This window comes from Actinosynnema sp. NPDC059797 (assembly GCF_042732085.1).
In the GTDB taxonomy this organism is placed as follows: domain Bacteria; phylum Actinomycetota; class Actinomycetes; order Mycobacteriales; family Pseudonocardiaceae; genus Actinosynnema.
Genome location: NZ_JBHWIE010000001.1, coordinates 1 through 56525, shown reverse-complemented (window position 1 = coordinate 56525; position 56525 = coordinate 1). Strand labels below are relative to the sequence as shown.

At 72.9% G+C, this 56525-nt stretch carries 55 protein-coding genes and 3 tRNA genes (1 of these 58 running past the window's edge); 37 read left to right on the top strand and 21 right to left on the bottom strand.

The genetic code is table 11. The features are described 5' to 3' along the window. Positions 1-336 carry the 5' end (the start) of a homogentisate 1,2-dioxygenase gene (locus tag ACFV4N_RS00290; RefSeq protein WP_499670299.1) on the bottom strand. Its footprint begins 840 nt before the window's first position, so only the first 336 of its 1176 coding nucleotides appear in the window; it begins with the start codon at positions 334-336; its stop codon lies beyond the left edge, outside the window. Between the two features lie 69 nt (positions 337-405). On the opposite strand from ACFV4N_RS00290, the gene ACFV4N_RS00285 reads away from it, so the two are divergent. From ACFV4N_RS00285 to ACFV4N_RS00275, 3 genes are read left to right on the top strand one after another with little or no spacing between them, the layout of a single operon-like run. Then, positions 406-1272 carry a hypothetical protein gene (locus tag ACFV4N_RS00285; RefSeq protein WP_499670298.1) on the top strand — a complete coding sequence of 289 codons (867 nt, stop codon included), beginning with the start codon at positions 406-408 and terminating at the stop codon, positions 1270-1272. After that, positions 1269-2444: a fumarylacetoacetase gene (gene fahA / locus ACFV4N_RS00280; RefSeq protein ID WP_499670297.1), complete on the top strand. Its 1176-nt coding sequence runs from the start codon at positions 1269-1271 to the stop codon at positions 2442-2444. Before ACFV4N_RS00285 ends, fahA begins: the two co-directional genes overlap by 4 nt. Positions 2445-2448: 4 nt before the next feature. Continuing rightward, positions 2449-3117, top strand: a complete 669-nt coding sequence (locus ACFV4N_RS00275; protein ID WP_499670296.1) for an IclR family transcriptional regulator — start codon at positions 2449-2451, stop codon at positions 3115-3117. Here ACFV4N_RS00275 and ACFV4N_RS00270 read toward each other — a convergent pair. The 3 genes from ACFV4N_RS00270 to ACFV4N_RS00260 form a co-directional block, all read right to left on the bottom strand. Continuing rightward, positions 3090-3263 carry a hypothetical protein gene (locus tag ACFV4N_RS00270; protein ID WP_499670295.1) on the bottom strand — a complete coding sequence of 58 codons (174 nt, stop codon included), beginning with the start codon at positions 3261-3263 and terminating at the stop codon, positions 3090-3092. The two genes, ACFV4N_RS00275 and ACFV4N_RS00270, sit on opposite strands and share 28 nt — an antisense overlap. Positions 3264-3559: 296 nt before the next feature. Next, complete coding sequence (locus ACFV4N_RS00265; RefSeq protein ID WP_499670294.1) at positions 3560-4159, bottom strand: TMEM165/GDT1 family protein; 600 nt, start codon at positions 4157-4159, stop codon at positions 3560-3562. Positions 4160-4406: 247 nt separating this feature from the next. Continuing rightward, on the bottom strand, positions 4407-4736 hold the full coding sequence (locus ACFV4N_RS00260) for a hypothetical protein (protein WP_499670293.1): 330 nt from the start codon (positions 4734-4736) through the stop codon (positions 4407-4409). A 152-nt stretch (positions 4737-4888) separates the two neighbouring features. On the opposite strand from ACFV4N_RS00260, the gene ACFV4N_RS00255 reads away from it, so the two are divergent. From ACFV4N_RS00255 to ACFV4N_RS00240, 4 genes are read left to right on the top strand one after another with little or no spacing between them, the layout of a single operon-like run. Next, positions 4889-6391 (top strand): cytochrome ubiquinol oxidase subunit I, encoded by a 1503-nt coding sequence (locus ACFV4N_RS00255; RefSeq protein WP_499670292.1) that lies wholly within the window; start codon positions 4889-4891, stop codon positions 6389-6391. Positions 6392-6404: 13 nt separating this feature from the next. Beyond that, a complete protein-coding gene (gene cydB, locus ACFV4N_RS00250; protein WP_499670291.1) occupies positions 6405-7421 on the top strand; it encodes a cytochrome d ubiquinol oxidase subunit II in 1017 nt (338 codons plus the stop codon). Continuing rightward, entirely contained in the window at positions 7418-10492 is a 3075-nt protein-coding gene (gene cydD, locus ACFV4N_RS00245; protein WP_499670290.1) for a thiol reductant ABC exporter subunit CydD, read from the top strand. Before cydB ends, cydD begins: the two co-directional genes overlap by 4 nt. Continuing rightward, positions 10489-11607, top strand: coding sequence for a GAF domain-containing sensor histidine kinase (locus ACFV4N_RS00240; protein WP_499670289.1), 1119 nt, complete (start codon positions 10489-10491; stop codon positions 11605-11607). Before cydD ends, ACFV4N_RS00240 begins: the two co-directional genes overlap by 4 nt. Before the next feature lie 30 nt (positions 11608-11637). Here ACFV4N_RS00240 and ACFV4N_RS00235 read toward each other — a convergent pair whose 3' ends face one another. Then, complete coding sequence (locus tag ACFV4N_RS00235) at positions 11638-12267, bottom strand: response regulator (protein ID WP_499670288.1); 630 nt, start codon at positions 12265-12267, stop codon at positions 11638-11640. Positions 12268-12328: 61 nt separating this feature from the next. Here ACFV4N_RS00235 and ACFV4N_RS00230 point away from each other — a divergent pair, with 61 nt between their 5' ends. Further along, positions 12329-12811: a GNAT family N-acetyltransferase gene (locus ACFV4N_RS00230; RefSeq protein WP_499670287.1), complete on the top strand. Its 483-nt coding sequence runs from the start codon at positions 12329-12331 to the stop codon at positions 12809-12811. Between the two features lie 44 nt (positions 12812-12855). On the opposite strand, the gene ACFV4N_RS00225 is transcribed toward ACFV4N_RS00230, so the two are convergent. Continuing rightward, positions 12856-13467 (bottom strand): macro domain-containing protein, encoded by a 612-nt coding sequence (locus ACFV4N_RS00225; protein WP_499670286.1) that lies wholly within the window; start codon positions 13465-13467, stop codon positions 12856-12858. A 103-nt stretch (positions 13468-13570) separates the two neighbouring features. Between ACFV4N_RS00225 and pheA the strand changes: the two genes are divergently transcribed. Genes pheA through ACFV4N_RS00210 form a run of 3 tightly spaced genes read left to right on the top strand, consistent with a single transcriptional unit; the run spans position 13571 to position 15791 of the window. Beyond that, positions 13571-14464, top strand: coding sequence for a prephenate dehydratase (gene pheA / locus ACFV4N_RS00220; protein ID WP_499670285.1), 894 nt, complete (start codon positions 13571-13573; stop codon positions 14462-14464). Continuing rightward, complete coding sequence (locus tag ACFV4N_RS00215) at positions 14461-15087, top strand: histidine phosphatase family protein (RefSeq protein ID WP_499670284.1); 627 nt, start codon at positions 14461-14463, stop codon at positions 15085-15087. Before pheA ends, ACFV4N_RS00215 begins: the two co-directional genes overlap by 4 nt. Beyond that, a complete protein-coding gene (locus ACFV4N_RS00210) occupies positions 15084-15791 on the top strand; it encodes an SDR family oxidoreductase (protein WP_499670283.1) in 708 nt (235 codons plus the stop codon). The genes ACFV4N_RS00215 and ACFV4N_RS00210 overlap by 4 nt, the downstream gene beginning before the upstream one ends. 41 nt (positions 15792-15832) lie before the next feature. Here the strand turns inward: ACFV4N_RS00210 and ACFV4N_RS00205 are convergent, their stop codons facing one another. Both ACFV4N_RS00205 and ACFV4N_RS00200 read right to left on the bottom strand, forming a co-directional pair. Further along, complete coding sequence (locus ACFV4N_RS00205) at positions 15833-16183, bottom strand: metallopeptidase family protein (protein ID WP_499670282.1); 351 nt, start codon at positions 16181-16183, stop codon at positions 15833-15835. Positions 16184-16187: 4 nt separating this feature from the next. Next, positions 16188-17270, bottom strand: a complete 1083-nt coding sequence (locus ACFV4N_RS00200; RefSeq protein WP_499670281.1) for a septum formation family protein — start codon at positions 17268-17270, stop codon at positions 16188-16190. 120 nt (positions 17271-17390) lie between these two features. Here ACFV4N_RS00200 and ACFV4N_RS00195 point away from each other — a divergent pair, with 120 nt between their 5' ends. From ACFV4N_RS00195 to ACFV4N_RS00185, 3 genes are all read left to right on the top strand, one after another. Continuing rightward, complete coding sequence (locus ACFV4N_RS00195) at positions 17391-18065, top strand: hypothetical protein (protein ID WP_499670280.1); 675 nt, start codon at positions 17391-17393, stop codon at positions 18063-18065. Then, positions 18066-19226: a glutathionylspermidine synthase family protein gene (locus tag ACFV4N_RS00190; RefSeq protein WP_499670279.1), complete on the top strand. Its 1161-nt coding sequence runs from the start codon at positions 18066-18068 to the stop codon at positions 19224-19226. 85 nt (positions 19227-19311) lie between these two features. Next, positions 19312-19764: a DUF350 domain-containing protein gene (locus ACFV4N_RS00185; RefSeq protein WP_499670278.1), complete on the top strand. Its 453-nt coding sequence runs from the start codon at positions 19312-19314 to the stop codon at positions 19762-19764. 47 nt (positions 19765-19811) lie between these two features. Here ACFV4N_RS00185 and ACFV4N_RS00180 read toward each other — a convergent pair whose 3' ends face one another. Then, complete coding sequence (locus tag ACFV4N_RS00180) at positions 19812-20387, bottom strand: DUF6891 domain-containing protein (protein WP_499670277.1); 576 nt, start codon at positions 20385-20387, stop codon at positions 19812-19814. Between the two features lie 71 nt (positions 20388-20458). On the opposite strand from ACFV4N_RS00180, the gene serS reads away from it, so the two are divergent. Then, on the top strand, positions 20459-21709 hold the full coding sequence (gene serS, locus ACFV4N_RS00175) for a serine--tRNA ligase (protein WP_499670276.1): 1251 nt from the start codon (positions 20459-20461) through the stop codon (positions 21707-21709). Positions 21710-21760: 51 nt separating this feature from the next. Here serS and lhgD read toward each other — a convergent pair whose 3' ends face one another. Continuing rightward, positions 21761-22948 (bottom strand): L-2-hydroxyglutarate dehydrogenase, encoded by a 1188-nt coding sequence (gene lhgD, locus ACFV4N_RS00170; RefSeq protein ID WP_499670275.1) that lies wholly within the window; start codon positions 22946-22948, stop codon positions 21761-21763. A 4-nt stretch (positions 22949-22952) separates the two neighbouring features. After that, on the bottom strand, positions 22953-23828 hold the full coding sequence (locus ACFV4N_RS00165; protein ID WP_499670274.1) for an LLM class flavin-dependent oxidoreductase: 876 nt from the start codon (positions 23826-23828) through the stop codon (positions 22953-22955). A 34-nt stretch (positions 23829-23862) separates the two neighbouring features. Between ACFV4N_RS00165 and ACFV4N_RS00160 the strand changes: the two genes are divergently transcribed. From ACFV4N_RS00160 to ACFV4N_RS00135, 6 genes are all read left to right on the top strand, one after another. After that, a complete protein-coding gene (locus ACFV4N_RS00160) occupies positions 23863-24681 on the top strand; it encodes an HAD family hydrolase (protein ID WP_499670273.1) in 819 nt (272 codons plus the stop codon). A gap of 168 nt (positions 24682-24849) precedes the next feature. Beyond that, positions 24850-25872 carry a glycosyltransferase family 2 protein gene (locus ACFV4N_RS00155; RefSeq protein ID WP_499670272.1) on the top strand — a complete coding sequence of 341 codons (1023 nt, stop codon included), beginning with the start codon at positions 24850-24852 and terminating at the stop codon, positions 25870-25872. Then, positions 25869-26282, top strand: coding sequence for a GtrA family protein (locus ACFV4N_RS00150; protein WP_499670271.1), 414 nt, complete (start codon positions 25869-25871; stop codon positions 26280-26282). The genes ACFV4N_RS00155 and ACFV4N_RS00150 overlap by 4 nt, the downstream gene beginning before the upstream one ends. Continuing rightward, positions 26279-28495: a putative glycosyltransferase family protein gene (locus ACFV4N_RS00145; protein WP_499670270.1), complete on the top strand. Its 2217-nt coding sequence runs from the start codon at positions 26279-26281 to the stop codon at positions 28493-28495. Before ACFV4N_RS00150 ends, ACFV4N_RS00145 begins: the two co-directional genes overlap by 4 nt. A 33-nt stretch (positions 28496-28528) precedes the next feature. Next, positions 28529-29713, top strand: coding sequence for a UDP-galactopyranose mutase (gene glf / locus ACFV4N_RS00140; RefSeq protein ID WP_499670409.1), 1185 nt, complete (start codon positions 28529-28531; stop codon positions 29711-29713). Positions 29714-29860: 147 nt separating this feature from the next. Next, entirely contained in the window at positions 29861-31747 is a 1887-nt protein-coding gene (locus tag ACFV4N_RS00135) for a glycosyltransferase (RefSeq protein WP_499670269.1), read from the top strand. 362 nt (positions 31748-32109) lie between these two features. Here ACFV4N_RS00135 and ACFV4N_RS00130 read toward each other — a convergent pair whose 3' ends face one another. The 4 genes from ACFV4N_RS00130 to wzm all read right to left on the bottom strand — a co-directional run bounded on the left by ACFV4N_RS00130 (position 32110) and on the right by wzm (position 35066). Beyond that, positions 32110-32322 carry a hypothetical protein gene (locus ACFV4N_RS00130; protein WP_499670268.1) on the bottom strand — a complete coding sequence of 71 codons (213 nt, stop codon included), beginning with the start codon at positions 32320-32322 and terminating at the stop codon, positions 32110-32112. A gap of 81 nt (positions 32323-32403) precedes the next feature. Continuing rightward, on the bottom strand, positions 32404-33309 hold the full coding sequence (glfT1, locus tag ACFV4N_RS00125) for a galactofuranosyltransferase GlfT1 (protein ID WP_499670267.1): 906 nt from the start codon (positions 33307-33309) through the stop codon (positions 32404-32406). Continuing rightward, entirely contained in the window at positions 33310-34125 is an 816-nt protein-coding gene (gene wzt / locus ACFV4N_RS00120; RefSeq protein WP_499670266.1) for a galactan export ABC transporter ATP-binding subunit Wzt/RfbE, read from the bottom strand. Positions 34126-34142: 17 nt separating this feature from the next. Then, positions 34143-35066 carry a galactan export ABC transporter permease subunit Wzm/RfbD gene (gene wzm / locus ACFV4N_RS00115; RefSeq protein ID WP_499670265.1) on the bottom strand — a complete coding sequence of 308 codons (924 nt, stop codon included), beginning with the start codon at positions 35064-35066 and terminating at the stop codon, positions 34143-34145. A gap of 107 nt (positions 35067-35173) precedes the next feature. On the opposite strand from wzm, the gene ACFV4N_RS00110 reads away from it, so the two are divergent. Further along, a complete protein-coding gene (locus ACFV4N_RS00110; RefSeq protein ID WP_499670264.1) occupies positions 35174-36457 on the top strand; it encodes a polysaccharide pyruvyl transferase family protein in 1284 nt (427 codons plus the stop codon). A gap of 287 nt (positions 36458-36744) precedes the next feature. Here the strand turns inward: ACFV4N_RS00110 and ACFV4N_RS00105 are convergent, their stop codons facing one another. After that, positions 36745-37287, bottom strand: coding sequence for a bacterial proteasome activator family protein (locus tag ACFV4N_RS00105; RefSeq protein WP_499670263.1), 543 nt, complete (start codon positions 37285-37287; stop codon positions 36745-36747). Between the two features lie 113 nt (positions 37288-37400). Between ACFV4N_RS00105 and ACFV4N_RS00100 the strand changes: the two genes are divergently transcribed. Both ACFV4N_RS00100 and ACFV4N_RS00095 read left to right on the top strand, forming a co-directional pair. Further along, on the top strand, positions 37401-38600 hold the full coding sequence (locus tag ACFV4N_RS00100) for a cysteine desulfurase-like protein (protein ID WP_499670262.1): 1200 nt from the start codon (positions 37401-37403) through the stop codon (positions 38598-38600). 13 nt (positions 38601-38613) lie between these two features. Then, complete coding sequence (locus ACFV4N_RS00095; protein WP_499670261.1) at positions 38614-39255, top strand: class I SAM-dependent methyltransferase; 642 nt, start codon at positions 38614-38616, stop codon at positions 39253-39255. A gap of 21 nt (positions 39256-39276) precedes the next feature. Here ACFV4N_RS00095 and ACFV4N_RS00090 read toward each other — a convergent pair whose 3' ends face one another. Beyond that, positions 39277-40245, bottom strand: a complete 969-nt coding sequence (locus ACFV4N_RS00090) for an NAD(P)H-quinone oxidoreductase (protein WP_499670260.1) — start codon at positions 40243-40245, stop codon at positions 39277-39279. A 56-nt stretch (positions 40246-40301) separates the two neighbouring features. On the opposite strand from ACFV4N_RS00090, the gene ACFV4N_RS00085 reads away from it, so the two are divergent. The 3 genes from ACFV4N_RS00085 (at position 40302) to ACFV4N_RS00075 (ending at position 43625) form a co-directional block, all read left to right on the top strand. Then, on the top strand, positions 40302-40934 hold the full coding sequence (locus tag ACFV4N_RS00085; RefSeq protein WP_499670259.1) for a GNAT family N-acetyltransferase: 633 nt from the start codon (positions 40302-40304) through the stop codon (positions 40932-40934). A gap of 76 nt (positions 40935-41010) precedes the next feature. Then, on the top strand, positions 41011-42540 hold the full coding sequence (locus tag ACFV4N_RS00080) for a M28 family metallopeptidase (protein ID WP_499670258.1): 1530 nt from the start codon (positions 41011-41013) through the stop codon (positions 42538-42540). 74 nt (positions 42541-42614) lie between these two features. Beyond that, positions 42615-43625, top strand: a complete 1011-nt coding sequence (locus tag ACFV4N_RS00075) for a hypothetical protein (RefSeq protein WP_499670257.1) — start codon at positions 42615-42617, stop codon at positions 43623-43625. 144 nt (positions 43626-43769) lie between these two features. Here ACFV4N_RS00075 and ACFV4N_RS00070 read toward each other — a convergent pair whose 3' ends face one another. The 3 genes from ACFV4N_RS00070 to ACFV4N_RS00060 form a co-directional block, all read right to left on the bottom strand. Continuing rightward, positions 43770-44024: a hypothetical protein gene (locus ACFV4N_RS00070; RefSeq protein ID WP_499670256.1), complete on the bottom strand. Its 255-nt coding sequence runs from the start codon at positions 44022-44024 to the stop codon at positions 43770-43772. A 113-nt stretch (positions 44025-44137) separates the two neighbouring features. Then, a tRNA-Ser gene (locus ACFV4N_RS00065) sits at positions 44138-44222 on the bottom strand. Between the two features lie 18 nt (positions 44223-44240). Beyond that, a complete protein-coding gene (locus ACFV4N_RS00060) occupies positions 44241-44711 on the bottom strand; it encodes a MarR family winged helix-turn-helix transcriptional regulator (protein WP_499670255.1) in 471 nt (156 codons plus the stop codon). Between the two features lie 134 nt (positions 44712-44845). On the opposite strand from ACFV4N_RS00060, the gene ACFV4N_RS00055 reads away from it, so the two are divergent. From ACFV4N_RS00055 to ACFV4N_RS00045, 3 genes are all read left to right on the top strand, one after another. Then, positions 44846-46567, top strand: coding sequence for a bifunctional metallophosphatase/5'-nucleotidase (locus tag ACFV4N_RS00055; RefSeq protein ID WP_499670254.1), 1722 nt, complete (start codon positions 44846-44848; stop codon positions 46565-46567). Positions 46568-47088: 521 nt separating this feature from the next. Continuing rightward, positions 47089-47991: a KPN_02809 family neutral zinc metallopeptidase gene (gene ypfJ, locus ACFV4N_RS00050; RefSeq protein ID WP_499670253.1), complete on the top strand. Its 903-nt coding sequence runs from the start codon at positions 47089-47091 to the stop codon at positions 47989-47991. A gap of 128 nt (positions 47992-48119) precedes the next feature. After that, positions 48120-48869, top strand: a complete 750-nt coding sequence (locus ACFV4N_RS00045) for a sulfite exporter TauE/SafE family protein (protein WP_499670252.1) — start codon at positions 48120-48122, stop codon at positions 48867-48869. Here the strand turns inward: ACFV4N_RS00045 and hisC are convergent. Then, positions 48859-49926, bottom strand: a complete 1068-nt coding sequence (gene hisC, locus ACFV4N_RS00040; protein ID WP_499670251.1) for a histidinol-phosphate transaminase — start codon at positions 49924-49926, stop codon at positions 48859-48861. The genes ACFV4N_RS00045 and hisC overlap by 11 nt on opposite strands. A gap of 120 nt (positions 49927-50046) precedes the next feature. Here hisC and ACFV4N_RS00035 point away from each other — a divergent pair, with 120 nt between their 5' ends. The 7 genes from ACFV4N_RS00035 (at position 50047) to ACFV4N_RS00005 (ending at position 56363) form a co-directional block, all read left to right on the top strand. Further along, complete coding sequence (locus ACFV4N_RS00035; RefSeq protein WP_499670250.1) at positions 50047-50724, top strand: dienelactone hydrolase family protein; 678 nt, start codon at positions 50047-50049, stop codon at positions 50722-50724. Between the two features lie 159 nt (positions 50725-50883). Continuing rightward, positions 50884-51864, top strand: a complete 981-nt coding sequence (locus ACFV4N_RS00030) for a hypothetical protein (RefSeq protein ID WP_499670249.1) — start codon at positions 50884-50886, stop codon at positions 51862-51864. Next, positions 51864-53231 (top strand): PPE domain-containing protein, encoded by a 1368-nt coding sequence (locus ACFV4N_RS00025; RefSeq protein ID WP_499670248.1) that lies wholly within the window; start codon positions 51864-51866, stop codon positions 53229-53231. Before ACFV4N_RS00030 ends, ACFV4N_RS00025 begins: the two co-directional genes overlap by 1 nt. Further along, positions 53228-53992: an ESX secretion-associated protein EspG gene (locus ACFV4N_RS00020; protein WP_499670247.1), complete on the top strand. Its 765-nt coding sequence runs from the start codon at positions 53228-53230 to the stop codon at positions 53990-53992. The genes ACFV4N_RS00025 and ACFV4N_RS00020 overlap by 4 nt, the downstream gene beginning before the upstream one ends. Before the next feature lie 59 nt (positions 53993-54051). After that, the gene (locus ACFV4N_RS00015; protein WP_499670246.1) at positions 54052-56037 is read left to right on the top strand and encodes an acetoacetate--CoA ligase; all 1986 of its coding nucleotides are present in this window, start codon (positions 54052-54054) and stop codon (positions 56035-56037) included. 125 nt (positions 56038-56162) lie between these two features. Next, a tRNA-Ser gene (locus ACFV4N_RS00010) sits at positions 56163-56251 on the top strand. 39 nt (positions 56252-56290) lie between these two features. Next, a tRNA-Arg gene (locus tag ACFV4N_RS00005) sits at positions 56291-56363 on the top strand. The last annotated feature ends 162 nt before the right edge of the window (positions 56364-56525 follow it).

Below are 56525 nucleotides of genomic sequence, written 5' to 3'. Positions count from 1 at the left end.
GGGCGCGGACGCGCGGACGAACCCGATCACCACGTCCGCGTTGCCGAACAGGGTGCGCCTGCCGGTGACCGCGTCGGTGCTGTCGTCCCAGGTCAGGTCGGGGGTCTTGAAGTGCCGGGGCTTGAGCGGGAGGTTCGGGGACAGCGTGCCGCGGCTCTCCTCGACGGTCACCGCGTCGACGATCGCCGTGGGCAGGTGGCGGTGGTAGAGCAGCGCCGAGTCGGCCGAGAAGCCCTCCACGCCCATCAGCTCTTCCGCGTACAGCCCGCCCTCCGGGGTGCGGAACTGGGTGTGGCGCTTTCGGGGGATCTCACCCACCTGGCGGTAGTACGCCATCGTTCACTCCGGGCGTTCGATAGTCGGACATCTTTGTTCATTGACCGGTACGCCACTAGCGTGTCAGCCGTGTCAAGCGCCTTCGAACTCCGTGCGCCCGGTCCACGCGGCACTCCGCCCCTGCTCGCGAGGCTTGTAGATGACGCCGCACTGTTCCCACCGGGGAACGCGTCGATGCCCGACGCCGTGCGCGGCCACCTCGACGCGCGCGCCGGGGAGTGGGCGGGAGCCGTCGGGCTCTTCCTGTGCCCCGCGTCGCGGCTGGCCGAGCTGATCACCGAGCTGATCAAGGTCAAGCCGGTGAAACCGGTCGCCCTGTCCCTGGTCATCGACACCGGCCTGGGCGGTGTGCCCAAGGCCGTGTCGATCGTCGAGTCCCGCAGCGAGCTGCTGGCGCTGCGCATGGTCGAGATGCCCGCGCCGACCGACGTGGACGAGGTGTGGCTGGAACGCGTCTCGGAGTTCGTGCCCGAGGACGTCATCCGCGTGGTGGAACCGCGCCGGGGCGGCGAGGGCTGGCTCGACGGCGTGCGCCGCGTCATCGAGCACGGCAGCTGGCCCAAGCTGCGCTGCGGCGGCCTCAGCCGGGAGAACTTCCCCGGCGTCGACGAGGTCGCCGACTTCCTGGCCGTCGTCAGCGGCGGCGGGGTGGCGTTCAAGGCCACGGCCGGGCTGCACCACGCCGTCCGCCACACCGACCCCGCGACCGGCTTCACCCACCACGGGTTCCTCAACCTGCTGGTGGCCACCGCGCGGGCGCTGTCCGGCGGCGACGTGCGCGCCGCGCTGTCCAGCACGGACGCCGCCGCGCTCGGCGAGGAGGCCTCGTCGCTGTCCGACCAGGCCGCGCACGCCGTCCGCGGCGTGTTCGCCTCTTACGGGTCGTGCTCGCTCGACGAGCCGATCGCCGACCTGGGGGAGCTGGGGCTGCTGTGAGCTGGATCGACGACCCGGCGTTCACGCCGGAGGGGCCGTTCGGGCCGCAGACCCTGCCCTACGGCGTGCTGCCGCGGGGCATCGCGGTGCGGGTGGGCGACTCGGCGCTGCCGCTGCGCGGGCTGGCCCTGGGCGAGCGCCTGGAGCCGCTGGTGGCCGGGGACTCCCTCGACGCCCTGCTGGCGGCCGGGCGGCCCGCGTGGAGCGAGCTGCGGGCGCGGCTGGTGGAGATCGTGAGCGCCACGTCCGCGCCGCGCGACGCGACGCTGGTCGGCCTGGGGGGCGCGGTGCTGCCGTTCACCGTGGCCGACTACGTCGACTTCTACTCGTCGCGCCACCACGCGGAGAACGTGGGCCGCATCTTCCGGCCCGACGGCGACCCGCTGCTGCCCAACTGGACGCACCTGCCCGTGGGCTACCACGGCCGCGCCGGCACGGTCGTCGTCTCCGGGACGCCCGTCGTGCGGCCGCACGGCCAGCGGCGGTCTTCGTCCGGGCCGGTGTTCGGGCCCTCCGCGCGGCTGGACATCGAGGCCGAGGTCGGGTTCGTGTGCGGCGGGCCGGTCGCGTCGCGGCTGACCCCGTCGAAGGCGGCCGACCACGTGTTCGGGGTGGCGCTGGTCAACGACTGGTCCGCGCGCGACATCCAGGCGTGGGAGTACCAGCCGCTCGGGCCGTTCCTGGGCAAGTCGTTCGCCACGTCCGTGTCGGCGTGGGTCACGCCGCTGGAGGCGTTCGCGGTGGCACGCGTGACGCCGCCGCCGCTGGGCAACGACGTGCTGCCCTACCTGCGCGAGGAGCGCCCGTGGGGCCTCGACATCGCCATCGAGGTCGAGTGGAACGGGACCGTGGTGTCCCGGCCGCCGTTCCGCGAGATGTCGTGGACCTTCGCGCAGCAGCTCGCGCACCTGTCGGTGAACGGCGCTACGGTTCGGCCGGGCGACCTGATCGCGTCGGGCACCGTGTCCGGCCCCGACCGCGACGAGCGCGGCTCCTTCCTGGAGCTGAGCTGGGGCGGCGCGGAGCCGGTCCGGCTCGACGACGGCGAGGAGCGGACGTTCCTGGAGGACGGCGACACGGTGCGCATCACCGCGACGGCCCCGGGCGAGAACGGCTCGCTCGTCGGGCTGGCCGAGGTGGTCGGCACGATCGCGCCCGCCGACGAGAGGTAGGACGTTGGTCAGACCTGATCCTCGCGGCCGGCTGCCCGTGCCCGCCTCGAAGGAGAGCTCGCTGACCCTGGAGCGGGGCCTCGCCCTGCTCCAGGCGGTGGCCGACGCCGAGTCGGAGGCGCCGTCGATCAGCGAGCTGGCCGCGGCCATCGGCGCGTCCCGGGCCGCCGTGTACCGGCTGCTGGTGCCGCTCCAGTCGCGCGGGCTGGTGCGGCGGGAAGGCTCCAAGGTGCGGCTGGGGCTCGGCGTGCTGCGGCTGGCGTCCAACGTGCTGCCGCAGCTGCGGATGGCGGCGCAGCCGGCGCTGCGGACGCTGGCCGAGCAGGTGGGCGCCACCGCGCACCTCACCGTGGCCGACGGGTCGGAGGCGCAGGCGGTGGCCGTGGTGGAGCCGTCCTGGACGGCCTACCACGTCGCCTACCGGGTCGGGTCGCGCCACCCGGTGCACCGGGGCGCGGCGGGCAAGGCCATCGGGCTGTCCCCGGAGGGGCGGCAGTGGGTGCACTCGACCGGTGAGCTGCAGCCCGGTGCGTTCGGGGTGGCCGCGCCGGTGCGCGGGGTGCCCGGGTTGCGGGCCAGCGTGGGCGTGGTGGCATTGGAGAAGCTGGACGGGGACGTGGTGGGGCCGCAGGTGGTGCGGGCGGCTCAGGAGGTCGCGGACGCGTTGCGGTGAGGCTCGGCGGGGTGGACCTCCAGGCCGCCGTCCTCGTTGATGACGATCCGGCGGCCGGGGTAGGTCCGCCGGGCGGTCTCCACGTCGCGCTGGTCGAAGTTGCCCTGGAAGACCGGGACGCCGGCGGAGAGCTCGCACCGCTCCACGCCGGACGGTCACCGGTGCGCCCAGGCTTCGATGGTGAACCCCTTGTCGGGTGCGGGCAGGTCGGGACCTTCCGGATCACGCATGCGCGCAACCCTGGCGTGGCGGGCGGGCCGCCGCCATTCCCCGGCCGAGGGATTCGTGGACTGCCCGGGACCGCCGGCCTCCGATCGCCCCGCGCCGTCGCCCCGGCGGCCACGGACGGCCCGACGGGCCGGGCCGGTGGGGTGAGTCCGGTGGGGCGGGCCCGGTGGCGCGTGGCGCCCGCGACCGTCCCGCGCGCCACCGGGCGACCGCGTCAGGCCACTACCGCCTGCCACAGCGCGACCAGCGCGAACCCGGCGAACAGGAACCCGCTCACCCGCTGCACCATCCGGGTCGGGATGCGGGACGCGATCTTGCGCCCCACCAGCACCGCGATCGCCGCCACGGTGGTCAGCGCCAGGAACGCGCCCAGGCCCACGAACACCGGCGTCCCGTACCGCGCCGCCAGCCCCGCCGTCGCCAGCTGGGACGCGTCGCCCCACTCGGCGGCGAACAGCACGCCGAACGAGGTCAGCGCCGCCCGCAGGAAGGTCACCTGGCCGGTGCCGCCGGAGGCCGAGTCGGTCTCGTCGTCGTCGCGCGAGAAGCCCTCCTTGAGCAGCAGGAAGGCACCCACGCCGAACAGGAGGGCGACCACGCCCGCCACCACCCGGTCGGGCAGCAGGGTCAGCACGCCGCCGAACGTGGCGGCCACCACGCACTGGACCGCGAACGCGGCGGTCACGCCGGCGAACACCGGCCAGGCCCGATAACGCGTGGTCAGGACGAGGGTGGCGACCATGGTCTTGTCCGGCAACTCGGCCAGGAAGATGATCGCGAACGCGGTCGCGGCCGCGATGAGCTCAGGTGCCACGGGATTTACCTCCGAGGGTGAATACCCGGACGGAGGCAGCACGACTCCGACCGGGCGTGGTGCGCTGCCCGGCCGGAGGTCTCGTTCGCCCTCTTCGAAAAGACGGGTGAGGGACCGGATCCCGGAGGATCAGTCTGTCGATCTCCTCGCCTCGACCCGCGCGGGGTCGAGGGAACTACTCCCCTCTGGCGTCACCCATCGTAACCGCAGGGGGAGGGGCGGGGGAATGTGAGGGCACCCACGCGGCTCACGGCCACGGGCCGCCGTGGCAGTACGGGCCGCCGACGACCGACATGGAGCCGGTCACGTCGGTGACCACGGCCTCGACCTTGATGATCGCACCGCGGGGGCAGGTGCGGTTCGTGATGGAGTTGCGGTCGTTCAGCCCGGAGACCAGGCGGTCGTTGATGTACCACCGGACCGTGGCCGGGGCGATGGCGTCGTGGTACACGGTGCAGTAGTACAGCGAACCGCCGCTCTCGCACACCATCTCCAGGGACGTGATGGCCTTCGCCGGGGAAGCGACGGCCACCGTGGCGAGGGCGGCGAGGAGTAACGCCGAAAGTCTGCGTCTCACGGGGGACCTCCGTGGCAGGGTGACAGGGACCCACCACGTTAGGCGGCGCGTCGCCCCAGCTCAGCGGCCATTCCGGGGACGGGACCTAGGTCCCGGTCCCGACAGGACCCTCGTACCTGAAAAGGCCCTGCTCGCGGGCCTAACTTCGAGCCGTGGACGTTCTCGACCTGGCGCGGTGGCAGTTCGGCATCACCACCGTCTACCACTTCCTCATGGTGCCGCTGACGATCGGCTTGTCGCTGCTCGTGGCCACCATGCAGACCGCCTGGGTCCGCACGGGCGACCGCAAGTACCTGGCCATGACCAAGTTCTGGGGCAAGCTGCTGCTGATCAACTTCGCCATGGGCGTGGTGACCGGCATCGTGCAGGAGTTCCAGTTCGGCATGACCTGGAGCGCCTACTCGCGGTTCGTCGGGGACGTCTTCGGCGCCCCGCTGGCCATGGAGGGCCTGGTCGCGTTCTTCGTCGAGTCGACCTTCCTCGGCCTGTGGATCTTCGGCTGGGACCGCCTGCCGAAGAAGGTGCACCTGGCCTGCGTCTGGGCGTTCTCGCTGGCCACGATCGCGTCGGCCTACTTCATCCTGGCCGCGAACTCGTGGATGCAGCACCCCGTCGGCGTCGAGATGGTCGACGGGCGGCCGCGGCTCACCTCGATCTGGGCCGTGCTGGGCAACAGCACCGTGCTCGCCGCCTTCCCGCACACGATCTTCGGGGCGTTCGCCGTCGCGGGGACGTTCCTGGTGGGCATCGCGGCGTGGCACCTGTGGCGGCGCGCCAAGGCGGGCCGGACCGATGAAGAGGGAGCGGTCTGGCGCGCGTCGGTGAAGCTCGGCACGTGGGTCGGGGTCGTCGCCTTCGCCGGCCTCGCGGTCAGCGGCGATCTCCAGGGCAAGCTCATGTTCGAGCAGCAGCCCATGAAGATGGCCGCGGCCGAGGCGCTGTGCCACACGGAGTCGCCCGCGGCGTTCTCGGTGTTCGCCGTGGGCGACGTGAGCAGGCCCGACTGCGAGAACGTCAAGAGCATCACGGTGCCCGCGCTGCTGTCGTTCCTGGCGCACAGCGACTTCTCCACCGAGGTCAAGGGCATCGAGGACCTGGTGCCCGAGTACCAGGAGAAGTACGGGACCAACTACCCGGTGGACGAGCGGCTCGGCGAGCTGTCGGGGCAGCCGATCGACTACGTGCCGAACCTGCCGGTCACCTACTGGGGCTTCCGGCTGATGATCGGGTTCGGCGCGATCGCCGCCGGGGCGGGCGTGCTCGTCCTGTGGCTGACGCGCGGCGGTCGGGTGCCGCGCGGCCGGTGGTTCCCGTGGCTGGCGCTGGGCAGCATCGCCACGCCGTTCCTGGGCAACAGCTTCGGCTGGATCTTCACCGAGATGGGCCGCCAGCCCTTCGTGGTGGTGCCCAACCCCAGCGGGGTGGACGGCGTGTGGATGTTCACCGCGCGGGCCGTGTCGTCGTCGACACCGGGTGAGGTGTTGACGTCGCTGATCTCCTTGACGCTCGTCTACGGGGTGCTGGCGGTCGTCGAGGGGTTCCTGGTCCGGCGGTACGTCCGCGCGGGGGTAGCGGGCGTGCTGCCGGCCAGGGACGACGAGAAGGACGAGAAGGCCGAGAAGAAGGACGACGACGTGCTGTCGTTCGCCTACTGAGAGCGGGGGAGCCGTGGAGACGCTCTGGTTCTGCGTGATCGCCCTGCTGTGGCTGGGCTACCTCTTCCTGGAGGGCTTCGACTTCGGCGTCGGCATGCTGCTGCCGGTGCTCGGGCGCGACGAGACCGAGCGCCGGGTGCTGATCAACACCATCGGCCCGGTGTGGGACGGCAACGAGGTGTGGCTGATCGTGGCGGTGGGCGCGACGTTCGCCGCGTTCCCCGACTGGTACGCCTCGCTGCTCAGCGCCGCGTACCTGCCGCTGGTGCTGTTCCTGCTCGCGCTGATCGGGCGCGGGGTGGCGTTCGAGTACCGCGGCAAGGTCGACTCGGCGCGGTGGCGCCGGGTGTGGGACGCCGTGATCGTCGGCGGCTCGTGGACCGCCGCGCTGTGCGTCGGCCTGGTCCTGTCGGTGAACGTGTTCGGCCTGCCCCTGGACGCGGCGGGCGACCGGGTCGGCTCGCCGTTCGCCGCGATCACCCCGGAGACGCTGCTCGGCGCGGTCGCCGTGGCCGGGTACTCGCTGGTGCACGGCGCGGTGTTCCTGGCCCTGAAGACCGAGGGCGACGTGCGGTTCCGCGCCCGCCGGCTGGCGCTGAGGGCGGCGCCGCTCGCGCTGCTGCCGCTGCTGGTGCTGCTGCTGACCGTGCAGCTCAGGTTCGGCAGCGCGTGGACGTGGGCCGCGTCGATCGCGGTCGCGCTGGCCGCCCTCGGCGCCTGGGGCCGGCTGGTGCTGGGGCGCGAGGGCCAGGCGTTCGCGCTGATGGGCGTCGCGGTGGCGGCGACCGTGGCCGCGCTGTTCGGCGCGCTGTACCCGAACGTGCTGCCGTCCACGCTGGACCCGGCGTGGTCGCTGACCGTGGCCGGCGCGGCGTCCAGCCCGTACACGCTGACCGTGATCACGTGGGTGGCCGCGTTCGGCACGCCCGCCGTGCTGGTCTACCAGGGGTGGACCTACTGGGTGTTCCGCAAGCGGATCGGCACCCGGCACATCCCGCCGGCACACGTCCCCGCCGGTCAGGGGTCATGAGCTTCCCCGGAGCCCCTTCCGCCAAGAAGCCGGGGAGAGGCCCGCTCGGCGCGCTGCCGTCGCTCTCGCGATCGGCGCGCCGGGCGTTGGCCGCGTGCGCGGCGCTGGCCGTCGCCACGTCGGGCGCGCTCGTGTGGCAGGCCGTCGCGCTGGCCGAGGCCATCGCGTCGGGCGGTTCGCTCGCGGTCCTGGCCGCCGCCGTGGTGGTCCGGGCGCTGCTCGCGTGGGCCACCGAGTCCGTCGCCGCACGGGCCGCCGCGGGCGCCAAGGAGGAGCTGCGCGCCGCCGTGCTGGACCGCGCGCTGGGCCTGGGACCGTCGTGGATCGTCGCGCGCGGGCCCGCCGAGCTGGCCGTGGTGGCGACGAAGGGCCTGGACGCGCTGGACGCGTACTTCACCCGCTACCTGCCCGCGCTGGTCACCACCGCGGTGGTGCCGGTGCTGGTCGGGGCGTGGGTCCTGTGGACCGACCCGACCTCGGCGGTCCTGATCGCGGTCACCCTGCCGCTGATCCCCGTGTTCGCGATCCTCATCGGCAGGTTCACCTCGGCGCGGGTCGCCGAGGCGGCGTCCGCGCTGGAGCGGCTGTCCGGCCGGCTGGCCGAGCTGGTGCGGGCGCTGCCGGTGCTGACCGCGTTCGGGCGGGCGGCGGCCCAGGCGAAGGCCGTGCGCGAGGTCGGCGAGCGGTACCGGCGGGCCACCATGGGCACGCTGCGCGTGGCGTTCCTGTCCGCGCTGGTGCTGGAGATCGCGGCGTCGCTGTCGGTGGCGCTGATCGCGGTCGGCATCGGGCTGCGGCTGGTGTCGGGGGAGATGACGCTGGTCGTCGGGCTCGTGGTGCTCATCCTCGCGCCCGAGTGCTACCTGCCGCTGCGGGCGGCGGGCGCGGCGCACCACGCGTCCGAGGACGGCGTGGAGGCCGTGCGGCGGGTCGCGGAGATCCCGGAGCCCGAGGCGCCCGCCGGCTCGTCGCGCGTGACCGGCGTCGAGGTCCGCGACCTGCGGGTGCGGCGGCGCGGCCGGTTCGCGCCGGACGGCGTGGGCTTCCGGGTGCGGCCCGGCGAGGTGCACCGGCTCGACGCGCCCAGCGGCGCGGGCAAGTCGACGCTGTTCGGGGTGCTGCTGGGGTTCGTGCGGCCGGACGGGGGTTCGGTGTCGGTGGACCGGGACGCGATCGCGTGGGTGCCGCAGCGGCCCGCGTTCGCCGGGCGCACGGTCGCCGACGAGCTGGAGCTGACCACCGGGCGCGTCGACCGGGACGTGCTGGCCTCGGTGGCGGCGGACCACCTGGTGGCGCGGCCCATCGCGGAGCTGTCGACCGGCGAGCGGCAGCGGGTGGCCGTGGCGCGGGCGCTGACGAAGGTCCGGGACGGCGCGACCGTGCTGCTGCTGGACGAGCCCACCGCCCACCTCGACCCGGCGACGGCGGCCAAGGTCATGGCGGCCGTCGAGCGGGCCGCGGCGGGCGGTGCGGCGGTCGTGCTGGCCATGCACCGGTCCGTCGAGGGCGCCGACGACGTCGAGGCCGGGCGGCGGGTCGAGCGGCTGCCGAGCCGCGCGGCCACCCCGCGCACGCCCAGGCCGACCGCCCGGCTGCTGGCCGGCGCGGCGCTGGGCGCGGCGGCGGCGCTGAGCGGGGTGGCGCTGACCGCGCTGGCGGCCCACCTGATCGCGAAGGCCGCCACCCAGCCGCCGATCCTCACGCTGTCCGTGCTGGTCGTGGGCGTGCGGACGTTCGCGCTGGCCAAGGGCTCGCTGCGGTACCTGGAGCGGCTGGTGTCGCACGACGCCGCGTTCCGGCACGCCGAGGCGCTGCGGGTCCGGCTGTGGCGCGGCCTGCGGCCGGGGCGGGCCGACCTGACCAGGCTCGTGGACGACGTGGACACCGTGCGCGACCTGGTGCCGCGGGTGCTCCAGCCGCCGCTGGTGGCCCTCGGCACGTCGGCGGCGGCGGTGCTGCTGTTCGCGCTGGTCGAGCCGTGGGCCGGGGTCGCGCTGGCGGTGGCGCTGCTGGTCGGCGGCACGCTGGCGCCCGCGGTGGCCGTGCTGGCCGAGCGCCGCGCCACGGCCGTGCTGGCGCGCGGGCGGCGGGAGGTGTCCGAGCGGGTGCTGACGCTGCTCACGGCGGCGCCGGACCTGATCGCGTTCGGCGCGGACCGGGCGGTGCGGGCCGAGCTGGCCGCGCGCGACGCCGCCCTGGCCCGGCTGGCGCGGCGGCAGGCGCTGGGCGCGGGCGCGGCGATCGGCGTCGTGCACCTGACCACCGGGCTGGCCGCCGCGGCGTGCGTCGGCCTGGCGGGTGGCGTGGACCCGCTGCTGGTGCCGGTGCTGGGCCTGGTGCCGCTGGCGCTGGCCGAGGTGCTGAGCGCCCTGCCGCCCGCCGCGCAGCACCGGGCCGCGCTGCGCGAGGCCCACGGGCGGGTCGTGGCGCCGCCGCCCCCGCCGGTCGAGGTCCGGGACGCGCCCGACGTCTCGCTCGACGGGGTCGAGGTGCGCTGGCCGGAGAGCGCCGAACCGGTGCTGGAGGACGTGGCGCTGCACGTGCCCGCCGGGTCGAAGGTGGCCGTGGTCGGGCCGTCCGGCGCGGGCAAGTCGAGCCTGTTCGCGCTGCTCCTCGGGTTCGTGGGCGCTTCGCGCGGCGAGGTCGCGCGGCCGGCGCGCGTGGCCTGGTGCCCGCAGGAGCCGATGCTGGTGACCACGACCGTGCGCGAGAACCTGAGGCTGGGCGACCCGCACGCCGACGACGCGCGGCTGAGGTGGGCGCTGGACGTCGCCGGCGTGTCGCTCGACCTGGACACCGCGATCGGCCCGACCCTGCTGTCCGGCGGCGAGGCGCAGCGCGTGGCGCTGGCGCGGGCGCTGCTGCGCGACGGGGACCTCGTGCTGCTCGACGAGCCGACCGCGCACCTGGACGAGCCCACCGCGCGGGCCCTGCTCGACCGGCTGGACGACGTGCTGCGGGACCGCACGGTCCTGCACGTCACGCACCGGCCGGAGGAGGCGGAGCGCGCGGACCTGGTGCTGGAGGTCGACGGGGGTCGGGTGCGGGTGAGGGCCGGGGCCTACCGTTGACCCCCGTGGACCCCGCTCGCGTGCTCGCCGCGTCGACCGAGATCACCTCGGCGGCGCTCGCCGGCGACGACCCGGACGCCGTGCTGCCGCTCGTGGTGCGGCACGCCGTGGAGCTGGCCGAGGCCGACCTCGGGCTGGCCATGGTCACCGCGGACGACGGCACGCTCACCGTGGAGGCGTCCTCCGGCGACGTCGACCCGGTGGGCGTGGTGCTGTCGAGCCGGTCGTCGGCGGCGCGGGCGGCGCGCACCGGCGTGCCCGTGGTGGCCGACGACTTCACCACCGACCCGCGCACCGCGCCGTTCGTGCCCAAGGCGCTGAGCGGGTACGGGCCGTTCGCGGTGGCGCCGTTCGGGACCAGGGAGCGCCGCATCGGGGCGCTCGCGGTGTACCGGCGCAAGGGCGGCGCGCCGTTCCGGCCGGACACCGTGGACGTGCTGGCGGCGTTCGCCGCGCAGGCCGGGCTGGCGGTCGTGCTGGCCGAGGGGTCGACGGCGCGGCAGCGCGTGGCGGTCTACCAGGAGCGGGAGCGGATCGCCCGCGACCTGCACGACGTGATCATCCAGCGGCTCTACGCCACGGGCGTGCAACTGGACCTGCTCGACCGGCGGCTCAAGCTGGAGGGGCGGGAGGCGCGCCGGCTGGCCGACGCCGTGGACCAGCTCGACCAGACCATGGCGGAGGTGCGGGCCACCGTGCGGGCGCTGCGCAGCGCCGACCCGGGCCGGCCGTCGGACGCCGACCTGAAGCGCTCCGTGCTGGCCGAGGCGCGGACGGCGGGCGAGCTGCTGGGGTACGAGCCGGAGGTGCGGACCGAGGGCGACCTGGCCGACGTGCCCGCGGACCTGGCCGACCACGCGCGGGCGGCGCTGCGGGAGGCGCTGTCCAACGTGGTGCGGCACTCGGGGGCGGGGCACGTGGGCATCTCGGTGCGCCGCGCCCCGGACCGGCTGGACCTGACCGTGAGCGACGACGGCTGCGGCATCCCGCGCGGGGTGGCCAAGCGCGGGTTGCGGCACCTGGAGGAGCGGGCGCTGGCGGCGGGGGGCGGGTGCGAGATCACCTCGTCGCCCCGCAGCGGGACGACGATCAACTGGCACGTGCCGCTGGGGTGATCGGCATCGGGCGGCCGACCGGCCGACCGGTCACCGGGACCGCCGCGCCACCCACGCCGCCGCCTGCGTGCGCCGCTCCATCCCCAGCTTCGACAGCACCGCCGTCACGTAGTTCTTCACCGTCTTCTCCGCCAGGAACAGCCTCTCGGCGATCTGCCGGTTCGTCAGCCCCTCCCCGATCAGCTCCAGCACCCGCCGCTCCTGCTCGGTCAGCGCGTCGAGCACGTCGACCTCCGCCGGGCGCCTCATGCGGTCCAGGACGCGGGCCGTGGTCTGGGGGTCCAGGAGCGACCGGCCGGCCGCCACCTCGCGCACCGCGTTCACCAGGTCCTGCCCGCGCACCTGCTTCAGCAGGTACCCCGACGCGCCCGCCATGATCGCGCCGACCAGGGCCTCCTCGTCGTCGAACGCGGTCAGCACCAGGCACCGCGGCCCGTCCGGCAGGGCCCGCAGGCCCCGGCACAGCTCCACGCCGCCGCCGTCGGGCAGGCGGACGTCGACCACGGCCACGTCGGGCCGCGCGGCGGACGCGCGGACCAGCGCCTCGGCCACCCCGCCCGCCTCCGCGACCACCGAGATGTCGTCCTCGTCCTCCAGCAGCTCGCGCAGGCCCCTGCGGACCACCTCGTGGTCGTCCACGAGCAACACTCGCACCGGCACGAACCAACCATAGGTCGAATGCCGGTACCGGCCACGCCCGGTCACCAACACAGTGCAGGACATGTTCGTACGCGCGATCGAGGAAGCCGACCGGATCGTCGTCGGCCGACTGGTGCTGGAACTGTGGGGTTCCCACACGTCCGTCGCCCACGGGCATGTGTTCTTCCCGGCCAGCCTGCCCGGTTTCCTGGTCGAGCAGCAGGGGCAGGTCGTGGGGCTGCTGACCTACTCGGCCGCCGACGGCCACCTGGAGATCGTCACCATCGACGCGCTGCGAAGGGGCAGGGGCGTGGGCAGCTCGCTGGTCGACGCCGCGGTGCGGCGCGCCAGGCAGCTCGGCTGCAACCGCGTCCGCCTCACCACGACCAACGACAACCTCGACGCCCTGCGCTTCTACCAGCGCCGCGGGTTCCGGCTCACCGCGCTGCGCCCCGACGCGGTGCGGGAGTCGCGCCGCCTCAAGCCGGAGATCCCCAGCGTCGGCGACTACGGCATCCCCATCACCGACGAGCTGGACCTGGAGCGATGGGTCGCGCCGCGCTAGTTGTCCACAGCGCTCCCCACCTTGTCCACGGGGTTGTCCACAGCTCAGCGCCGGGGCAGCGGGCTGAACACCTCGTCCCACGCCGCCGCGACCTGGCGCGCGCACGTGGTCGGCGCGACCCCGCCGACACCGGTGCCCAGCCCCGGCATGGCGATGGTGCGCACCGCCTCGCGGACCGGCCTGCCGTCCTCCAGCCGCCCGTCGAGCCACAGCCGCAGCACGGCCCGCGCGGCCAGGTACGGGTGCACGGTGTCGCCCGGCAGCAGCTCGCCGGGTTGTCGCATGGTGGGCGCGCTGATCAGCCACTCCGGCTCGGGTTCGCCGGTCGGCACGATCAACGCCTCGCCCACCGGCAGCTCGCCGCCGTGCAGGCCCAGGACCGCGCTGCGCACGTGGTCCTCGACGAAGGGGAACGCTCGCGCGTACACCGCGTCGATGCCCCCGCGCATCCAGCCGGAGGAGTTCGCGGGACTCACCACGGCCTCGGCGACGATGTCGAGCACCGAGCCCCGGTGCACCTCGACGCCCGACCTGCCGTCGGCCACCGAACCCCACGCGAGGGCCAGTGGTTCGTCGACGGCGCACAGCACCAGACGGGGAACTGCTACCGGAGCGTTGATCTCACCCTCCGTATCGGCGGACACGCACACCAGCATTCCAGGAGAACCCGTTGCTGCGGAACGGGGGCGGGCACCCGCCGCCCGGGTGATCCTCGCCTCAACGCCGATCACCGGGCGTGCTCCTCGTATCGTTGCGGGCGTGCTCGCCTACTTCGGCCCCAGCGGAACGTTCACCGAGCAGGCCGCACGCGGCTTCGCGACCCCGCAGCAGGAGCTGGTCCCGTTCGACACGGTGCCCGCCGCCCTGGCCGCGACCCGGCGCGGTGAGACCGAGGCGTCCTGCGTGCCCGTGGAGAACTCCGTCGAGGGCGCCGTGCCCGCCACCATGGACGCCCTGACCGGGGACGAGCCGCTCGTCGCGGTCGCCGAGGCGGTGCTGCCGGTGCGGTTCAGCGTGCTCAAGCGGCCGGGCGACGAGCCCGTGCGCACGGTCGCCAGCCACCCGCACGCGCTGGCGCAGGTGCGGCACTGGCTGGCCGAGAACCTGCCCGACGCCCAGGTGGTCGCCACCACGTCCACGGCCGCCGCGGCGCGTTCCGTGCTGCACGGCGAGTTCGACGCCGCGGTCAGCGCGCCGGTCGCCGTCCGGCACTACCCGCTGGAGGTGCTGGCCACCGACGTGGCCGACGTGCGCGACGCCAAGACCCGCTTCCTGCTGGTCCGCAGGCCCGGACCGCTGCCCGAGCCGACCGGCCACGACCGGACGTCCGTGGTGTGCACGGTCGGCGACCGGCCCGGCGTGCTGGCGGACCTGCTGTCGGAGCTGGCGCTGCGCGGCATCAACCTGACCCGCATCGAGTCCCGCCCCACCAAGGACAGGCTCGGCGAGTACCGCTTCTACATCGACCTGGACGGCCACGTCGCCGAGCCGAGGGTGGGCGACGCGCTGGCCGGCCTGCACCGGCACTGCCAGCAGATCCGGTTCCTCGGCTCCTACCCGAAGGCCGAGCCGGGCGGCGCGCCCGCGGGCAACGACGAGTTCGTCGCCGCCGCCGGGTGGGTGGCCGCCGTGAGGGAGGGGAAGGGCGCGTGAAGCTGGTCCTGGTGCGGCACGGGGAGACCGCCTCCAACGTGGGGATGGTCCTGGACTCGCTCCCGCCCGGCCCGCCGCTGACCGCCGCCGGGGTGGCGCAGGCCGCCGCGCTGGCCGAGGAGCTGGCGGACGAGCCGGTGGCGGGCGTCTACGCCAGCGCGGCCGTGCGCGCGCAGCAGACCGCCGCGCCCGTCGCCGCCGCCCACGGCCTCGACGTGGAGGTCGTCGAGGGCGTGCAGGAGGTCTTCTGCGGCGACCTGGAGGGCCGGCACGACCGCGAGGCCTTCGAGGCGTTCATCGCGGTGGCGCGCCGGTGGGGCGAGGGCGAGCTGGACGTGCCGCTGCCCGGCGGCGAGAGCGGCCGCCAGGTCCTCGACCGCTACCTGGCCGCCGTGGACCGGCTCGCCGTGCGGCACCGCGACGGCGAGACCGCGGTGCTGGTCAGCCACGGCGCGTCGCTGCGCATGGCGGCGCTGGCGCTGGCGGTCAACGTGAGCCCCGAACTGGCCCGCGCCGGCCTGCTGCCCAACACCGGCCGCGTGGTCCTGGAACGCACCCCCAACGGTTGGCTGTGCACGTCGTGGACCGGCGTGGACGTGATCGCACAGGAGTTACCGCTATGAGGATCGAGGGCTCCACCGCCCTGGTGACCGGCGCCAACCGCGGCATCGGCCGGCACTTCGCCCGCCACCTGCTGGAACGCGGCGCGGCCAGGGTGTACGCGACGGCCCGCGACCCGCGGGCGGTCGACCTGCCGGGCGTGGAGGCGCTGCGGCTGGACGTCACCGACCCCGCCTCGGTGGCCGCCGCCGCGGCGGCCGCCGGCGACGTGGACCTCCTGATCAACAACGCGGGCGTGAACACCGCGCAGGACCTGGTGACCGGCGACCTGGCGAAGATCCGCCTGGAGCTGGACACCCACTTCTACGGCACGCTCCACGTGGTGCGGGCGTTCGCCCCCGTGCTGGCCGCGAACGGCGGCGGCGCGATCGTCAACGTGCTGTCGGCGATGTCGTGGTTCTCCGCGCCGGGCACCGGCGCCTACGCCGCCGCGAAGGCCGCCCAGTGGGGCCTGACCAACGCCGTCCGGCTCGAGCTGGCGGGCCAGGGCACCCTGGTCACCGCGCTGCACCTGGGCACCGCCGACACCGACATGATCGCGGGCACGGGCCTGGACCCGATCAACCAGCCGGCGGACGTGGCGCGCGCCGCCCTGGACGGCGTCGAGGCCGACGCGCTGGAGGTCCTGGTCGACGACTGGAGCGCGCACGTGAAGGCGTCGCTGGCGGGCGACCCGGCCGCCTTCTACCGCGACCTGGCGGGCTAGCCGCGAGCCGGGGCGGGCCCGCGAGGGGCGGGCAGAGGGGTCTAGCCCCAGCCCAGCTCGTGCAGCTTGTCGTCGTCGATGCCGAAGTGGTGGGCCACCTCGTGGACGACGGTGATCGCGATCTCGTCCACCACCTCGTCCTCGTCCCGGCACATGTCGAGCAGCGCCTCGCGGTAGATGGTGATCCGGTCCGGCAGCACCCCGCCGTAGTCCGTCGTCCGCTCGGTCAGCGCGACGCCGTGGTACAGGCCGAGCAGGCCCGGCTCGTCGGGGTGGCGGTCCTCGACCAGCACCACCACGTTGTCCATGGCCGCGGCGAAGCCGGGCGGGATGAGGTCGAGGGCCTCGGAGACCAGCTCCTCGAACCGCTGGCGGGACATCTCCACCGGCACGTCGTCACCTCGTCGTGGTGGTCTCGGTCGTGCTGGGCGTCGTGGTCCGCGTCGGCTGGTCCTCGTCGTCGTCCCCGTCGGAGGACGTCGGCGTGACGGAGCCGCCGGCGGAGCTGGACTGCGAGTGCAGGGGCGCGCCGGTCGGCTCGTCCTGCTGCACGGCCGTGGTCTGCGGCGGGTTCGAGGTGGTCAGCGGCGGCGCGTCCGGGTTGCGCACGCTGCCCTCCCACGCCACCAGCAGGTTGTCCTGGGGCACCGCGCCGACCTTGCAGTTGGCCAGCCGCGAGCCCGCGGCCCAGCTCTCGGGCGCCCTGGTGTCCCAGGAGACCAGCAGGTTGCGCGCCTTCAGGTCGGCGCCACCGGTGTACTCCTTGGCGATCCGGTCGCACTCGGTCGACAGCACCTGCTCCTGCTGCTCCGGCGGCGGGTACTCGCCCGGAGGCAGCGTCACCACGCCGATGATCTCGAACGTGTGCGGCTTGGCGCACTCCACCGGGTCGCCGACCGACCGGGCCTCGGTGATGCCCAGGCACACCCCCGGGTCGTAGACGTCGGACTGGTCCTGGGAGCGGGCGGTGCCGTAGGCCGGGAGCAGGCCGCCCGCCGGGCCCGCCACCTGGAGGCCGCAGCGCACGGTCCGGTCGCCCTCGGCCCACAGCCGGGAGCCGGCGTTGAGCGGGCCGACGGTGTACTTGCCGAACGGGTCGAACTTGCCGCCCAGGTACTCCAGCGACTCCCGGGCGCAGTACTCCTGGCTGATCTCCTGCCACCGCGCGTCGTCGGGGAACGGGGCCTGCGGGCCGTGCGCGGCGGAGATGTCGGCGACGCCGGTGACCTCGAACAGGTGCTGGGCGGAGCAGTCGACCTTCGCGATGTCCGACAGGTCCTTCTTCGTCCAGTTCAGGCAGTCGCCCGCCTCGGCCACGAGGACCGGGTTGACCGGGGTCGTCCCGCCCTGGAGCGGGGTGCTCCCGCCCGTCGGCCAGGACGTGAAGGTGCTCAGCGCGAGCAGCGTGAACGCGCCAGCGAACGCGCCGAGCATGACCATGTGGTCACCACGACGAAACCAACGGGCGTTCGCGGACATCTACACCATGATGCCTGTGCCGACCGAGACGCCCACCGGGCGGGTGGCGAGTGTTGCTAATTGGACACTCGTCACCCAAATGGCGGCCGATCTGGGTACCGTCCCCGCCGGGAGTGGCTGATGACTGAGAACGACAACACCCGGAACACCGGCGCGCCCGACCAGCGCGGACCGGGCCAGGGTGGACCGAACGGGCCGAACGCGCCGGGTGGCGCCACGCCGCCGCCGTACGTGCCGGCGACGGAGCCGACCCCTCGACAGGGGCCTCGGCAGACCGGGCGCGGCCAGGTGCGCAACCAGGAGCCGGGCAAGACCAAGCCGCGGCCGCCGACGGTGGCCGAGCAGCGGGCGCGGGCCCAGGTCGCGCAGCAGGAGCGCGAGGCCGAGCTGGCCCGGGAGGCCGAGGAGAAGCGCAAGAAGAAGCTGCGCAAACGGCTGCTGATCAGCGGTGGCGTGGTCGTCGGCGTGGTGGGCGTGGTGGCCATCTGGTACGCCGCCGCCAGCCCCGACGAGGTCGACGCCCAGTGCACGCTGGACGGCGTCGTCGTGGACGACGACTACTGCGACGACAACTACGTCAGCAGCCACGGCGGGTACCACAGCGGCGGCTTCTTCTACATCGGCGGCAACTCCTACCGCTACCACTACGGCGGTCCGAGCACGCCGGTCGGCCAGAAGGTCAGCGGCGGCAGCTACACCCTGCCCAAGGGCGCGAACGTCAGCACGTCCTCGGGCAAGGTGATCCAGCGCGGCGGCTTCGGCGTCTCCGGCGGCAGCAAGAGCGGGAGCAGCTGAGTGCGTCGAGAGTCCTCCACGCCCCGACCGAACTGGCAGCGCACCGTCTCCGAGCAGGGGCTCGTGTTCGGCGCGCCCGGAAAGCGGCTGGACGGCAGCCCCCGCCCGTACTGGGACGAGTCCGCGCACTACGTGTTCGACATGAGCGAGGTCCTGTCCCTGGAGGCGGACGTCGAGCTGCTGCACGGCATGTGCCTGGAGGCCGTCGACAACGTCGTGCTCACCGAGCGCTACCGGGACTTCGGCATCGCCGAGTGGCTGTGGCCCGCGATCGCCGAGTCGTGGAAGCGCCGCGACCCGCACGTCTACGGGCGGTTCGACCTGCGCTACGACGGCGGCGGCCCGGCCAAGCTGCTGGAGTACAACGCCGACACGCCCACGTCGCTGCTGGAGGCCTCGGTCGTCCAGTGGAACTGGAAGACCGACGTCCACCCGGACGACGACCAGTGGAACTCGATCCACGAGAAGCTGGTCGAGCGCTGGGCGGAGATCACCTCGCGGCTGCCGTCCAACGAGGTGCACTTCACCTGGTCCGGCTCCGAGCCCTCGGGCGAGGACCACGTCACCGTGGCCTACCTCCAGGAGACCGCGGCCGAGGCGGGCATGGACACCGTGGGCCTGGCGATCGAGGAGATCGGCTGGGACCCGGTGCTCAAGCGGTTCGTCGACCTCGAAGAGGCCCCGATGGGCACGGTGGTGAAGCTCTACCCGTGGGAGTGGGTGGTCGAGGAGCAGTTCGGCCGCTTCGCCGTGGAGAGCCTGCCCGCCACCCTGTGGGTGGAGCCGCTGTGGAAGATGCTGCTGTCCAACAAGGCGCTGCTCGCGATCCTGTGGGAGATGTACCCGGGCCACCCCAACCTGCTGCCCGCGTTCCTGGACGACCCCGGCCTGCTGACCGAGTACGTGCGCAAGCCGCGGCTCGGCCGGGAGGGCGCCAACATCCAGATCGTCGCCCCCGGCTACGAGACCCAGACCAGCGGGGTCTACGGCAAGGAGGGCTTCGTCTACCAGCTGTTCGACCCGCTGCCCGAGTTCGACGGCTACCGGCCGGCGCTCGGCGCGTGGGTCGTGGGCGACGCCTCGGCGGGCCTCGGCATCCGCGAGACGGTCGGGCTGGTCACCGACGACGGCGCGACGTTCGTGCCGCACCGGATCGCCTGATGGGCACGTTCCCGGGCGAACCGATCCCGTCACCGGCTCCTTCACCGGCGGCGCACATCCCCAACCCGCACCCCCTGGAGGGTCAGTGATCACCAACCTCGCGTTGGACCCCGGTTTCGGCAGTTCCATCGGCCAGGGCGTGGGCGCCATCGCGCTCTACGCCATCGTCGGCCTGCTGCTGATGGTCTTCGGCTTCTACGCGATCGACTGGACCACGCCGGGCAAGCTCAGCACGCTGGTGCGCGACGGCCACCCGAACGCGGTCATCGTCACCGCCGCGGGCCTGTTCAGCATGGCGCTGATCGTCGTGGTGGCGATCTACAGCTCGGCCGGCAAGCTCGCCGAGGGCCTGCTGTCGGCGCTGATCTTCGGCCTGGTGGGCATCGTCGTGCAGGTGCTCGCGGTCCGGCTGCTGGAGTGGGTGACCCGGATCGACATCGGCGCCCTGATCCAGTCCGACCGGTTCGTCCCGGCCAGCGCCGTGGTCGCGGCCGCGCACGTCGCGCTCGGCCTCGTGGTCGCCGTCGCCATCTCGTAGTCGCACGGGCGGGGGCGCGCCGACCGGGTGCGCCCCCGTTCGCGCCCTCAGCCGACCGGCAGGCGCTTCCGCCAGTCCATCGGCCCGACCCTGATGCGGGTGCGGACCGACCCGTCCCACTCGACCGGCAGGCCGCCCGCGGCGAGCGCCTCGGCGACCTCGCGCCCCACGGCCTCGGTCCCGTCCTCGGCGAACGAGCCGTAGGCGAGCCACACGCCGTCGCCGCCCACCGCGCCCTCGGTGTCCTGCCGGTGGAAGAACACGTAGCCGCGCGCGTCCTCCGGCGCCTCGTCGCCGATCTCGGCGTGGCCGCACGTCTGGCAGCAGGTGAAGTCGGCGCGGGCCACCACGCCGCCCGCCTCCAGCCGCTCGAACACCGAGAGCAACCGGTCCACGTCCGTGGTCTCCGGCCACCCCTCCTGCTCGGCGGCCCGCTCCCGCCACACCCGCTCCACGACCGCCCGCGCCGCGTCCTCCGACAGCCGCTCCTCGTAGTCGGCGGTGCACCGCACGGCCTCCTCGAACGGGGTGAAACCGCCGTGCACGACGCCGCGCGCGTACTCCTCGACATCCTCCAGCACGTCGGCGGGCAGGTCCGGGGTGTCGTTCACTCGATCAGCCACGCGGGCATCGTGCCGGACGGCACCGACAATCCCGATCGGCGTCCCGTCGGCCGGGTACTACGCTGCTCGGCGTGATTGACCTCAAGGCTCTGCGCGACAACCCGGAGGCCGTCCGCGCGTCGCAGCGCGCGCGTGGCGAGGACGAGGCCGTGGTCGACGCGCTGCTGTCCGCCGACGAGCGCCGCCGGTCCGCGGTGGCCCGCGCCGACGCGCTGCGCGGCGAGCAGAAGGCGTTCGGCAAGCAGGTCGGCCGCGCCAAGGGCGAGCAGCGCGAGGCGCTGCTCGCCAAGGGCAAGGAACTGGCCGCCGAGGTCAAGGCCGCCGAGGCAGAGCAGTCCGCCGCCGAGGCGGAGCTGGCCGAGCTGCACCGCGCCATCCCGAACGTGGTCCACCCCGACGCGCCCGAGGGCGGCGAGGACGACTACGTCGTGCTCAAGCACGTGGGCGAGCCGCGCGAGTTCGACTTCGAGCCCCGGGACCACCTGGACCTGGGCACCCGGCTCGGCGCGATCGACATGGAGCGCGGCGCGAAGGTCTCCGGCTCGCGGTTCTACTTCCTCACCGGCGTGGGCGCGCGGCTGGAGCTGGCGCTGCTCAACATGGCCGTCGCCCAGGCCACCGCCGCCGGGTTCGACCTGGTGATCACGCCGACGCTGGTCCGCCCGGAGATCATGGCCGGCACCGGGTTCCTGGGCGCGCACGCGAGCGAGGTCTACCGCCTCGAAGCCGACGACCTGTACCTGGTGGGCACCTCGGAGGTGCCCCTCGCGGGCTACCACGCCGACGAGATCCTGGACGGCGAGAAGCGGTACGCGGGCTGGTCGTCGTGCTACCGGCGGGAGGCCGGCTCGTACGGCAAGGACACCCGCGGCATCATCCGCGTGCACCAGTTCAACAAGGTCGAGATGTTCTCCTACGTGCGCCCCGAGGACGCGGAGGCCGAGCACGCGAGGCTGCTGGCGTGGGAGGAGGAGATGCTGGCCAAGATCGAGGTGCCCTACCGGGTCATCGACACCGCGGCGGGCGACCTCGGCACGAGCGCGGCCCGCAAGTTCGACTGCGAGGCGTGGATCCCGACCCAGCGGGCGTACCGGGAGCTGACCTCGACGTCGAACTGCACCACGTTCCAGGCCCGCCGGCTGAACGTGCGCTACCGCGACGAGAACGGCAAGCCGCAGACCGCCGCCACGCTCAACGGCACCCTGGCCACCACCCGGTGGATCGTGGCCATCCTGGAGAACCACCAGCAGGCCGACGGCTCCGTGGTGGTCCCGCAGGCGCTGCGCCCGTTCCTCGGCTTGGACGTGCTCGAGGCCCGCTAGGCCGCCGCGGTCCCCGGCCGGGGCGTTCGCGCCTCGGCCGGGGGACCCGCCTCACGCCCAGCTCAGCTCCACCTGCCCCGCCACGTGCCGACCGATCTCCAGCGACGACGTGGCCGCCGGCGACGGCGCGTTCAGCACGTGCACCTGCCGGGGCGCGGTGTCGATCAGGAAGTCGTCCACCAGGGAGCCGTCGGCGCGCATGGCCTGCGCCCGCACCCCCGCCTCGGCCCGCACCAGGTCGTCCGGGCCGACCGCGGGCACCAGCCGGGCCAGGCTCGCCGCGAACCGCTTCCGCGAGAACGACCGCAGCACCTCCTCGGCGCCGGTGCGGGCGAACCGCCGCGCCAGCCGCCACGTGCCCGGGAACCTGGCCACGTCCAGCACGTCCGCCACCGAGACGTCACGCCACGTGTAGCCCTCGCGACGCAGCGCGAGCACCGCGTTCGGGCCCGCGTGCACGCTCCCGTCGAGCATCCGGGTCAGGTGCACGCCCAGGAACGGCAGCTCGGGGTCCGGCACCGGGTAGATCAGCCCGCGCACCAGGTGCCGCCGCTCGGGCCGCAGCTCGTAGTACTCGCCCCGGAACGGCACGATCGCCGCCGACGGCGTCACGCCCGCCATCCTCGCCACGCGGTCGCCGTGCAGGCCCGCGCAGTTCACCAGCGCGTCCGCCCGCACCACGCCGCCGGGCGTGGCCACCTCGACGCCGCCGCCGCTCAGCGCCCGCCGGATCCCCAGGGCGGGCGCGTTCAACCGCAGGTCGTGGCCCTCCAGCTCGCCCACCAGCGCCCGGCACACCGCCGGGAAGTCGATGATGCCGGTGCTCTCCACCCGCAGCGCCGCGACCGCCGCCACCTCGGGCTCGTGCTCGCGCGCCTCGTCGGCGGTGACCCGGCGGGCCGGCACCCCGTTCGCCGCGGCCCGCTCGGCCAGCGCCTCCAGGCGCGGCAGCTCGTCGCGCGACGTGGCGACGACCAGCTTGCCGCAGACCTCGACCGGCACCCCGTGCTCCCGGGCGAACGCCACGATCGACGCGTTGCCGGCCACCGACATGCGCGCCTTCAGCGACCCCGGCTTGTAGTACAGGCCCGCGTGCACCACGTTGCTGTTGTGGCCGGTCTGGTGCGCGCCCCAGCGCGCCTCCTTCTCCAGCACCGTCACCTCGTGGCCGCGCTTCACCAGCTCCCACGCGGTCGCCAGGCCGACGATGCCGCCGCCGACCACCACCACCCGCCGCACGGCGTCAGCCCTTGACCAGCTCGGGCAGCACGTCGGCCGCCACCCGTTCCAGCACGGCCTCGCTGCCCGCGTACACCCCGTCGGCGCGCGGCCAGTGCACGACCAGGTCGGTGAACCCCAGCTCCCGGGCCCGACCGGCCACGTCCCGGAAGTGCTCCACGCTGGTCAGCGAGAACACCGGGCACGAGTCGGCGTTGAGGTGGAAGTCGACGGTGCCCTTCGCCCGCCCGATCCGGTCCAGCTCCTCGCGGAACAGCAGCGTGAGTTCGGCCACTCCCCGCCACCACGTCGCCTCGTCGTCGGCCTCCGGTCCGGTGGTGACCCAGCCCGTGCCGTACTTCGCGGCGACCGCCATCGCCTTCGGCCCGTTCGCGGCGACCACGAACGGCAGCCGCGGCTGCTGCACGCACCCGGGCGCGCTCCGCGCGTCCCTGATCCGGTAGTGCTCGCCGTCGAACGTGGTGCGCTCCCGCGTCAGCAGCAGGTCGAGCGCGGTCACGAACTCCTCGAACCGACCCTGCCTGCTGCCGGCGGGCGGACCACCCATGACCTGGGTGTCGTACCCCTTCCCACCTGCGCCGACGCCGAGCGTGAAGCGGCCGTCGGTCAGGTCGTCCAGCGCCAGCAGCTCCCGGGCGAACGGCACCGGGTGGCGGAAGTTCGGCGACGCGACCAGCGTGCCGAGGCGGATGCGCTCCGTGACCCCGGCGGCGGCGGCGAGCGTCGGCACGGCCCCGAACCAGGGACCGTCCACCAGTGACCGCCACCCCATGTGGTCGTAGGTCCAGGCGTGGTGGAAGCCGTACTCCTCGGCGGCCTTCCACTTGTGTTCGGCCATCCACCAGCGGTGTTCGGGCAGGATCACAATCCCAGTGCGCACCCGGCGACGTTATCCGACCAGGCACCATGGGGGCGTGCAGAGACCTTCCCTCGTGGCGTCCGACGCCGACGGCACCCTCCTCGGACCACTCGGCCGGCTCAGCCCCCGCACCATCGCGACGGTGGGCCGCGTGCTCGCCGCGGACGTCCCGTTCGTCCTGGCCACCGGCCGCCCGCCGCGGTGGGTGCCCGAGATCGCGGACGACGCCGGCCTCACCGGCTACGCGGTGTGCTCGAACGGCGCCGTGCTCTACGACCTCGGCGAGGACCGCGTGGTCGCGGCCGAGCTGCTGTCCCCGGTGCAGCTGGCCGACCTGGCCGCCGTGCTCGACGAGGCGCTGCCGGGCTGCGCGCTGGCGTCCGAGCGGGTCGGCGGCAGCGCCCGCCGCCCGGCCGAGGCCGAGTTCCTCTCCGACGAGCACTACCTCCACCCGTGGTCGGAGGGCTCGCAGCCGCTGCCCGGCCACCAGCGGGCCGAGCTGCTCGGCCGGGAGGCGGTGAAACTGCTGGTCAGGCACCCGATGATGACGTCGGAGGAGATGGCTCGGGCCGTCGGGCCGCTCGTCGGCGACTCGGTGACCATGACGTTCTCGACCGACGAGGGCCTGCTGGAGTTCGCCGCGCCCGGCGTCACCAAGGCCTCCGGCCTGGCCGCCGTGGCCGAGCGGCTGGGCGTGGAGGCGAGCGGCGTGCTGGCGTTCGGCGACATGCCCAACGACGTGCCGATGCTGAAGTGGGCGGGCCACGGCGTGGCGATGGCCAACGCGCACCCGGCGGCCCGCGAGGCCGCCGACGAGGTCACCGCCGCGAACTCCGAGGACGGGGTGGCGCTGGTCCTCGAGCGGTGGTTCTGAGGGCCGTCCGACGACGGTTAGCGCGAGGTCACCGGGGGTACCCACGGCGGAAGTGCCCGGCGTCCACCGTGCTAGCGTGCGGCGCGACTGGTAGCCCGGCTCTAACACCGTGGGCCACGCACTGATGACGTCACCTTTCACAGGGCAGCGGCAAACACAGGAGTACGCATGCTTTCCGTGGTCATCCCCTGCTTCAACGAGGAGCAGGGCCTGGTCAGGCTGAAAGAGGCCCTGACCAAGGAGCTGAGTGCGATCGTCCCGGACTTCGAGGTCCTCCTGGTCGACGACGGCAGCAAGGACCGCACGCTGGAGGTCATGCGCCGCATCTCGGCCGAGGACCCGCGCTTCCGCTACCTGGCGCTGAGCCGGAACTTCGGCAAGGAGGCCGCGATGCTCGCCGGCCTCAGCCAGGCCAAGGGCGAGGCCATCGCCATCCTCGACGCCGACCTCCAGCACCCGCCGGAGCTGCTGGCCCGGATGCTGCCGCTGCTGGACCAGGGCTACGACCAGGTCGTCGCCCGCCGCACCCGCAAGGGCGACGGCAAGGTCAGGTCGCTGATCTCGAAGATGTACTACAAGATGATGAACCGCCTGGTCGACGTCGAGCTGGAGGACGGCGTCGGCGACTTCCGCGTGCTCAGCCAGCGCGCGGTGCGGGCCCTGCTGTCGCTCGGCGAGTACAACCGCTTCTCCAAGGGCCTGTTCTCGTGGATCGGCTTCGACACCGTCGTGGTCGACTACGAGAACGTGACCCGCGAGGTCGGCGGCAGCAAGTGGACCTTCCGCAAGCTGCTGAACTACGGCATCGACGGCGTCATCTCGTTCAACAACCAGCCGCTGCGCCTGGCGGTCTACCTCGGCGGGTTCTTCACCGCCCTCGCGTTCGGCTACATCGTCTGGATCCTGGCCGACGCGCTGATCCGCGGCGTGGACGTGCCGGGCTACGTCACCCTGGTCACCGGCATCCTCGGCATCGGCGGCCTCCAGCTGCTGTTCCTCGGCGTGATGGGCGAGTACCTGGGCCGGATCTACTACGAGACCAAGCGCCGGCCGCACTTCCTGCTCAAGGAGGTCAGCGGCGAGGCCGACGCGCCGGTGAGCGTGCCCCTCGGGCCGGGCCTCGACCGCCAGGAGCTGCTCCAGCACACCCTGGAGCACGAGGCGCGGCCCACGACCGGGGCGCAGCTGTGAACCTGGGCCGCATCGTCCGGTTCGGCGCCGTGGGCGTGGTGAACACGGGGACGTACTACCTCTGCTACGTCCTCTTCACCACCTTCCTGCCCTACTTCGCGGCGCACGTGCTGGCGTTCGTGCTCAGCATGATCGGTTCGTACTTCCTCAACTGCTACTTCACGTTCCGCGTGAAGCCGTCGTGGAAGAGCTTCCTGCTGTTCCCGCTGTCCACCCTGGCCAACTTCGTGATCCAGTCGGTCGGCCTGTGGGCGCTGGTGGAGTTCGCGCACATGAACGAGAAGGTCGCGCCCCTCGTGGCCGCCGCCGTGGCCATCCCGATCACCTTCGTGGTCACCACGCTGATCTTCCGCGGGAACGTGCCCGGCGACCTGAAGAAGAGCGAGACCCCGCAGGAGGCGGCGGCGTGAGCCTGCTCCACGAGGGGGCCACCGCGGTCGGCGCCGACCGCGGGCCCGAGGCGGACGAGAAGGAGCGGGGCGGCCTGGTCTGGCCGCTGGCCACGTGCGCCCTGGTCGCGCTGCTGGCGCTGGTCCCGCTGATCAACAACCGGATCTTCTACTACTGGGACGACAGCGCCGCCCAGTTCCTGCCCACCTGGCACCACCTGGGCACCCTGATCAGGGACGGCCAGTGGCCGCCGCTGCTCGACGTGGACGCCTGGATGGGCGGCAACTACGCCGCCGAGGCGCTGTTCGGCATCTACAACCCGCTGTACGTCGCCAACTACGTCCTGGTGTCCCTGCTGCCCGACCTCGCGGTCTCCGCGCTGCTGGTCAAGGCCCAGTTCATGGTGCTGCTGGCGCTGGGCACCTACCTGGTCGCCCGCGACTACGGCGCCGCCCGGTGGGCGTCCTCCGCGGTGGCCGTCGCGCTGCCGTTCAGCGGCTTCACCCTGTACTTCGACACCGCCGGCTGGGCCTCGGGCCTGATGTCGTTCTCGATGGTGCCGCTGCTGTGGTGGGCGGCGCGCCGGATGGCCGACGGCCGGATGAACCCGTTCTGGGTCTTCCTCATCGGCGCCCTCATCGTCACCGGCGGCAACCCGTACGGCGTGCTCGGCATCTGCATCGTCCTGCTCGGCCTGATCGTCGAGAACCTGGTGCGCGGGCGCCGCGCCGTGCTGGTCCGCCTGGTCCTGGTCGGCCTGTGCATCGGCCTGGTCGTGCCGCTGGTGTTCCTGGCGCTGCTGGGCAGCTCGTCGGTGACGTGGCGCAGCGGGCAGGGCATCTGGAACGACGGGATGCTGGTCCCCGGCCTGGGCGACCTGCTCAACCTCAGCGCGCCCACCTACCTGCCGCAGATCAGCAACTGGCAGGCGACCATGCACAGCCCGGTCGCCTACTTCGCCTGGTTCGTGGTGCCGCTGCTGCCGTGGCTGCGCTGGGGCGTCCTGCGCGACCGCTGGAAGCAGCTCACCAGCGTCGGCGTGATCGTCGTCGCCTACCTGCTGCTGACCCTCAGCCCGTCGCAGCTGTGGATGTTCCGCTGGCCGCTGCGCCTGATCGAGTCGGTCTACCTCGGCCTGGCCGTGCTGGTCGCGGTCGTGCTGTCCGAGGGCCTGCGCACCGACAAGGCCAGGGCCCGCGCGGCCGCGTCCGGCGCGCTCGTCCTCTTCGCGACCTACCTGTCGTGGGCCGGCACGCCGCAGCACCGCCGCTGGCACGTGCTCGCCCTGGTCGTGGTCGCCGGCCTCACCGCCCTGGCCGTCTGGGCGGCCAGGCGCGGCACCGGCCGGCTCGCGATCGGCCTGCACGCGGGCACCGCCGCCGTGCTGCTGCTCCAGACCAGCGCGTTCGTCGGCAACTTCAACGTCAACCCGTACTACTACCCGCACTCGGTGCAGGAGCTGCGCGCCTCCTTCGCGAGCTACCAGGGCGCCACCATGCAGTTCGCCGACCGCCGCGCGGTGGACCGGCTGGGCCGCGGCCCCGACGGCGCGTGGGACCACGTCCTGTTCGGCACCGCCTACCGGGCCGCCGGCGTCAACGCGGTGAACACCTACACCGGCATGGGCTTCAAGGACTTCTCCGACACGTTCTGCATGAGCTTCATCGGGGAGTCCTGCGAGGCCGGCTACCGCAACCTGTGGGCGCCCCGGGACGACCGCGGCACCACGCTCGCCGAGATGATGCGCCTGGACACGGTCGTGGTCGAGCGCGGCCTCCTGGACCAGGTCGAGGCCCCGGCCGGGTGGCGCGTGCAGGAGCGCGACGACGCCGTCACCGTGCTGGCCCGGGAGGCGCCGCACGCGTGGCCGGACGGCCGGCTCGGGTCCGCGTCGGAGGGCGTCGAGGTGCTCTCCGACACCTCGCCCGAGGAGACCGCCGAGGCGGTGCGCTTCCGGGTCGCCGACGCCGCCGAACCGGCGGTGCTGACCTTCGCCCGGCTCAACTGGCCCGGCTACACCGCCCGGGTCGACGGGCGCGAGGTCGCCGTCACGACCGGGCCCGCCGGCCTGCTCCAGGTGGAGCTGCCGGAGGGCGTCGACGAGGGCGAGCTGACCCTGGAGTGGACGCCGCCGGGCTTCGCCGCGGGCCTCGCCCTGGGCGCCGCCGGCCTGGTCGGAGCGCTGGTCCTGGCCCTGTTCGGGCGCCGCTGGAAGCGCCAGGGGGGTCGGTGAGCCGTGACCTACCAGACCGGTAACCTCGACCCCGTGGATTTCGCGGGTTTTGACCTGATCGTGGTGGGATCGGGCTTCTACGGCCTGACCGTCGCCGAGCGCGCCGCCTCCCAGCTGGACAAGCGGGTGCTGGTGCTCGAACGCCGGGAGCACATCGGCGGCAACGCGTACTCGGAGGCCGAGCCGGAGACCGGCATCGAGGTGCACCGGTACGGCGCGCACCTCTTCCACACCTCGAACAAGCGGGTGTGGGACTACGTCAACCAGTTCACCGAGTTCACCGGCTACCAGCACCGCGTGTTCGCCATGCACGACGGGCAGGCGTACCAGTTCCCGATGGGCCTGGGCCTCATCTCGCAGTTCGTCGGGCGCTACCTGAGCCCGGAAGAGGCCCGCGCGTGGGTCGCCGAGCACGCCGCCGAGATCGACTCCAAGGACGCGAAGAACCTGGAGGAGAAGGCGATCTCGCTGATCGGCCGCCCGCTGTACGAGGCGTTCGTCCGCGACTACACCGCCAAGCAGTGGCAGACCGACCCGAAGGAGCTGCCGGCCGCGGTCATCAGCCGCCTGCCGGTCCGCTACACCTTCGACAACCGGTACTTCAACGACACCTACGAGGGCCTGCCGGTCGACGGCTACACCGCGTGGCTGGAGAAGATGGCCGATCACCCGAACATCGAGGTGCGGCTGAACACCGACTTCTTCGACGTGCGCGCCGAGATCCCGGCCGGCACCCCGATCGTGTACACCGGTCCACTCGACCGGTACTTCGACTACAGCGAGGGCTGGCTCGGCTGGCGCACGCTGGACTTCGAGCAGGAAGTCCTGCCGGTCGGTGACTTCCAGGGCACCCCGGTGATGAACTACAACGACGCGGACGTGCCCTACACCCGCATCCACGAGTTCCGGCACTTCCACCCGGAGCGCGAGTACCCGTCGGACAAGACGGTCATCGTCCGCGAGTTCTCCCGCTCGGCGGAGAAGGACGACGAGCCGTACTACCCGATCAACACCTCCGAGGACCGCGCCAAGCTGGAGCGGTACCGCGAGCTGGCCAAGAAGGAGGCGGCCGAGCGCAACGTGCTGTTCGGCGGCCGCCTGGGCACCTACAAGTACCTCGACATGCACATGGCCATCGGCTCGGCGCTCACCGCGTTCGACAACCGCATCGCCCCCCACCTGGTCGACGGCGCGCCGCTCGACGGCAACCTCGACTGACCGACTGATCGGGGCCGGTACTCCGTCGCCGGCGCGAGCCGCGCGACGGGGTATCGTCGGTGCCACCGTGACCGCCTCGTCCGGTGGTCGGATTCACCCGCAGCTCACTCGAACCGCCCGTCGCGCGCGGTTCGCCGGAGGGAACCAGTGACCGAGCAGAGCCCCCTCGACCCCAGGCACGTGCTCCAGCGCGTGATCTTGCCCCGGGAAGAGGACCCGCTTGACGTCCGCCCGCTCTACCTGGACGAGCCCGACAACGTGCACGCGCACGTGTCCTCCCGGCGCTCGGTCACGGTCCCCTCGTCGGCCAAGGTGTCGTTCGCGTCGTACTTCAACGCGTTCCCGGCCAGCTACTGGAAGCGCTGGACGGTCGTGGAGGAGGTCGTGCTGCGGCTGCGGGTCCGCGGCGGCGGCCGCCTCGACGTCTACCGCTCCAAGCCCAACGGCGACATGGTCCACCTCGACGGCCGCCCCGTCCGCACCGGCGGGCAGTGGGAGGACGTCGAGTTCCGGATCAGCCTCAAGCCGTTCGAGGACGGCGGCTGGATCTGGTTCGACGTGTTCACCGACGACAGCACGCTGGAGATCGGCGAGGCCGCCTGGACGACCGACCAGGTGCTGCCGGAGCAGAAGGTCGCCATCGGCATGACGACCATGCGCCCGGTGGACGCCGTCATCGCCCTGCGCGCCCTCGGCGAGGACCCCCAGGTGCTCGCGGTCGTGCAGAAGGTGTTCGTCGCCGACCAGGGCGCGGTGAAGGTCCGCGACACCGAGGGCTACGCCGAGGCCGTCGCCCTCCTGGGTGACAAGCTGGAGGTCATCGAGCAGGACAACCTCGGTGGTTCCGGCGGCTTCACCCGCGGGCTGTACGAGGCGATCGAGCACACCGACGTCGACCAGATCATGCTCATGGACGACGACATCCGGCTGGAGCCGGACGCGGTGCTGCGCTCCAACGCGTTCGCCCGCGCCGCCGCCCAGCCGGTCATCGTGGGCAGCCACATGCTCAACCTCCAGGCCCGCGCCCGCCTGCACAGCATGGGCGAGGTCGTCGACCTGGCCAGCTGCTTCTGGCGCGCCGCGCCGGGCGCGGTCACCGACCACGACTTCGGCGAGGAGTCGCTCCGCGAGACCGCGAAGCTGCACCTGCGCATCAACGCCACCTACAACGGCTGGTGGATGTGCCTGTTCCCGCGCGAGGTCGTGCAGCGCACCGGCTACCCGCTGCCGCTGTTCATCAAGTGGGACGACGCGGAGTACTCGCTGCGCGCCCTGGAGAACGGCTACCCGACCATCTCGCTGCCCGGTTCCGCGGTGTGGCACATGCCGTGGACCGACAAGAACGACGCCACCGACTGGCAGGCGTACTTCCACACCCGCAACCGGCTCATCATGGCCGCGCTGCACAGCCCGTACGACATCCGCTCCACCCTGGTGAAGCAGGGCATGAAGCTGTCGCTGCGGCACCTGCTGTCCATGGAGTACTCGACGGTCGCGGTGCAGCAGAAGGCCATCGAGGACTTCCTGGACGGCCCCGCCAAGCTGTTCGACTCGCTGCGCACGGCCCTGCCGGACATCCAGCGGCTGCGCAAGACCTACAGCGACGCCCAGGTGCTCCCGTCGGCCCGCGAGTTCCCGCCGCCGACGTTCGACATGGTGCGGGCCGAGGCCATGCTCAAGCCGCCGGTGAACCCCGCGGTGATCGCGGCGAAGGCGTCGAAGGCCCTGCTGCACAACCTGCGCACCCCGGAGAAGCACACCGAGGAGCGCCCGCAGATCAACGTGCCCGCCACCAACGCCCGCTGGTTCCTGCTGGGCAACCTGGACAGCGCGACGGTGTCCAACGCGGACGGCAGCGGCGTGGCGTTCCGCAAGCGCGACCCGAAGGAGTTCCGCCAGCTGATGGCGCGGGTCGTGCGCAACTACCGGCGGCTGGGCCAGGAGTGGCCGCGGATGAAGCGGACCTACCGCGACGCGCTGCCCGAGCTGACCTCGGTGGAGTCGTGGCGCAAGGTGTTCGAGAACAACAAGTGACCAGGCGGTCCGGGCCGCGCCGGTGACGGCGCCACCGGGCCGGTGAACGCAGGAGCAGGGGTCCTCGCCCAGGGGACCCCTGCTTTTATTGTGCCGGCGGGGTACGACAGCGACGGCCGGTCGCGGTGCGGCTCTCACTCGTTCGGGTGCCCGGATCCCCGCGCGGTCGGACACCCGCCCGTGTCGCAGCCACGCTCCAGCAGGGCCGGATCCCCTCGCGGCCGGATACCCGGCGGCGGTCAGGTGAGCCCAGGACAGCGTCAGGTGAGCCCAGGACAGCGCGGTCGCCGGATCCCCTCGTGGCCGGACACCTGTCGCCGACGGGACCCCGGCGCCGGTCACCCGTCGCCGACCCCGGCGGGTCACTCGAAGTGCGCGGCCACCACGTGGCTGAAGTTGACCACGAACTCCCCGCCGTCCGCCGTCCGCACCGCCTGGGTGTGGCCGTTGCGCACGACCTGGATCAGGCGTGGCCCGAGGTCGTCGAAGGTCTCGTCGGTCACCCGGATCGAAATCGGGTTCGGGTTCGCGGCCAAGTGCAGCACCAGGGACTTCTTACGCGCTTCAGCAACCATGCGCACAGCCCACCAGCGCCCCGCCGACCAGGCAAGGAAGGTTCGCCAACGGCGATTCCGCCGCCGGCTGAACCCCGAACCTCACTTGCGGAAGAACCGCTCCCGCTGCCCCAGCCGCACCAGCCGCAGCCACTCCAGGAACGCCTTCGGGTCCCGGCGCACGCCGATGAAGTACAGCCCGAACCGGAACGCCTCCAGCAGCCCCAGCTTGCGCATGCCCGGCTGCGACAGCAGGTAACCGCGGTTGCGGTAGGTGTAGTACCGCTTGACCTCGTTCTCCGGGTCCTGCGCGTGGAACCGGCCGCCGAGCATCGGCTTGAACTCGTCCGACCCGTCCGGGTGCAGGTAGGCGACCCGCAGGGACGTGCCGAACCGGACGCCGCTGCGCACCAGCCTGCGGTGGATCTCCACCTCGTCGCCGCGGAAGAACAGCCGGTAGTCCGGCACGCCGATCACGTCGACCGTCGAGGCCTTGAACAGCGCGCCGTTGAACAGGGAGGCGATGCCCGGCAGGAAGTCGACGCCCAGCTCGGAGGTGCGCCGCTTCCAGGTGAGGCCCCGCCGCAGCGGGAACGCGAGCTTCTCGGGCCGGTCGATGTTCGCCACGACCGGCGAGACGGCGGCCAGGTCGCGCCGGGACGCCTCCTCCAGCAGCACCGCGAGCACGTTCTCGTCGGCGGGCCTGCCGTCGTCGTCCGCCAGCCACAGCCAGTCGGCGCCCAGGGACAGCGCGTGCAGCATGCCCAGGGCGAAGCCGCCCGCGCCGCCGAGGTTGCGGTGCGACGCCAGGTACGTCGTGGGGATGGGGCACTGCTCGACGAGGTCGTCGACCGGCTGGTCCGGCCCGTTGTCCACGACCACCAGGTGGTCCAGGGGCCGCGTCTGCGACGCCAGCACCTTCAGGGAGTCGGCCAGCAGCTCTCGCCGGTGCCGGGTCACCACGACCCCCACCACCGCGCCCTGGGGCAGTGCCCGTTCCACGCTCACCTACTCGCCACCGTTCCCGCTCAGGACCCTCGGCTGACCGATCCGCTCCAGCGTCTCCGGGCTCAGGTGCTCGAACGGGTCCCGGCCCTTGTAGGCGGTGACCACCTCGCGCAGCGAGCCCTGCGTCTTGACCTGCCCCTCCTCCATCCAGATCGCCGTGTTGCACAGCTCGACCAGGAAGTCGTCGGAGTGGGAGGCGAACACCAGGATGCCCGATCGCCTCACCAGGTCGTTCAGCCGGTCCCGCGCCTTCTCCAGGAACGCCGCGTCCACCGCGCCGATGCCCTCGTCGAGCAGCAGGATCTCCGGGTCGATGGACGTCACCACGCCCAGCGCCAGCCGGACCCGCATACCGGTCGAGTACGTGCGCAGCGGCATGGACAGGTAGTCGCCGAGCTCGGTGAACTCGGCGATGTCGTCGACCCGCTTCTCCATCTCCTTGCGGCCCATGCCGAGGAACAGACCGCGGATCATGATGTTCTCGTACCCGGAGATCTCCGGGTCCATGCCCACGCCCAGGTCGAACACCGGTGCGACCTTGCCCACGATCCGCGAGCTGCCCCGCGTGGGCTCGTAGATGCCCGCGAGCAGCCGCAGCAGGGTGGACTTGCCGGCGCCGTTGTGGCCGACCAGGCCGACGCGGTCACCGTGCCGGAGCGAGATGTTGATGTCGTGCAGCGCCTCGATGATCGGGACGCGGCCTTCCGCGCCGATCTTGCCGCCGACCTTGCCCAGGGCGAGCTTCTTCAGCGACCTCGACTTGGCGTCGAAGATCGGGAAGTCGACCGAGGCGTTCCAGACGTCGATGCTGACCATGATTTTCGAGGCCTCACTCAGACCCAGTAGGAGACGCGGGCACGGTAGTTGCGCATGGCGACCAACGCCAGTGTCCACCCGACGACGGTGAACCCGCCCACCACGACCCAGTGGTGCCAGTCCTGGGCGTGGCCCAGCATCGGCGCCCGGACGATCTCCACGAAGTGGTAGATGGGGTTCAGCTCGGCGATCAGCACCCGCCAGTTGCCGTCGCCGTCCTGCCCGGCGTTGGTGACCTTGTTGAGCACGCCCACGTGCCACACGATCGGCGTCATGAAGAAGACGAGGTTGATGAAGCTGTGGATGACCGGCGGGATGTCGCGGAACCGGGTGCTGATGATGCCGAACAGCAGCGCCACCCACACGGCGTTGACCGCGATCAGCACGAAACCGGGGATCGCCAGCAGGGCCGTCCACGACAGCCCCGGGTGCATGAAGGTGTCACCCTCCATCATGTAAGGGTGCGTGAGGTCCGGGAAGTAGATGGCCATCACGATGAGGTAGACGACGACGTTGTGCAGGAAGAACAGCACCTGGCGCCACACCATGCGCAGCACGTGCACGGTGACCGGCGCGGGCAGGTGCTTGATCAGCCCCTCGTTGGCGATGAACACCTCGGTGCCCTCGGTGACGACGCCCACGATGAAGTGCCAGATGACGAAGCCCGCGGTCACGTACGGGAGGAACGTGGGCAGGTCCTGGTCGAAGAGCTGGGAGTACAGCAGGCCGAGCGCGAGCGCCGTGGTACCCATCGAAATGGTGATCCACAGCGGACCGATCACCGAACGGCGGTAGCGCTGCTTGATGTCCTGCCAGCCCAGGTGCGCCCACAGCTCACGCTGGCGCCATGCGTCGCGCACGTCGCCGAACGCCCGCGCGAAGGTGCGCGAGTTGGGTGCAGGGGGAGCCTCTGGCCGGTCGACCGTACTCGTGGGTTGCACGGTGTGTGAGACTACCGGCGGTAGCGCGTATCCCGACATTGGGAGGCACCGCAGCCCGAGTGCGTGACCTTGTTGGGATCATCCCACCGCGTCTCTACCATCAGCGCGTGACTGAAACCCCGAGGATGTCCTCCTCCCCGTGGGCCGGAGCGACCATCTACCTCGTCGGAACTTCCGGGTTCCCGAACTACGGCGACGAGTTGATCACCGCGACGTGGTTGCGCTACCTGGCCACGGTGGCCCCCGAGGCGGACGTGTGGGTGGACTGCGCCAGCCCCGGGCCCGCGACCGTGCTGCTCGGCGACCTGCACCCGCGCGTGAAGTTCGTCGACACGCTGTGGCGGCTGTGCTGGGAGGCGCCCTCCGACGAGCCGTGGGAAGTCGCGTCGTGGGTTCAGCACGCGGTGGAGTTCCCCGGTCATGCCCCGCGATGGGTGCAGGCCATCGAGCTGCTGCACCGCGCGGACATCGTGCACATCATCGGCGGCGGTTACGTCAACGCCATCTGGCCGCGCCACGTCGGGCTCGTCGCGGGCGCGGCGGCGGCGGTGCGGCGCTCGGGCGGCCGGGCCGTGATGACCGGCCAGGGCCTGTACCCGGCGGCGCCGCAGGCGGCGTCGCTGCTGCGCAAGCTCTCCGAGCGGTTCGACGTCCTCGACGTCCGCGACGACGCGTCGGCGGAGCTGCTCGACGCCGCCGGGACCGAGAACGTCCGCAAGACCGTCGACGACGCCTTCATGGGGCTCGGCACGCACCTCCACAGCAAGGAGGAGGAGCTGCCCGAGTTCATGCTGTGCATCCAGTCCGACCTGATCGAGGTGCCGCGGCCCGCGCTGGCCTCGCTGGTCCTGGACACCCTGCGGTCCTGGGGCGCGACCGCGGACAACATCGGTTTCGTCGAGGGCATCCCGAGGGTGGACCGCGAGGTCTACGGCCTGCTCGAGCACGAGCTGCCCGGCGTGCGCTTCTTCCCGTTCTCCGACATCTGGCGCGACGGGCTGCCGGTCAGGTCCGGCCAGAAGTGGCTGTCGACCCGCTTCCACCTGCACATGGTCGCCGCGGCCGCCGGGGCGAGCGGCGTCGCGGTGAGCGTCCGCCCGGACTACTACGCGACCAAGCACCGGTCGCTGATCGACCTCGGCTCGTCCTGGTCGATGACGACCGACGTCACCGACGTGCCCGAGCCGCCCACCGCCGGCGGGTACGCGCCCGAGCTGCTGGCCAAGTACCGCGAGACCAAGCTCGAACTGGCCCGCCGGATCTACGTGCCGCCGGTGCGGCCGGAGCCGGAGCCGCCCGCCGAGGAGCCCCCGGCGCCCGCGGTCGAGGGCAACGGGAGCAGACCGCGCGGGCTGCGCGGGGTGGCGTCCCTGTGGGGCGCGCTCAGCTGAGCCGGCCGGCTCGTCACGCCGGCCGGGGCACGTCGTCGAGCCGCCTCGGCCGGGTCGCACCCTGAGCCGCCTCCCGGCCGGGCCATCCGGTCGAGCCCACCTCCGGGACCCGGGCGGTCGGACCGGCCGCCCGGGCCCCGGAGCCGTTCCGCCCGGCGAGGGCCCGCCACCGGCGGGGTCACCGGCGGGCAGGGGCCGGCCGGTGGCCCCTGCGGCCCCTGCGGCCTCGGTGACCTCAGCGGCCTCTGCGGCCTCTGCGGTTCGTCGGCCTCGGTGACCCGGTGGCCTCAGAGGTACTGGCCGGTGCCCCGCGGGTTGAGGCCGTCCCGGCCCTCGCCCGCTCCACCGGGCCCGGCGGGCAGCGCCCGGCCCCGCATCTGCTCCAGCTGCACCCGCGCCGCCATCTGCTGCGCGAACAGCGCCGTCTGGATGCCGTGGAACAGGCCCTCCAGCCACCCGACCAGCTGGGCCTGCGCGACCCGCAGCTCCGCGTCCGACGGGGTCCCCTCCTCCGTGAACGGCAGCGACAGCCGCTCCAGCTCGTCCCTCAGCTCCGGCGCCAGGCCGTCCTCCAGCTCGTCGATCGACCGCTTGTGGATCTCCTTGAGCCGGTTCCGGCTGGCCTCGTCCAGGGGCGCGGACCTGACCTCCTCCAACAACTGCTTGATCATCGTGCCGATCCGCATGACCTTCGCCGGCTGCTCGACCAGGTCGGTCACGTCCTGGCCGCCCGCGTCGTCACCGGCACCGGCCGGCACCCGCGCGGCGCCCACGGGCGTCCCGTCCGGGCCGACCACGACCACGTGCCGCTCGTTCTCCTGCTCGCTCATGCCGTCCATCCTGGCTCGATGGGGGCCCTCGGGGCGAACCGGGTCACAGATCGGGTGGCAAACCCGCAGCCCCTGCTGTCGGTGCGGCGGACCTCCTCCGTACGGTGTGCGGCATGGCGTTCGACGTCGCACGAGTCCGCGGCCTGTTCCCCGCGCTCGGCGACGGCTGGGTTCATCTGGACGCTCCTGCGGGGATGCAAGTACCCGAACAGGTGGCCACGGCCGTCTCCACCGCGCTGCGCGCACCCGTCTCCGGGCCGGGTGGCATCTTCCCTGCCTCGCAACGCGCCGAGGCCATCGTCGACGCGGCTCGGCGGGCCGTCGCGGACCTGGTGGGCGCCGATCCCGCCGGGGTCGTGCTCGGGCCCAGCTCCGCCGTGCTGCTGCAACGGCTGTCCGATGCGCTGTCCGACACCTGGTTCCTCGGGGACGAGGTCGTCGTGTCGCGCCTGGACCACCCGGCCAACATCGCGCCGTGGCAGCGGGCCGCGCAGCGCACCGGCAGCGTGGTGCGGTGGGCCGAGGTCGACATCGAGACGTGCGAGCTGCCCGCATGGCAGTACGACGAGCTCATCACGCCCAAGTGCAAGCTGGTCGCCGTCACCGCCGCGTCCGGCTCCGTCGGCACCCGCCCCGACCTGCGCAAGATCGCCGAGGCGGCCCGCCGCACGGACGCGCTGGTGGTCGTGGACGCCTCCTCCGCCGCGCCGTTCGTGCCGCTGGACATCACGTCGATGGACGCGGACGTGGTGGCGGTCTCGGCGAACAACTGGGGCGGCCCGCCCGTGGGCGCGCTGGTGTTCCGCGACCCGTCCATGCTCGACCTGCTGCCGTCGGTGGCCGTCGAGCCGGGCGCGCGCGGCCCGGAGCGCCTGGAGCTGGGCCCCCACGCCTACCCGCTGCTGGCCGGCCTGGTCGCCTCGGTGGAGTACCTGGCCGGCCTGGACGACGCGGCGGTGGGCCCCCGGCGGGAGAGGCTCCTCACGTCGCTCGGGTCGGTGAAGGCATACCAAGCCGGTCTTCTGGCTAATCTCATCAACGAACTGCGATCGCTCCGTCACGTCATGGTGATCGGCGACGCCATGCGGCGGGTGCCCGCCCTGGCGTTCACGGTGGCCGGCGTGAAGGCCACCGACGGCGTCGAGCACCTGTCCGAGCGCGGCGTGTGCGCGTTCGCCGACTCGGGGCAGCACGGGGTGTTCTCGGTGCTGGGGGTGGGTGAGGTCGGCGGAGCCATCCGCGTCGGGCTCGCCCACTACACGAACGCGGTCGAAGTGGACGAGCTCGTGCGGGCGGTCGCCGAGCTGGGGTGAGAGGCGGGGCTGGGTGGACGACCTGCTGTCTCGGGAGCTCGCCGACCTGGCCGCGCTGCACCGGCTCGCGCCGCTGATGTCGGAGTACCTGCCGACCACGGCGCACGAGCTGCGACCCGCCGCGCTGGCCGCCGTGGTCGACGAGGTGCTGCTCGGCTCGCGCACGGTGGTGGTGGAGTGCGGCTGCGGCGCGTCCTCGGTGGTCCTGGCGAGGCTGCTGGCCCGCCGCGGCTTCGGGCACCTGCTGTCCGTCGAGCACGACGAGCGCACCGCCGCGTTCGTGGCGAGCCAGCTGCGGCGCGAAGGCCTCGGCCACGTGGCCCGGGTGGTCCACGCGCCGCTCTCGCCCCACCCGGCGGCCCTGGGCAACGCGCAGTGGTACCACCCGCGGCTCGTGCACGACGAGGTGTCGGCGTTCGTCGAGCGGTACGGCCTGGTGGACCTGCTCCTCGTGGACGGCCCCCTGCTGGGCGACGCGCGCTACCCGGCGCTGCCGGTCTTCCGGGGCGTGCTGGCGCCCGGCGCGGCGGTCCTGGTGGACGACGCGGAACGGCCCGGCGAGCAGACCGTGCTGGTGCGGTGGGCCGACGAGTTCGCCCTGCGCTTCCGCACCACCCCGCGCACGTTCCTGGCCACCGCGACGGCGCTCGACTGACCCGCGGGGCAGCCCCCGCCCTCAGACCGCCAGCACCACCTTCCCGAACACGTCGCCGCCCTCCAGCGCCCGGTGCGCGTCCGCGGCCCGCCCGATCGGCAGCACCCGGTCCACGACCGGCTCCACCCGCCCGTCCGCGATCATCGGCCACAGGTGCTCCCGCACCTCCGCGACGATCCGCCCCTTCCCGTTCGGCCCGTCCACCGGCCGGAAGCGCAGCCCGGTCCCGCTCACCGTCCCCCGCTTCGCCAGCAGCTTCCCGATGTTCAGCTCGGCCTTCACCCCGCCCTGCATCCCGATGACCACCAGCCGCCCGTCGGGGGCGAGCACGTCCACGTTCCGGTCGAGGTAGGCCGCGCCCATGTTGTCCAGCACCACGTCCGCCCGCCCGACCTCGGCGACGAAGTCCTGCTCGCGGTAGTTCACCAGGACGTCCGCGCCCAGCTCGGCGCACCGCGCCAGCCGCTCCGGCGACCCCGCGGTCACCGCGACCCGCGCGCCCAGGGCCTTCGCCACCTGGATCGCGTGCGTGCCGATGCCGCCCGCGCCGCCGTGCACCAGGAACGTCTCGCCGGCCGACAGCCGCGCCAGCATCACCACGTTCGACCACACCGTGCACGCGACCTCCGGCAGCGACGCCGCCGTCACCAGGTCCACGCCGCCGGGCAGGGGCAGGAGCTGCGCGGCGGGCACCGCGACCAGCTCCGCGTACCCGCCGCCGGCCAGCAGCGCGCACACCTCGTCGCCCACCCGCCAGCCGGTGACCCCGGGCCCCAGCGCGGCGACCGTGCCCGAGCACTCCAGGCCGATCACGTCCGTGGTGCCCTCCGGCGGCGGGTAGTGGCCCTGGCGCTGGAGCAGGTCGGCCCGGTTCACGGCCGTCGCCGCCACCTCGACCAGCACCTCGCCGGGCCCCGGTACGGGGTCCGGCACCTCCGCCCACGTCAGCGCGTCCGGCCCGCCGGGTTCCCGAGTGGTGATCGCTCGCATGGACCCGACGGTAATCCGCTGGCCCGCCCGCCGCCCGGTCGCCACCATCGACCGGCATGAACCACTGGCCGTTCCACGACCTGGTGCTCCGCACGCCGCGCCTGGAGCTGCGCCCCGACGACGACGAGGGGCTGCTCGAACTGGCCGACCTGGCGCTCGGCGGCGTGCACCGGCCCGACTGGACCCCGTTCGGCGTGGCCTGGACCGACGCGCCGCCGGAGCTGGTCCCGCGCAACACCCTCCAGTTCCACTGGGGCGTGCGCGCGGCCCTGTCCCCGGCGAGCTGGACGCTGAACTTCCTGGTCAGGGCTGATGGGAAGGTCATCGGCTCGCAGGGGCTCGGCGCCGACGACTTCGCGGTGCTGCGCGAGGTCAAGACCGGGTCGTGGCTCGGGCTGGCGCACCAGGGCAAGGGCTTCGGCACCGAGATGCGGGCGGCCGTGCTGGCGTTCGCGTTCGACCACCTCGGGGCGCTCACGGCGCGGTCGAGCGCGTTCGACGACAACCTGCCGTCGCTGGGCGTGAGCCGCAAGCTCGGCTACCGCCCGGACGGCGGTTTCGTGCAGGTCCGGCGCGGTGAGCGGGCCTCGCAGACGCGGCTGCTGGTGACCCCGGGGACGTTCCGCCGGCCCGGCTGGGAGCTGTCGGTGAGCGGCGTCACCCCGTGCTTGCCGCTGCTCACGGGCTGAGAACCCGCCGACCGACGGATTGATTTCGCCCCCGCCGCTTGTGAGGGTTCGGCATCCGAGTGAAGGGGACTCGTTCATGTCAGCAAGAACCGGGATCCGGCGCGCGGCGGTCCTCGCCGCGTCAGCGTCCCTAGTCCTGACCGCCGTGCCGGCCGGCAACGCCGCGCCGGCGAAGCTCGACGGGCCGCAGTTGGCCAAGAAGCTCACCAAGAGCGTCACCCTGGACGGCGTCAACCGCCACCTGATCGCCTTCCAGCGCATCGCCGACCGCACGGGCGGCTCGCGCGCGGCGGGCACGCCGGGCTACGACGCCAGCGTCGAGTACGTCGTGGGCAAGCTGCGCGGCGCCGGGTTCGACGTCACGACGCCGGAGTTCACCTACCCGGTCCAGATCACCGACGCGGCCGTCGCGAAGGTCGGCTCCACGACCTACGAGAACATCCCGCTGGAGTTCTCGCCGCAGACGCCGGTCGGCGGCGTCACCGGCCCGCTCCGCGTGATCCCCACGAGCGACGCCACGCCCGGCTGCGAGGCCACCGACTTCGCGGGCCAGGACTTCACCGGCGCGATCGCCCTCGTCCCGCGCGGCGCCTGCACGTTCGACATCAAGCACCGCAACGCCGCCGCGGCGGGCGCGGTCGCCGTGGTCGTCTCCAACAACGCCGAGGGCACCCTCGCCGGCGTCACGCTCGGCGCGCCGGGCGTCGTGCCGACCGGCGGCGTGACCCGCGCCGACGGCGCCGCGCTGGCCGCGCGGGCGGGCGAGCCCGTCACGGTGGACCTGCGCTACCACGAGGAGGAGCGCGTCTCGCGCAACGTCATCGCGCAGACCCGGACCGGCCGCAAGGACAACGTGGTCGTGGCGGGCGCCCACCTGGACAGCGTCGAGGTCGGCGCGGGCATCAACGACAACGGCACCGGCTCGGCCGGCCTGCTGGAGACCGCCCTCCAGCTCGGCGGCTCGCCGAAGGTGAACAACGCGGTGCGGTTCGCCTGGTGGGGCGCCGAGGAGCTGGGCGTGATCGGCTCGGCGAAGTACGTGCGGTCGCTGACGTTCGAGCAGCAGCTCGACATCGCCCTGTACCTGAACTTCGACATGATCGGCTCGCCGAACGCGGCGTACTTCGTCTACGACGGCGACGACTCCGACGGCGTCGGCGCGGGCGCGGGCCCCTACGGCTCGGCGCAGATCGAGCAGGCGTTCGTCGAGTACCTGGAGGTCGAGAAGGGCGTCCCGACCGAGGGCACGGACTTCAGCGGCCGCTCGGACTACGGCGAGTTCATCGCCAACGGCATCCCGGCCGGCGGCCTGTTCACCGGCGCCGAGGGCGTCAAGACGGAGGCCCAGGCGGCCAAGTGGGGCGGCACGGCGGGCATCGCCTACGACCCGAACTACCACGGGCCGGGCGACAACCTGGGCAACGTCGACCGCAAGGCGCTGGACCGCAACTCCGACGCGCTCGCGTGGGTGACGGCGTCGTACGCGATCAGCACCGAGGCCGTCAACGGCGTCCCGCCGCGGTCGAAGCGTGCGGAGGCCCGCGCGGCGGCGGCGCGTTCGCTGCACGTCGAGGAGCACCACCACTCGCACGCCGACGTGGCGTGACGACCTGAGCGGACGGGGCCGGCCCTCTCGAAAAGGGACCGGCCCCGTTCCGCTTCCGTGCGTAGCTTGGCACCATGCGACGCCTGTTCCCGCTGCTGCCGGTCCTGCTCGTGGTGGCGTGCTCGGCGGGGCCGACCTCATCGGCCGAACCGCCGCCCCCGTCGTCGCCTTCGTCACCTTCGTCGTCCTCGCGGTCCCCGGTGGTCGCGCCCACGGCGCCGGACGACGCCGTCGAGGTGCCGCCGGACCCGCTGGCCGACCTCCGGGACCGCGACGTGTGCGCCGTCCTCGACCCGGTCAGGCACGACCCGGACAGCGAGTTGAACGGCTGCCAGACGTACTTCGGCCCGTACATGAGCCACCCCCGGGGGAGCTACTACCCCTGGATCGGGGTCGTGGCGGGCGTGCGGGTTCCGGAGTCGCGCGAGGGTCAGGAGGTCGTGGACCTGGGCGACGGCCTCGTGGTCCACGTGGGCGAGTGCGGGGAGACCCAGGTCTTCGACGTCCAGCTCACCGACGAGCACGTCCTCGAGTTCACCCTGAAAGGGGCCGGGCCGGAAGGGTTGAAGGCGCCGCAGGCCTGGATGGAGGAGCACATCTGCCCGAACACCCCCGACCTGGTCCGACAGCTGGAGCCGACCCTGCGCGAGCTGCCGCTCCACCCCGAGGGCGCGTTGGCCGACCCCTGCGCGGCGGCGCCCGGGTTCACCGACCTGATCGGCGGCGGCGAGGCCACCCGGACGAAGCGGTACTCCGACCCGCCGCGCGACGTGATCGACGAGTGCGACGTCGTCGGCCCAGGGGGCGGCGTGTGGGTCGAGTTCCGCGCGCCCAGCCCACCTTCCCCCTCCACCAACCCGCGCGTTCGGACCGAGACCCTGGCCGATCGCCAGGCGGAGGTCGTCCCGGCGAAGAAGGACGGGGAGAAGACGTGCCACGTGACCTGGCACCAGCGCAACCGCGCCGAGGGCGACCCGACGGGGAGCGCCCGCGTGGTCTTCCGGCTGCCGGAGGGCAATGACGGGGATCCGTGCCCGAACGCCGAGAAGGCGGCGGTGGCGGTGATCGAGGAGCTGGACCGGTGACCGCCGCCCCGCCCCCCCGCGTGGTCCGGGACCCGCGCCGCGCCTGCTCCCGCTGCTGCCGGTCCTGCTCCTGGCGGCGTGCACCGCGAGGGGGCGCTGCCGCCGGTCCTCGCGAACCGCGACCCCTCGACCCGGCACGCCCCGCTACCCCCGCGTGTCGCGGGGCCGCCCACCCCCGGCGGCCCGCTGTTCGGCGGTCAAGGCGCGCTCCACCCAGTCGAGGAACGCGGGGAGCTTCCTGTCGTCGCCGAAGCAGTCCCGCTCGGTGCCCACGATCTCGTGCTCGAGGTGCGGCCACTCCAGCCGCAGGGCGTTGTAGTGCGCCTGCCCCACCCGCTCGGCGGGGTGGTGGCGCACGTAGTCGTCGAGCAGGTCGAGGTACCGGCTGACCAGGTCCACGACACCCCCTCGCGCCGAACGCCGGAGCAGGTCATCCCGCGCCTCGGCCGGAGCATTGCCCCACGGAGGGGCGCGACCACCCCGCGAGGGACGGTCACACCCCCTCCGACCTGCGGAAGCGGAGGGATTTGAACCCCCGGACGGTTGCCCGTCTCCCGCTTTCAAGGCGGGTGCATTCGGCCGCTCTGCCACGCTTCCCGATGTGCCGGCAGCAGGCTACCCGTCGACCCCCCGCAGGTGCGCGATGACCCGGTCGAAGACCTTCGCCAGCACCTCCTGCTCCTCCCTCGACAGCAGGTCGATCATGTGCTCCCGCACCCCCTCCACGTGCGTGGGCGCGGAGCCCTCCAGCACCGCCACGCCCTTGTCGGTCAGCTCGGCGAACACGCCGCGACCGTCCTCGGGGCACTCGCGCCGCCGCAGGAGGCCTTCCTTCTCCATCCTGGCCACCTGGTGCGACACCCTGCTCTTGGACGACGCCACCTCGTCCGCCAGCTGCGACATCCGCATCCGCCGCCCCCGGCGTTCGGACAGCCGCACCAGCACCTCGTAGTCGGCCAGCGACACGCCGTGCCGCTCCTGCAGCTCCCGGTGCAGGCGGTCCTCCAACATCGACGCCCCGACCACGTAGTTGCGCCAGGCGCGCATCTCCCCGGCGTCCAGCCAGCGCGGCTCCTGCTCAGTCACGTCCACAGGCTATGCCCGCACATCTCCGTTAACGGACGATCCACGTACATGTCTGGTGCGCGTCAGCTCGGCGAGGCAAACTCCTCCGCCGTAGCGCGCCCTCCTACCGGGGCGCGGCCAGGGAGGACCCCCACATGACCTCGTTGAACCGGCGCGTCGCCGCGCTCGTGGCGACGGCCGCGGCGGCGCTCGCGGTGACCGTCGCGCAGATCCCGGCACAGGCCGACAACAAGCCGTCACGCACGGTGGACGTGCGGTTGATCGGCATCAACGACCTGCACGGCAACATCGAGCCGCCGACCGGGTCGTCCGGTCGGGTGACGCTGTCCGACGGCACCCAGGTGGAGGCGGGCGGCGCCGCGTACAACGCCACCCACATCAAGCGGCTCCAGGCCCAGGTGCGCAACTCCGTGATCGTCGGCCAGGGCGACCTCATCGGCGCCTCGCCGATCATCTCCGCGCTGTTCCACGACGAGCCGACCATCGAGGTCCTCAACCGGGTCGGCATGGACACCACCGCCGCCGGCAACCACGAGTTCGACGAGGGCTACCGGGAGCTGCTGCGCGTGCAGCGCGGCGGCTGCCACCCGACCGACGGCTGCCAGTTCCGGGAGCGCTTCGAGGGCGCCGACTTCCCGATCCTCGGCGCGAACGTGACGCTGGCGGGCAAGCGGGACCTGCCCGCGCTGCCGCCCTTCTGGGTGGAGTTCCGCGACGGCGTGCCGATCGGCTTCATCGGGATGCCGCTGAAGGACGTGCCGATCCTGGTCGACCCGAACGGCATCAAGGAGCTGAAGTTCGGCGACGAGGTCGCCGCCGCCAACCGCTACGCCGACCTGCTGAACTGGATGGGCGTCAAGTCGATCGTCCTGCTCATCCACCAGGGCGACAACACCTCGGGCGGCGGCCCCGACGACTGCCGCACGGTCGAGGGCGGCCCCGGCCGCAAGATCGCCGAGCAGGTCAGCCCGAAGATCGACGCGGTCTTCTCCGGCCACAGCCACCAGCACTACAACTGCACGGTCACCGACCCGGCCGGCAACCCGCGCCCGTTCATCGAGGGCCTGGCGTTCGGCCGCGAGCTGTCCGTGGTCGACCTGAAGATCGACAAGCGGACCCGCGAGGTCGTCCGCTCCGCCACGGTCGCCCGCAACCACGTGGTCACCAAGGACGTCACGCCGGACCCGGAGGTCCAGGCGATCATCGACCTGGCCAAGGCGAAGTCCGGCCCGATCGCCAACCGCCAGGTCGGCACCATCGCCCAGGACGTCCTCCGGGCGCAGAACGCGGCGGGCGAGTCCCCGCTCGGCAACCTGATCGCGGACTCCCAGCTCGCCGCCACGCAGGGCAACGGCGCGGTGCTCGCGCTGATGAACCCCGGCGGCGTGCGCGCCGACCTGTCCCACGCCTCCTCGCCGGCCGGCGAGGGCGACGGCGTGGTCACCTACGGCGAGGCGTTCACCGTGCAGCCGTTCGGCAACATCCTCCAGACGGTCACGCTGACCGGCGCCCAGATCAAGGCGGCGCTGGAGCAGCAGTGGCAGGTCGTCAACGGCGCGCAGCGGCAGATCGTGCTCCAGCCGTCCCGGGGCCTGACCTACTCCTGGTCGGCGTCCGCGCCGATCGGCTCGAAGGTCTCGAACCTCGCCCTGAACGGCACGCCGATCGACCCCGCCGCGAACTACCGGGTCACGATCAACAGCTTCCTCCAGGGCGGCGGTGACGGCTTCAGCACCTTCACCGGCGGCACGGACATCACCGGCGGCGGCATCGACCTCGACGCCTTCACCGCGTACCTGACCGCGAACCCGAACGTCGCCCCGCCGGCGCTCGGCCGCATCACCACCACGCCGTGACACCCGCGGTGAGCGGCCCGACCTCCGGGCCGCTCACCGTTCGCAACCACCACGAATCGCATTTCACCAGTTCAGGGCTTTGCCGACGGGTTGCGGGCGGCACCGATCAGGCGCATCCTCGAAGCAGGACCTGCCGGCGGTGGAAAGCCCGAGCGAACCACCGGGGCACGCCCGGAAGGGACAGGTGGTGCGGTGCGGACAAGACCACGCGGTGACGAACCACGTTCGACCGCGACCCCGCGACCGGCACGGCCTCAGACCGTCCCGACCGTGAGCGCGAGCGGTGAGCACGGGGTTTCGAGCGCGCAGCACCCCTGGTGACCTCGACGCGCTTGACGCTGTTGACCCGGTTGCCTCAGGGCGTCGTCTTCGAGCCGACGCCGACCGAGGTCCACGCCGACCCCGTGGGGAACGGTTTCGCCACCTCCACAACTGGAAAACCCGGGTGCGGTGCCCCGACGTCGGGCTCCGCACCCGGGCTTCGACGTGCCGAGCCCGATCGGCCTTGCTGGGAGGACGCGGTGCAGTTCAACGAGAACGCCGAACTCGACACGTCGCAGGTCACGGACCAGCGCGGGGTCGGGGGCCGGGTCGCCCTCGGCGGCGGCGGGCTGGGCATCGTCGGCCTGATCATCTACTTCGTCCTGTCCCAGATCGGCGGCACCGGGCAGCTTCCCTCCGGCTCGGGCTTCGGCGACGTGGGCCGGGACCAGCAGGTCGGCTCCCAGGCCATCGCGGAGAAGTGCCGGACCGGCGCGGACGCCAACCGCGAGACCGACTGCCGGGCGGTCGCGTTCATCAACTCCATCCAGGCGTTCTGGAGCGACCAGTTCGCCCGGTCGGGCCGCACCTACGAGCGCGCCCAGACCAACTTCTTCTCCGGCGGCGTGCAGACCCGCTGCGGCAACGCCAGCTCCGCGGTGGGGCCGTTCTACTGCCCCGCGGACGGGCAGGTCTACATCGACCTGTCCTTCTACCAGGAGCTGGAGCAGAAGTTCGGCGCGGCCGGCGGCCCGTTCGTCGAGGCGTACATCCTCGCCCACGAGTACGGCCACCACGTGCAGAACCTGCTCGGCACCTCGGACCGGGTGGGCCAGGAGTCCGGTCCCACGTCCGGCTCCGTGCGGCTGGAGCTGCAGGCCGACTGCTACGCGGGCGCCTGGGCCAACCACGCGCAGAACGTGCCCACCGGGTCCGGCAAGCCGCTGATCACGGGCGTGACGCAGGACGACGTGAACGCGGCGCTCGACGCGGCGGCCCGCATCGGCGACGACTACATCCAGAGCGAGCTGGGCGGCGGCCGGGTCGACACGACCCAGTTCACCCACGGCTCGTCGGCGCAGCGCCAGAAGTGGTACACCACCGGCTACCAGACCGGCGACCCGGCGCGCTGCAACACCTTCGACACCAACGACCTCGGCTGACCGCCGGGTCCACCCCCTCGCGAGGCACGCGCCGGCGGCACCCGGTGTAGGAAGTGCCACACCACGCTTCACCCGACGCGGTGTTAACGTCCGCTGATCGGACCAACCGCACGACAGGGGGAGCAGCCGTGACGACGCTGGAGGCGGTCCTCGTCGTCCTGGCCGGTGTCTTCGCCGGCGGCATCAACACGGTGGTCGGCTCCGGCACCCTGGTGACGTTCCCGGTGCTGCTCGCGGTCGGCTACCCGCCCGTGGTCGCGAACGTCTCCAACAGCCTCGGCCTGGTGCCCGGCTCGCTCAGCGGCGCGTGGGGTTACCGGCGCGAGCTGTCCGGGCAGGCGGGTCGGGTCAAGCGGCTGCTGCCCGCCTCGGTGCTCGGCGGCGTGCTCGGCGCGATCCTGCTGGTGGTGCTGCCGGAGGACGCGTTCTCCGCGATCGTCCCGGTGCTGATCGCGATCGCGCTGGTGCTGGTGGTGTTCCAGCCGTGGCTCAACCGCAAGCTGGCCGAGCGCGAGCGCCACGAGCACGGCGGCCTCGCGCTGTGGGTCGGCGTCTTCCTCGCGGGCGTGTACGGGGGCTACTTCGGCGCGGCCCAGGGCGTGCTGGTGATGGGCCTGATGGGCGTGCTGATGGACGAGCACATCCAGCGGATGAACGCCCTGAAGAACGTGCTGACCGCGTTCGTGAACCTGGTCGCGGGCGTGCTGTTCATCTTCATCGCGGACGTGGCGTGGCTCGCCGTGCTGCTGCTCGCCGTCGGCTCGGTGATCGGCGGCCAGATCGGCGCCAAGGTCGGCCGCCGACTCCCACCGGTCGCGCTGCGCGCGGTCATCGTGGTGGTGGGAGTCGTGGCCATCGTCCAGCTGCTCACCCGGTGAAGGACCGGGCCGCCGCCAGGAACGCCTCGTTCTCCTCGACCTCGCCGATCGTCACGCGCGCGCCGTCGCCGGCGAACGCCCGCACGACCACCTTGTGCGCCAGGCAGTGCTCGTTGAACGCCGCGGTCCGCTCACCCAGCGGCAGCCACACGAAGTTCGCCTGCGACTCCGGCACCTCGAACCCGGCGGCCAGCAGCTCCGACCGCACCCGCGCCCGCTCGGCCACGATCCCGCGGCAGCGCGCCATCAGCTCGTCCTCGGCGTCCAGCGAGGCCAGCGCCGCGACCTGCGCCAGCGCGTTCACGCTGAACGGCACGTAGACCTTGCGCAGCGTCTCGGCCACCTCGGGCGAGGCCACGGCGTAGCCGACGCGCAGCCCGGCCAGCCCGTATGCCTTGGAGAAGGTGCGCAGCACGGCCACGTTGTCCCGCCCGGCCGCCCACTGGGCCTTGGCGAACTCCACGCCGTCCGGCACGTCGGGGTCGTCGACGAACTCCTTGTAGGCCTCGTCGACCACGACCAGCACGTCGGAGGGCACGCGGTCGACGAACCGCTCCAGCTCGGCGGTCGTGAGCGCGGTGCCGGTGGGGTTGTTCGGGTTGCACACGAACACCAGCCGCGTCCGGTCGGTGATCGCGCCCGCCATCGCGTCGAGGTCGAGGCCGTGGCCCGCGGTCAGCGGCACCTTGGCCTGTCGCGCCCCGACCACCGCGGTGATGATCGGGTACGCCTCGAACGAGCGCCACGGGAACACCACCTCGTCGGCCTCGGTGCAGGTCGCCTGCACGAGCTGCTGGCACAGCGTCACCGAGCCGCAGCCGACGGCGACCTGGCCGGCGGGCACACCCAGCTTGTCACCCAGGCGCGCCACGAGGTCGGTGGCGGCGGTGTCGGGGTAGCGGTTCACGGCGGTGGCCGCGTCCGCGATCGCCCGCACCACGCTGGGCAGCGGTCCGGCCGACACCTCGTTGCTGGCCAGCTTGACGGCGCCGGGCACGGTCCTGCCGGGCACGTAGCTGGGCAGGGCACCGAGGTCGGCACGGGTTCGCACGGTCATCCAAGGGCTCCCTTCGGGATTCTGACCTGGACGTTATCCCGTGGTTGAGCCGAACGGGCACACCTGTCGTCTGGTTGCTCACGTTGACTGCCGTTCACCCCCTCGTGGAAGGGTTGGCGCATGACACCTACCCGCACCGAGACGATCTCCCTCACCGACGGCCGTGAGCTGACGCTGACCGTCGCCGAGCCGGAGAACGCCGTCCGCGGCGGCCTGGTCGTGCTCCACGAGGCGCGCGGCGTGACCGACACCGTCCGCGGTCTGGTGGGCGGGCTCGCCGCCGAGGGGTGGCTCGCGGTGGCGCCGCACCTGTACGACGAGGTGTCCGGCGAGGAGGCGCCCGCGGTGGTGAGCGGCCTGTCGGGCGAGGACGTGCTGGCCGACACGGACGTGGCGTTCGTCTGGTTGGAGCAGCGCGGCGTCGGGCGGGACCGCGTTGGTGTCATGGGCTTCGACCTCGGCGGGACGGTCGCGATGGTGGTTGCGGGAAGCCGAACCATCGGCGCGGCGGTCACCGTGGGTGGCGGCGGGATCGTGGAACCGCTGGCCGAGGGGCTGCCGTCGCTGGTGGCGGTCGCGGAGGAGCTGACCTGCCCGTGGCTGGGGCTCTACGGCGACGACGACCCCGACATCCCGGTCGGCGACGTGGAGAAGCTGCGCGACGCGGCGGCCGCCGCGCCGGTGGCCACCGACGTGGTCGGGTTCGCGCGCACCCCGAACCGCCCCGGCGCCGACCCGGACGTCGACCCGGAGGCCTGGCAGCGGGCCCTGAACTGGTTCGACTCGCACCTGCGCTAAGCCTCTTGTCGGCGGCTTGGAACCGAACGGGCTTCCCGGTACATCTAAGGGGAGCGTCCGGAACGCCTGATTCGGTCGCGGCCGGCTAACGCGCGGAGCGGCTGCTGCGAATCGCAGTGCAGGGGGTAAGTGATGAGCGACGGGAACACGGTTCCTCTGATGGCGGGAGCACCGACGGTGCAGGTACCGGCTGGTTTCACGCCGTCCGCGGCGGGGCAGCCCGCCGCCGTGCCGCCACCTGTCGCACCACCACCCGCCTCGACGCCCGACCCGACCGGTGCGACGACGGTGACCCTGTCCGCGCCGTTCGCGCCCGCACCGGGTTCGACCGCGCCCGCGACGAGCACCCCGGCCGAGCCCGTGCCCGCGGTGACCGAGCCCGCGGCCGGCACCCCGGCGGCGCCCGAGCCCACGGTGGTCATGCCCGCGGCCGGGCCGACCACCGCGCCGGCCACGACGCCGACCGCCGCCGAACCGACCACCCCCGGACCCGCGCCGGCCGAACCGGCGACCTCTGGCCCGGCGGCCCCCGCGCCGGCGACTTCAGGCCCGGTGACCTCGGGTCCGGCGGCCCCCGAACCGGCCACTTCTGGCCCGGCGGCCCCCGAACCGGCCACTTCTGGCCCGGCGGCCCCCGGCCCGGCGACCTCGGGCCCGGCGACCTCCGAGCCGGTGACCTCCGCACCCGGGGCCTCCGCCCCCGCGACGGCGGACCCGGCCGCCCCCGTGCCCGCGGACAGCTTCGCCGAGGCGGCGAAGACCGACCTGGACAAGGCCAACACCGCGCTGGACGCGGTGGACAAGCAGGCCGTTCAGCTGGACCTCGACCGGCAGGGCATCGAGGACCTGCTCAAGCTGGTCTCGCAGGCGCGCGGCCTCGTCGACAGCGTGCACGCCAAGGCGGCCAGCGACCTCGACATCGAGCTGAAGTTCGGCAACAACTGGGTCAGCGAGGCGATCAGCCGCAGGCTGCGCGAGGTCGCGGTCGGCGACGAGTCGTCGGCGGTCAACGTGATCGGCGACTTCATGCAGGTCCTGTTCGAGGTCGAGGAGACGATCCGCAGGGCCGCGCGCAACCTCCAGGAAGCCGACGACGACGCGGCCGACACCTTCGGTTCCGCTGGGGAGGCCAAGGGCTGATGGGCGACAACAACCACGGGGGCCGCCACAACGGCGGTCACGGTGGCCACCACGGCGGTGGCCACAACGGCGGTCACGGTGGCCACCACGGCGGCGGTCACCACAACGGCGGGCAGGGCGGCCAAGGCAACGGCGGCCACGACAAGCCCAGCGACCTCGGCCAGCCGGTCGACTGGATGACCTACTCCCACCAGCAGCTGTGGGACATGATCAACACCGGCGTCGACCTCAGGGCCGCCGGCACCGCCCAGGCCGACTGGACCGCCGTGGGCCAGGCGCTCGGCGAGGTTCGGGACCTGCTGGCCACCGCGATCAACCGCTCCGCCCAGGCGTGGGAGGGCGGCACGGCCGACCGCGCCCGCGAGGCCCTGGAGTCGGTGGAGAAGTGGGCGCTCAACACGAGCGAGCACGCCGAGAACGTGGCCAAGTGCATCGCCACCGAGATCGAGCACGTGCAGACGGCGCGCGAGATGATGCCGCCGCCCGCGCCCGCGCCGCCGGTGGTCAACCCGGTCGGCGAGGCGGCGGCCGGGCCCGCGCCGATCGCCGCCACGCCCAGGTCCCCGCTGGTCTCCGGCGGCGGCCTGGCCTACGACGTGCCGGCCCGGCCGGACGCGGTCCAGCCGGTGCACGGCGCCACGACCGGCCACTCGGGCACGACCGCGCCGCGCCCCAACGCCTTCGCCGACGTCGACAGCATCGCCGCGCCCACGATCGGCGCCGTGGTGGTCGCCGACGCGACGCACCGCCAGGCCGCCGAGGTCATGGCGATGTTCCAGCAGAACTCCTACGCGGTCGACCGGACCGTGCCCTCGTTCAGCCCGCCGACCAACCCGGTCGCGCCGCCCACGCCGCCCGCGGTGACGACGATCCCGCCGACGACGGCGCCGACGACGGGCGCGGACGGCAACCCGGTCGTGGTGAACAACACCCCCGCGTCCCAGCAGCAGCAACAACAGCAGGCCAACCAGCGGCCCGCCGGCGCGCCCGCGCAGCAGCAGTTCGGCCGCGGCGGCTTCGCGGGCGGCCGGGGCGGCTACGGCGGTCGCGGCGGCGTGCCCACGCCCGTGGTCGCGGGTGGTGGCGGTGGCGGCGGTGGCACGGCCCTGGGCAGCCCCGGTGTGGTCAGCGGCGCGCTCGGCGACCGCGGCGGCCCCGCCAACCCGGGCAGCGTGACCAGCCAGTTCCAGGCGCCGAAGTCGGTGACGCCGCAGGCGGGCATGATCGGCGCCGCGCCGATCGCCGCGCCGCCGCCCGTCGCGGGCGCGAACGACGACCGCGACCGCAACCGCCCCGGCTACCTCGAAGACGACGACAACGTGTTCGCCGCAGACCGCAAGGCCGCACCACCGGTGATCGGACTGTGACCGAGCGCGTCTTCCGGCTCAGCGAACTGGAGTTCTTCCTGCTCTGGTGGTCCGTCCACGGCGACGCCCACCCGGTGCCGCTCGGCGCCAGGCACTTCGGGCACACGCGGGCGGAGCGCGAGCGGCTCGTCGAGAGGGCGTCCCGCGACCTGGCGGCGCGGGGCCTGGGCACCGTGCGGCGGCCGGACGGCGACCTGTACGGGCTGCTGCGCGGCCTGGCCGAGTTCGAGGTGGGCCTGGAGGTCTTCTTCACCCTGCGCGGCGCCCGGGCGCGCGGCCTGGCCACCGCCGCGTGGCACGGCGCGTTCGCGGGGCGGCTCGGCGACCAGGTGCAGGTCACCGGCTTCCGGCCGACCGCGCTCGCCGCGACCACGGTCAACACCCTGCCGCCCGCCCCGCCCGGCGGCGGCCGGTCGGTGAACGTGCGGTGGGACGACTACCTGGCCGCGGGCCGCGCGGGCGAGGTCGACGGCTCGGAGGGCTTCCTGGACGTGCTGCGCGGCGTCGGCCTGCGCGAGCCGGAGGCGAACACCCTGATGCGCGCCGTGACCACGCGCAGCGGCGGCGGCCAGGTCGGCGTGATCGCCCGCAACCGGGCCGGCTACCTGCACCCGACCGGCGCGGCGGTGTCGTGGCTGGACACCGCCGAGGGCCGCTACCTGGTGCGCCGCGACGACGGCTGGCTCGTGGTGGCGCCCACCGACGCCCCCCGGCTGATCTCCGCGGTCGAGCGACTGGTGGCGGTCGCCGGCCGGAACTGATCCGGTGTGTGGGTGCGACCTGTGGTTCCGCGGCGGTTCTTCGGCTAGGAACTGCAGGTATGACCGAGATGCGTGCCGGCACCGCCGCCGGCGAGGCGGAAGTCCTGTGGCGCCCGGACCCCGACCGGGTCGCGGCGAGCAGGATGACCGCGTTCCGCTCCGCCGTGGCCGAGCGCCACGGCCTCGACCTGCCCGACTACGAGTCGCTGCGGCAGTGGTCCACCTCCGACCCGGAGGGGTTCTGGGGCGCCGTCGCCGAGTTCTTCGGGGTGCTGTTCCACCGCGGGTACGACCGCGTGCTGCCGGACGCGTCGATGCCCGGCGCGACCTGGTTCCCCGGCGCGACCCTGAACTACGCCGAACACGCCCTGCGCGGCCCTGAGGACGCCCTGGCGGTCGTCTTCCACCGCGAGGACGGCCTGACCGCCGAGCTGACCCACGGCGAGCTGAGGCGGCGCGTGGCGGCCGCGCGGGCCGGGTTCGCGTCGCTCGGGGTCGGCGTCGGCGACCGCGTGGTGGCGCTCGTGCCCAACTCGCCGGAGGCGCTGATCGCGTTCCTGGCGGCGGCGTCGCTGGGCGCGACCTGGTCGTCGTGCTCGCCGGACTTCGGCGTCCGGGCGGTGTCCGACCGGTTCGCCCAGATCGAGCCCAAGGTCCTCGTCGCGGTCGACGGCTACCGGTACAACGGGCGGGCGTTCGACGTGCGGCCGACCGTGGAGCGGCTGAGGTCGGAGATCCCGTCCCTGCGCGCCACGGTGGTGGTCGACTACGTGGGCGGCACCCCGCTGCCCGGCGCGGTGACCTGGGACTCGCTGCTGGCGGACCACGACGGGGCCGAGCTCGCCTTCGACCCGGTGCCGTTCGACCACCCGCTGTGGGTGCTGTACTCGTCGGGCACGACGGGGCTGCCCAAGGGCATCGTCCAGGGGCACGGCGGCATCGTGCTGGAGCACCTGAAGATGCTGGCCCTGCACAGCGACCTGGGCCCGGAGGACCGGTTCTTCTGGTTCACCACCACCGGCTGGATGATGTGGAACTACCTCGTCTCCGGCCTGCTGGTCGGCTCGACGGTCGTGCTGTTCGACGGCAGCCCCGCGCACCCCGACCTGGACGTGCTGTGGAGGTTGGCCGAGGAGCACCGGGTGACGTACTTCGGCACGTCCGCCCCCTACATCCAGTCGTGCCTCAAGGAGGGCCTGAACCCGGCGGCGGCGCACGACCTGTCGTCCCTGAGGGCCGTGGGCTCCACCGGCGCGCCGCTCACGCCCGAGGGCTTCCGGTGGATCGCGGACGCGGTCGGCCGGGACGTCCAGATCGCCTCGGTCTCCGGCGGGACCGACCTGTGCACGGCGTTCGTGGCGGCGGCCCCCGACGTGCCGGTCTGGCTGGGCGAGCTGTCCTGCCGGGCGCTGGGGGCGGCCGTCGAGGCCTACTCCGAGGCGGGGGAGCCGGTCGTCGACGAGGTCGGCGAGCTGGTGATCACCAAGCCCATGCCGTCCATGCCGGTGTTCTTCTGGGGCGACGAGGACGGCGCCAAGCTCCACGACGCCTACTTCTCGACCTTCGAGGGCGTCTGGCGGCACGGCGACTGGATCCGCATCACGGACCGGGGCTCGGCGGTCATCTACGGCCGCAGCGACTCCACCCTCAACCGGGGAGGGGTCCGCATGGGCACCAGCGAGTTCTACCGAGTGGTGGAGAGCACACCGGGAGTCCTCGACTCGCTCGTGATCGACACGTCCGGGGCCGGCCGCACCGACGGCGAACTCCTCTGCTTCCTGGTGCTCGACGGGGAGACGAACTTCACAGATCTCGAACCGTCCCTGCGCGCCGAGCTGAGGACCAACCTGTCGCCCCGCCACGTCCCCAACAGGTTCATCGTGGTCGAAGAGATCCCCAGGACCCTGAACGGCAAGAAGTGCGAGGTCCCGGTCAAGAAGATCCTGGCGGGCACCCCGCCCGAGCGGGCGGTGAGCCTGGACGCCCTGCGCAACCCGGAGTCCCTCCGACCTTTCCTGGACCTCGCCGCCCCGTCCGGCAGCTGAACCCCAGGTGAACGCCCCCTCCTGCCGTGGACCCGCTCTGACCTGCGGAGACGCGGTAAGGAGGGGGGCGTTTTGCTAACCGGTCGGGGGCATGTGTAATCTATGCGTCGTAGCCGAGGGCTCCGGGAGGCTTCGCCTAGTCTGGTCTATGGCGCCGCACTGCTAATGCGGTTTGGGTTCACCCCCATCCCGGGTTCAAATCCCGGAGCCTCCGCAACACCTGGCTTCGGCCGGGTGACAACTGAAGAACGATGCGCTCGTAGCTCAACGGATAGAGCATCTGACTACGGATCAGAAGGTTGCAGGTTCGAATCCTGCCGAGTGCACAGCAGGCGAGAGGCCCCCAGGAGAGATCCTGGGGGCCTCTCGCGTTGCCCGTACAGCAGCGAAGTACAGCAACCGTGTCAGCCGGTACCGCCCATCGCGTCGGACAGCTTGCCGTTCGCATAGATAAACTCTTCGTCGGCCGCTTGAGAATTTAAGTAATT

What these genes read in the sequence shown, in the direction of transcription:
- cydD (WP_499670290.1), top strand. Translation starts at nt 7,418, where the DNA reads ATGAGCTTCCCCGGAGCCCCTTCCGCCAAGAAGCCGGGGAGAGGCCCG.
- ACFV4N_RS00230 (WP_499670287.1), top strand. Translation starts at nt 12,329, where the DNA reads ATGTTCGTACGCGCGATCGAGGAAGCCGACCGGATCGTCGTCGGCCGA.
- ACFV4N_RS00225 (WP_499670286.1), bottom strand. Translation starts at nt 13,467, where the DNA reads ATGCTGGTGTGCGTGTCCGCCGATACGGAGGGTGAGATCAACGCTCCG.
- ACFV4N_RS00210 (WP_499670283.1), top strand. Translation starts at nt 15,084, where the DNA reads ATGAGGATCGAGGGCTCCACCGCCCTGGTGACCGGCGCCAACCGCGGC.
- ACFV4N_RS00200 (WP_499670281.1), bottom strand. Translation starts at nt 17,270, where the DNA reads ATGTCCGCGAACGCCCGTTGGTTTCGTCGTGGTGACCACATGGTCATG.
- ACFV4N_RS00195 (WP_499670280.1), top strand. Translation starts at nt 17,391, where the DNA reads ATGACTGAGAACGACAACACCCGGAACACCGGCGCGCCCGACCAGCGC.
- ACFV4N_RS00155 (WP_499670272.1), top strand. Translation starts at nt 24,850, where the DNA reads ATGCTTTCCGTGGTCATCCCCTGCTTCAACGAGGAGCAGGGCCTGGTC.
- ACFV4N_RS00130 (WP_499670268.1), bottom strand. Translation starts at nt 32,322, where the DNA reads ATGGTTGCTGAAGCGCGTAAGAAGTCCCTGGTGCTGCACTTGGCCGCG.
- wzt (WP_499670266.1), bottom strand. Translation starts at nt 34,125, where the DNA reads ATGGTCAGCATCGACGTCTGGAACGCCTCGGTCGACTTCCCGATCTTC.
- ACFV4N_RS00105 (WP_499670263.1), bottom strand. Translation starts at nt 37,287, where the DNA reads ATGAGCGAGCAGGAGAACGAGCGGCACGTGGTCGTGGTCGGCCCGGAC.
- ACFV4N_RS00100 (WP_499670262.1), top strand. Translation starts at nt 37,401, where the DNA reads ATGGCGTTCGACGTCGCACGAGTCCGCGGCCTGTTCCCCGCGCTCGGC.
- ACFV4N_RS00090 (WP_499670260.1), bottom strand. Translation starts at nt 40,245, where the DNA reads ATGCGAGCGATCACCACTCGGGAACCCGGCGGGCCGGACGCGCTGACG.
- ACFV4N_RS00085 (WP_499670259.1), top strand. Translation starts at nt 40,302, where the DNA reads ATGAACCACTGGCCGTTCCACGACCTGGTGCTCCGCACGCCGCGCCTG.
- ACFV4N_RS00080 (WP_499670258.1), top strand. Translation starts at nt 41,011, where the DNA reads ATGTCAGCAAGAACCGGGATCCGGCGCGCGGCGGTCCTCGCCGCGTCA.
- ACFV4N_RS00075 (WP_499670257.1), top strand. Translation starts at nt 42,615, where the DNA reads ATGCGACGCCTGTTCCCGCTGCTGCCGGTCCTGCTCGTGGTGGCGTGC.
- ACFV4N_RS00055 (WP_499670254.1), top strand. Translation starts at nt 44,846, where the DNA reads ATGACCTCGTTGAACCGGCGCGTCGCCGCGCTCGTGGCGACGGCCGCG.
- hisC (WP_499670251.1), bottom strand. Translation starts at nt 49,926, where the DNA reads ATGACCGTGCGAACCCGTGCCGACCTCGGTGCCCTGCCCAGCTACGTG.
- ACFV4N_RS00035 (WP_499670250.1), top strand. Translation starts at nt 50,047, where the DNA reads ATGACACCTACCCGCACCGAGACGATCTCCCTCACCGACGGCCGTGAG.
- ACFV4N_RS00030 (WP_499670249.1), top strand. Translation starts at nt 50,884, where the DNA reads ATGGCGGGAGCACCGACGGTGCAGGTACCGGCTGGTTTCACGCCGTCC.
- ACFV4N_RS00025 (WP_499670248.1), top strand. Translation starts at nt 51,864, where the DNA reads ATGGGCGACAACAACCACGGGGGCCGCCACAACGGCGGTCACGGTGGC.
- ACFV4N_RS00015 (WP_499670246.1), top strand. Translation starts at nt 54,052, where the DNA reads ATGACCGAGATGCGTGCCGGCACCGCCGCCGGCGAGGCGGAAGTCCTG.